We start from the raw sequence: 57,043 nt of genomic DNA, 5'->3' as shown, positions 1-57,043 counted from the left end.
CATAGCGCGATCAACGATAGCGTCGGAAAGATCCGGCGAGTAGCCGCAGTCACCGATCACCGTAATCTCACCACCCTGAATAACGCCCTCAGCATCAATGGCGAGTCGATAGCGGTTATGGAAAGGGTGGCGTTTACCCGTGGCGCGCATATCTTCACTGCGCGGTAAGCGGAGTCGCACCGTCTTGCCTGTGCGGTGGGCAATAATCGCGGCTATACACGCCCAGGGGGAGGCCTGAGTCTCTTTGCCACCAAAGCCACCACCCATACGGCGCACTTCTACGGTCACGGCATGAAAAGGAATATCGAGCACCTCCGCCACCAGCTTCTGGGTTTCGCTGGGGTGCTGGTTGGAGGTATGGACGACAACGCCCTCATCCTCGGTGGGGTGAACCACGCAGGCCTGGCCTTCCAGATAGAAGTGCTCTTGGCCACCGACGAATAGCTCACCCTCAATCAGCTGTTCCGCTTGATCAAGCGCCTGCTGCCAATCACCACGGGTCTGCACATGAGTCGGGCGTACAAACTCCTCACGCTCCGTTGCGGCCACCGGATCTAAACTGGCAGGTTGCTCGTCTATGCTAATGGCGGCTAGCTTGACGGCACGACGTGCGGCCTGCAGCGACGTTGCGGCAACGGCGAAGAGGCATTGGCCTGCGTAGCTGATCGCTTGATCGACAAAAATGGGATCGCCCGGAAAGACCGGCCCGATATCGGTATGCCCTGGCACTTCATGAAAGGTAATCACATCGACTACCCCTGGCGCCTCTTTCACCTTGCTGAGATCAAGCTGCGTTAAGGTGCCGTGGGCGACGGGCGATAGGCCAAGCGCCACATGCAGGGCATCTGCGGGGAGTACCAAGTCGTCAATATAAGCGGCCTTGCCGGTGACGTGCTTTTCAGCACTTTCGTGAAAACTTGCGCTTCCCGCCTGTCGCTGGTCATTACTGTCCCCCGTATGACGTGCCAAGGGCCCTGAGCCTTGGATGTGGTCGTGTAGTTCACGGCGAGCACGGCTGCTATCGCCGTCCAGTTTAGTGAGCGTACGCATGGAGCATCACCTCGTGGTCGGGCGCTAAGAGAGAAAGATAGAGACGTTCAAGCAGGTTCTTGGCAGCTTGCCGGCGATAATGCTGACTGCCCCGCACATCACTCATGGGCTGGAAGTCGTCATCAAGTGCCTGCTGAGCGGCGCGAAAAGCTTCCACGCTGATGGTGCACCCTTCCAGCGCAGCTTCGGCAGCTTGTGCGCGCTTGGGAATAGCGGCCATTCCCCCAAAAGCGATGCGTACATCGTGCAAGGTGCCTTGTTCAATGCGGTAGCTAAAGGCACCGAGTAGCGCAGAGATATCATCTTCGCGACGCTTGGATAACTTCCAAACGCGTAATTGACTGTCCTCAACCGGCTGCGGAATGAAAATCCGCGAAACGACTTCATCAGCCGCTAAAGCGGTCTTTTTGTAATCGAGGAAGAAATCCTCCAGCGCTAAGCAACGCTTGCCGTTTGTGCTGGCAAGTTCCACCTGAGCTCCCAAGGCAAGTAGCACGGGTGGCGTATCACCAATAGGTGAGGCATTGGCGATATTGCCACCCAGCGTTCCCCGATTACGAATTTGCTGGGAGCCAAGCCGGTGCAGCAGGTGAGCAAACGCAGGAAAGTGCTTTTCAAATAGCGGTTCGAGCTGGGTATAGGTAACCCCGGCGCCTATCCACCAGCCGGTTTGATGTCCATGGGTAGCCTCTTCAACCGTCAATAGCTCGGCAACCCGGGAAACGTCAATCAACTGATCAAGCGGCGCCAAGCGCTGAGTGATCTCCAACCAAAGATCAGTACCGCCTGCCACCAAGCGCGCCTGGGGAGTTGCGCGACGCAATTGCGTTAGCTCTTCCAAAGACGCTGGCTGAGCAAAAAATGGCGCAGTTCCTGCCGAATCGGCGGTCTGAGTGTCGCTTTCTGACGCTGGCAACGTCGCGTCGAACCACTGAGGGCGCTCATAGGGCGTATCATTCATACGCAGCGCCGCATCGCGGATAGGACGATAGCCGGTGCAGCGGCACAAATTACCGCCCAGAGCGGCTTCTAGGTGTTCAGGTGATAGTTCTTGTAAAAGGGGAGTAGGGCGTTGAGTAAGATCGCTATGCAAGGTGAAAAGTGACATGACGATACCTGGCGTACAAAAACCACACTGACTGCCATGGCATTCGATCATCGCTTCCTGGGCTGGGTGTAGGCGACCTTTTTCCGATAACCCTTCAACGGTGACCAAGTGCCTGCCCTGTAGCTGGTGAGCGGGCGTAATACAGGCGTTAGCGCTGGTAAACTTTTGGCTACCAGCCGTTGACTCGCCAATCGCCACGGTGCAGGCGCCACAGTCACCGGAAGCGCAGCCCTCTTTGGTGCCCGTTAGGGCCAAATGCTCGCGCAGTAGCGTTAAAATACTGGCGTCGGGTGAAACGTTACACCGCTGAGGGGTACCATTGAGCAGGAACGTCATCGTTGCCATGCCGAACTCCACTGTTATTGTATAGACCGGAATGTTTTTGACCGATCGGTCAATATAGGTTGAGCTTGGTACAAAACGCCCTACCATGCAAGTATTTGCTCACTGCACAGGAGTGGGGCAAGCTGGTGTGAAATGCTAACTTTTGGGGCAGCCCAGTCTATCTTTTCACCCAGCTAAGCATTCATGTGTAATTAAACATTCAAGCTAACAATCACTCACGCTATTGGGGAATACTGTTAATGACCGCCGTCTCTGCCACTCATGAAAGCCCTAGCCGGGAAAGAATAGAAACAAGTATTCTGGTGGCCGCTGAGGAGGTGTTCTCTCAGCACGGCTACCGCGGGGCGAGCTTGCAAATGATCGCTGATCGAGTCGGTCTCCCCAAAGCCAATATTTTGTACTACATGGGCAGTAAGCAAGCGCTTTATGTGCGACTGCTTAACCGCATGATGCGCCGCTGGAACGAAGTGCTTGAAGACATTACTCCTGATAGTGATCCCGCGACGGTACTCAGTGACTTTATTCGCACTAAAATGGTGCTGGGGCAGCGCTATCCCGAAGGCTCAAAACTTTTTGCGGCGGAAATTTTAGCCGGTGCTCCCTTCTTAAGTGATTATCTGGGCGGCGAGTTACGCGATTGGGTCTCCTCTCGTGCCGCGATCATTCGCCAGTGGTCAGCCCAGGGAAAAATGGATGCTGTCGATCCGCGCTGGCTTATTTTCCTGATTTGGTCTGCCACCCAGCACTACACTGAATATAGTGCCCAGGTCAGCGGTATTCTAGGCCGCGATGCGTTAACCGAGGATGACCTTGAATCCATCTCCAGCTTTCTTGAGCACGTTATTCTAAAAGGCTGCGGCGTTACTTCACCCGCGCCCAATAATTCTGCACCTAAAAGCAGTGCAGACGCTCACAGTGTGGAAAAGTGACCTTCACATGAGCGCTTTGCCTATTGATCAGTATCTTGATCCGCTTAAAACCATCTTGACTACCCATAATCGGCTGATGCTGATTGCCCAGCCGGGGGCGGGTAAAACCACCCGCGTGCCGCTCTGTTTACTTGAAGAAGAGTGGGTCAAAGGGCAAAAACTACTGTTACTTGAGCCTCGTCGTGTAGCTGCGCGTTTGGCAGCCAGCTTTATGGCCCGGCAATTGGGTGAAGACGTTGGCCAAACGGTGGGGTATCGCATGCGCGGTGATAGCTGTGTGAGCGCGCAAACCCGCTTGGAAGTAGTGACCCAGGGCGTACTCACTCGCATGCTGCAAGATGACCCGCTGTTAGAAGGCGTTGCCGGGATCATTTTTGATGAGTTCCATGAACGCAGTTTAGAAGCTGATGTGGGATTGGCGCTAACGCTGGATGTGCAGACCAGTATTCGCGATGATTTGCGCCTACTGGTGATGTCTGCAACCTTGGATGTCGAAGCGCTCAAGCGGGTGTTGGGCGAGCAAGTACCTGTTATTGAGTGCCATGGGCGTCAGTATCCTGTGGCGACGGCTTATCGTCCTTCCCTGAGTGGTGAGGAGAGCATTAGCCACGCACTTCAGGTGGTTGAGGAAGCGCTATCACTGCCTGGTACTCAAGGCATACTGGTAATCTTGCCCGGAGTCGCCGAAATTAATCGCTTGGTTCAGGCGCTGGAAAAAAAGCTGCCCCATCTGGCGATTCGGCCGCTGCACGGCAGAATGAGTATTGCTGAACAGCAGGCAGCCTTGGCGGCGAATACATCGAAACAGCGCATTATCGTCTCCACCGCCATCACCGAATCGAGCATTACCGTGGATGGTGTGAATGTGGTGATTGACGGTGGCCTGGAGCGGGTGCCACTTTTTCAGCCGCGTACCGGGCTAACCCGTTTAACGACCCGGCGGATCAATCGCGCCAGTGCCGATCAGCGTCGGGGGCGTGCAGGGCGTCAGCGGGAAGGCCGTTGTTTTCGGCTCTGGGCCCAGGAGCAGCCGTTGGCGCCTTATGGTGAGCCTGAAATTCAGCAAGCGGATCTCTCATCACTAGTGCTCGAACTGGCGTGCTGGGGCGTCGCATCACCCCAAGCGCTAAGCTGGGTAACATCGCCGCCGGAGGGTGCCTGGCGCAGTGGCCAATCGCTGCTCGAGCAATTAGGCGTGTTAGATCACGAGCACAGGCTTACCCCTCTAGGTAGCCGCTGTGCCAAGTGGCCAGTTGAACCGAGAATTGCCGTGATGCTAGAGCGGGCTTCAGACTTCAATGCTATGTCTCTAGCCTGTGGGGTAGCGGTGCTCCTTGAAGAGCGCGACAGCAACGAGCGATCCCTGCACGATGCATTAGCACTGCGTCTGCGTCAGCCTAAACGCTTCCCCAGTTGGCAGCGTGAAGCACTTAGGCTGGCTAAACGAGCAGGAGTGGCGCTTAATGACGCCGTGCTAGTGCCGCTTGGGCCACTCTTAGCGCTGGCGTACCCTGAGCGCCTTGGCCAGTCAATTGAGCCGGGTAAGTTTCGGCTTGCCAATGGCAAAACCGCTACGCTGCCGTTAAACGATACGTTGGCGCATCAAGCCTACGTTGTTGCTGTCGCATTAAATAGTGCGGCTGGTGATCAGGCGCGGATCATCTCAGGCGAACCGCTATCACTTGAGTCGCTGCTTTCGCTATATCCTGATATTCGCCAATGGCAGCCACGAGTGGCGTGGTCGCAAGAACAGGGCCGTTTAATCGGTGAAGAGGTACAAGCACACGGCAGCCTCGTCATTGCCAAACGACCTTTAGCACACTTACCCGAGGAGGCGGTGAAAGGGGCGCTATTGAATGCACTACGCCAGCGGCCCGAGCAGTTATTTGGCGATAATTTACAGCAGTTGCGCGGGCGAATGGCGCTACTTCGCAAGTACCAGGGGGACGAGTGGCCCGACTGGTCCGAGCCAACGCTATTAGCCTCATTAGAGAGCTGGCTAGCCCCTTACCTAATCGGTATTAAACGGTTGAGCCAAATTGAGAAATTGCCGCTAGAGCGCTATTTGCTCAATTCACTGAGCTGGGAAGCACAACGTGAATTTGCGCAGTTAGTCCCATTAGCGCTTGAGGTTCCTAGCGGCAAGCAGGTTGGCTTAGACTACCTGCCGTGTCTCTCCCAGCGGCCGCCTGTGTTAGCGTTGAAACTGCAAGAGGCCTTTGGCTGGCGGGTAACGCCCACCGTTGTCGATGGTGCCGTTGCCGTAATGATTCACCTGCTTTCTCCCGCGCGTCGGCCGTTGCAAGTCACCCAGGACTTGGTTAGCTTTTGGCAGAAGGGTTATCCTGAAGTACGCAAAGAGATGCGCGGTCGCTATCCAAAGCATCCCTGGCCTGAAGACCCACTGACAGCACCCGCCACTGCGCATACCAAGCGAAAGGCGTGACCGGTTTCGCTGCTTCGACTCCGATAATTACTCGCTGCGCTTTTCCGGGATTTCATCGGGAATGCGATAGCGCACGCCATCTACGCGTTCTTCCTCATAGCGTTGATTCTCTTCTTCAGGCACTACGCCGATGACGGTTTCCTTAGACCCATCCGGCCAAGTGTAAGTCGTGCAGCCTGCCAGCAGCAGTGGAATGATCAAAAACAGTGTGATGGGTAAGGCGAGGTGGCGCTTGAGCATAAGGCACTCCATTGGGTGGCGCTGATCCTGAGAATTGGCTGAGTATCTCACATTGAGAAACTATAAGTGGTCATTTACGTGGCTGTAAATGCTTATGTAGGTCTATGATAATAGTGGCTAACCCTTCAGCCTTAGACTGATACGAGAGCCAAAGAAAACCGGAGGTGGTATGTGGTCTGTAGTCAAGTCAGTGTTAGCAGCCCTACTAGGCGTTCAAAGTAATCAAAAGCGGGAAGAGGACTTTAGCAGTGGCAGGCCCGCAGCCTACCTCGTTACGGGGGTGGTGATCACGCTACTGTTCGTTTTGATGCTTGTTTTTTTGGCCATGTTTGCGGCCCGCTGAAAAGCGTTGATAGCGTTAAATAAGCAAAGCGTGACGAATCGCACATATTTTCTATACTGCTAATATCTAATTTCATCCTACCCTAATCTAACGATAAGAAATAACAACAATAAAACTGGAGGTCTCTATGCGTTCACGGTGGTGGCTAATGGCCGTATCCCTTGCTGCAAGTGGATCGCAGGCTCAAACGAACGGTTGGAACATGCCTGTCGGCGTTACCGATGTGAGTAGCGATATTTACGGCCTGCACATGACCATATTCTGGATATGTGTCGTGATTGGATTGGTGGTATTTGGGGCAATGTTCTACTCCCTGTTTCGCTATCGCCATTCCAAAGGTGCAAAGGCCGCCCACTTTCATGAGCACACTAGTGTGGAAGTGTTATGGACAGCTATCCCTATCTTGATCCTGGTAGGTATGGCGGTGCCCGCCACCGCAACTTTAAAAAACATGTATGACTCATCAGACGCCGAGTTGGATGTAATGATTACCGGCCAGCAGTGGCGTTGGCGCTATGAATACCTGGGGGAAGATGTGGCATTCACCTCCAATATGAGTACGCCGAGAACGCAAATCAGCGGAGAAGAAACTCGCGGAGAGCACTACCTATTAGAGGTTGATGAGCCGCTGGTGCTGCCGATAAATCGTAAAGTGCGCTTTCTAATGACCTCAGATGACGTTATTCACTCTTGGTGGGTGCCGGATTTAGCGGTTAAGCAGGATACGATTCCCGGCTTTATCAATGAGAATTGGGTGAAGATCAACGAGCCGGGTATTTACCGCGGGCAGTGCGCTGAGCTGTGCGGTATCGACCACGGCTTTATGCCTGTGGTGGTGCACGCTGTGGAGGAGGAGGAGTTTGATGGCTGGCTAGCTGAGCGCAAAGAGGCTGCTGAGCAGGAAGCCATGGGGGTTGACCGTGAATGGGCAATGGATGAGCTAGTTGAGCGCGGCGAATCAGTGTATCAATCGATCTGCTCCTCTTGTCATCAGGCCGAAGGCCAAGGTTCTCCACCCGCCTTTCCCGCGTTGGCAAATAACGAACAGCTCATCAATGATGTGGATTGGCATCTAGATAGGGTCGTCAACGGTGTATCGGGTGCTGCTATGCCTGCTTTCCGTAGCACCTTAAACCCTGTTGAGATAGCGGCTGTGGTCACCTATACGCGTAACGCCTGGGGTAATGATACGGGTGATGTCGTGCAGCCCTCTGCAGTAGCTGAGTTAATTGCCCAGTGATGTTGGTTTGCCACTCAATTAGACAACAATATTTCGGAGAGACACATGGCGCCCAAACTACCTCCTCAGCCACCGCTGCAACATAGCACCACGGCCGTCGCCGATGGGCAGTCCCATGGTCATGCTGCGCCGCCGAAAGGCATTTTTCGCTGGCTACTGACCACCAATCATAAAGAGATTGGCTCCCTTTATTTGATTTTTTCGCTGACGATGTTTTTCATCGGGGGGATATTCGCCCTCGTGGTTAGGGCGGAACTTTTCCAGCCCGGCCTGCAGCTGGTCGAGCCTGAATTTTTCAACCAGATGACCACCATGCATGGCTTGATCATGGTGTTTGGTGCGGTAATGCCTGCTTTTACCGGTTTAGCCAACTGGATGATACCGCTACAGATTGGCGCGCCAGATATGGCGTTACCTCGGTTGAATAACTTCAGTTTTTGGCTTCTTCCTGTTTCATTCACACTGCTACTTTCAACGCTACTAATGCCCGGCGGCGGCCCTAATTTTGGTTGGACGTTTTATGCACCGCTGTCGACGAATTTTGCTCCACCTTCGACAACTTTCTTTATTCTTGCGCTACATATTGCCGGTATTAGTTCTATTCTCGGTGCCATCAACATCATCGCGACCATTTTAAATATGCGTGCGCCGGGTATGCGTTTAATGGATATGCCGCTATTCGTATGGACATGGCTGATTACCGCTTTCCTATTAATTGCGGTAATGCCGGTGCTAGCGGGTGTCATCACGATGATGTTGATGGATATCAACTTTGGCACCAGCTTCTTTGATGCGGCAGGTGGTGGGGATCCGGTGTTGTTCCAGCATCTATTCTGGTTCTTTGGGCATCCCGAAGTATACATTATGATTCTGCCAGCTTTTGGTATTGTCTCAGCGATTATCCCCACCTTCGCGCGTAAGCCTTTGTTTGGTTACGCATCCATGGTGTACGCCACTGCGGCCATTGCACTGCTGTCATTTTTAGTCTGGGCTCACCATATGTTTATAGTGGGTCTACCTTTGGTGGCAGAGTTGTTCTTTATGTATTCCACCATGCTGATCGCCGTGCCAACCGGCGTGAAGGTATTTAACTGGGTAACCACACTGTTTCGCGGCTCGATTAGTTTTGAATCGCCGATGCTGTTTGCTCTGGCTTTCGTGGTGCTGTTTACCATTGGTGGTTTTTCAGGGCTTATGCTGGCGATTGCACCGGCGGATTTTCAGTATCACGATACCTACTTCGTCGTTGCCCACTTTCACTATGTGCTAGTCCCGGGGGCAATCTTTGCGATTATGGCGGGGGTCTATTACTGGCTGCCTAAATGGACCGGGCATTACCCCAATGAGAAGCTGGCCCAGTGGCACTTCTGGTTCTCGATTATTGGTGTCAATCTAACCTTCTTCCCCATGCACTTCGCAGGCTTGGCGGGAATGCCGCGGCGGATCCCTGACTACGCCCTTCAGTTTGCGGACTTTAATTTACTCTCAAGCATCGGTGCCTTCTTCTTTGGCGCATCTCAACTGCTCTTTGTATTGGGCGTCATACTGTGCGTGCGCGGTGGCAAAAAAGCGCCAGCAAAAGCCTGGGAGGGGGCCGAGGATTTAGAATGGACGGTGCCTAGTCCAGCACCACTGCATACGTTTGAAACGCCGCCAGTGTTTCATCGTACGTCCCACTAGCAATGACATAAAGCACATGGGTCACTGGCCTAAGAGGTGTTATGGATAGCCAAGAGCAGGCAAAGGTAGGTGTGCGCCGCACGGTTATTAGAACAATCGCCGTATTGATAGGCATGTTTGGCTTTGCCTTTGCACTAGTGCCGCTTTATGACGTTTTTTGTAGCATTACTGGTATTAACGGCAAGGTGGACGCCACTGCGAAGAGCGTCGTGCACGAAGAAGTCGATGAGTCGCGCTATATAAATGTGCAATTTATCACGCGTGGTAGCCCGGGCCTGCCGTGGCAAATGAGCGTTGAAATGCGCCAGATGAGTGTGCACCCCGGGCAAATGGCGGAAGTCGATTTTACCTTCACCAATAATAGCAGTAGCGAAAGCTGGGGGAGAGCAGTGCCCAGTGTGTCTCCCTCTACTGCCACGACGCATCTACGTAAAATCAGCTGTTTCTGCTTTCAGGAGCAGCAGTTGCAGGGTAATGAGCGGTTAACCATACCGCTGGTATTCCAGCTAGCGCGTGATCTGCCCGACGATATTAATACTATTACACTGGTGTATACCCTCTACCCGATAGAGCATGTGATTCAAAATGCTGCATTGGATAATACGCTTAAGAGCAGCGCTAACAACGAGCTTGTAAACGACCCTATAAACAATCTCAGTAACACGCCTAAAAACAATAAAGCGGCGGGAGAAGCGATATGAGCAGTGGTAGCTATTATGTTCCGGCGAGTAGCCGATGGCCTGTTCTCGGCTCGGTTGCCCTAGGCGCCATGATGGTCGGCACGGGCATTAAACTCGTTTATGACACCGGGTTACCGCTGGTGTTAATCGGTGTGGTAGGCATTCTTGCGGTGATGGGGCTCTGGTTCCGTGACGTCATTAGTGAGTCTCGGGGAGGGCTTTATGATGAGCAGATGGATCGCTCATTTCGTTGGGGGATGGGCTGGTTCATTTTTTCGGAAGTAATGTTTTTTGCCGCCTTTTTTGGCGCGCTGTTTTACGTACGCATGTTTGCTATTCCATGGTTAGGGGGAGAGGGGGCAAAAGGTGTTTCCGCATTACTATGGCCTGACTTTGTCGCCACTTGGCCGTTGTTGAATCCACCGGACTCATCCATTGCCGGCCCTGAACAAGTCTTTAGCCCGTGGCAACTGCCTCTCGTCAACACGCTGATTTTGATAACTTCCAGCATCACGCTCACCGTTGCTCATGAAGCTTTAAAAGTGGGTGACCGGAAGACTTGCCGCAACTGGCTAACGGGAACGGTGCTATTGGGTTGCTGCTTTATCATGATCCAGGGTGTCGAATACTACGAGGCCTACGCCCATTATGGCATTACCTTGGAAGCCGGAATTTTCGGGGCAACATTCTTTATTTTGACCGGCTTTCATGGTGTGCACGTGATTATCGGCACGCTGATTTTAGCCACCATGCTGGTACGCATTATCAAGGGCCACTTTGGCGACGAAAACCATTTTGGTTTTGAAGCCTCTTGCTGGTACTGGCACTTTGTTGATGTGGTGTGGGTTGGGCTGTTTATTTTTGTCTACGTCTTATAACCGCATTAGCCTAACTGGCCCGACCAATAGCCGAAAATAATGAGGGCCATGAGCAGACAGGCTAATCCAATTCTCCATTTGAGAGAGAGTAGCAGGCGGCGGGAAGAGACGTTATCTCTAATCAGGAAAATGGCGCCTACGGCCAAGCTGATAACCATCGCAATAAACACGGCGGCAATGAGTAGTTGTAACCACATGATGAATCCCTCTCGGCAATGGCGTTTTTATAGTTGGTATCTGTTTTGGAGTTTGCTGGTGGCGTTAGGTATTAGTTTAGGACTATGGCAGTGGGAACGGGCAGATGACAAGCGGTTGGCCATCGCCGTTCGCGATGCAGCCCCTACCTTAGTGCAGCCTACCGAGCAGCCAGCGCAAGGCGCCCAGGTAACGTTGCGTGGGCAGTATTTGGCGGAGCAAACGCTCTATTTGGATAATCGCGTTGTAGACGGAAGAGTGGGGGTGGCCGTACTAACCCCGCTGCGTGATAGTTTCGGGCAGCTTTGGCTGGTACAGCGTGGCTTTTTAGCCACCGGGCCGCGTCGCGAAACGCCGCAGACAACCACACCCAGCGGTACGGTCGAAGTGATTGGCGAGTGGCAGGAGGTACAGTCTGGCGGGCCGCTATATGGGGAAAATAGAGAAGGGGCAAGGCTGCAGCAGCTTAGCCTTGAACCCTGGCACGCTTCGCTAGGCGCGTTTAGTTACCCAGGCTGGTTGCACGCCAGCGAAGGCGATGGGGTCTTAATCCCATGGTGGGAAGCCAATGTGATGCCGCCCAGTCGGCATATGGGCTATGCCTTTCAATGGTGGGGGCTGGCACTGGCGGCCTTGATGGTGATGTTTATTGGCGGATATAAACTGCGTCGCGATGGCGCTGATAAAAAAGCTTTAGTTAATAAAAATAAACAGAGGTGAAAAGTATGCAGGACGCCAGACATATTCGCCGTCAGCGGCTCAAGTTAATCCTTATTTTTGTCGTTTTTGCGGCGCCCATGGTCGCTGCTTGGGGAATGGTCGAGTTACGCATCGGTATTCCCGATCGCCATACTGCTCACGGCAATGTGGAGCTGGAATTGCCCATGCTTGACGAGTGGCCTTTAACAATAGCTGCGGTCAATAGCCAAGAGGAGTGGGTCTTGGCCTTTGACTGCTCTCAGCAGTGTGAGCAGCGTAAGGATGAGTTTTGGCGTTTACACCGTGCTTTAGGGCGCGAAGCGCCGAGGTTAACTCGCTTACGGATTGGTGGGGATCCCGAATCGCTGCCAGGAGAAATGACCAGCGAATGGCAGCACTTACCTCCGTGGCGTCAAGCCAACTCGGCTTGGCTGCTTGATCCAATGGGGCGACCAGCACTGGCCTTTGAGGCCAACGTAGCCACTGAGGATGTGCTCGAGGATATCCAGCATCTACTTAAAGTGAATCCTCAATAAAGTGCGCTAGCCTCTGCTGTTAAGGAAACGCCATGCACGATTCATTTGAGCGCCGCTTGCGCTGGTTAGTGCGATTAACGCTGGTAGGTACTCTATTTACTGCCGTAGTGATGCTGGTAGGCGCCTGGACGCGTTTAGTCGATGCTGGTTTAGGCTGCCCTGACTGGCCGGGTTGCTACGGCAAGCTATTAGTTCCTGATAATGATCTTGCCACGCTTCATCATCCCGATGTCCCGTTGGAGCCCTTTAAAGCGTGGGTAGAAATGGTACATCGCTATATCGCGACGCTGCTGGGATTGGTGATCGTTAGCGTTGTAGCCTTGGGCTGGCCGTTGCGTCATCGTCGCGATTACCCATGGCACCTAAGCTTGATGCTGCTGGTGGTTATTTTGCTCCAGGGCGCCTTTGGTGCCTTCACCGTTACGCTCAAGTTATGGCCTCAAGTCGTTACCCTTCACCTTCTGGGCGGGTTGAGTGTGCTGCTGCTGCTCTTTTGGCTGCATCTTCGCTTACGCCTCGCTGTGGCGCCAAAGCCAACAAGTGAGCCTCGGCGAGTGAATGCGTGGTGGGGTATTGCGGCATGTTTGCTGGTAGTGCAATTGGCTCTAGGTGGGTGGGTGTCCAGCAATTATGCCGGTATTGCCTGCCAAGGTTTTCCTACTTGTAATGGCCAGTGGATGCCCGCGATGGATATCAGCGAGGGCTTCCATCTTACCCAGACCGTGGGGCCCAATTACCTACATGGGCATTTACATGCCGATGCACGTACCGCGATTCAAGTGGTACATCGCCTGGGGGCATTGTTGCTTGGTGTCGGGCTAATAGTGCTCTGGTGGCGTTATCGACAGTGGCAGAATGTGGTAAGGCCGCTAGCGATTGTCGTCGGTTTGTATATGCTGCAGGCTGCATTGGGGGTGGCCAATGTGGTGCTTTGGTTGCCGCTTTGGCTGGCGCTACTGCACACAGCGGGCGCCATTGCGTTGGCCGTTGGGCTCGTTTGGGCCTGGTGGCGTTGGCGCTATCATGAGGCTGGCGTTTACTCAACGACGACTCATTCACCTTATAACAACGTTATCGTTCAATAAAAGGGAAGCATGCCATGCGAAATATAACAATGACGCTACCCACGGCAGTGCCTTCTATGGTGTGGGGCTGGAAAGAGCTCCTTGGTCTGTGCAAGATGAAAGTTGTTGCCGTTATGTTGGTGTGTGCTGCCGTAGGAATGGCGTTAGCAACCCCGGGCCTACCACCATTGACGAACGTAGTCCTTGGGCTAGCCGGTATCGGCTTGGCCTCTTGCGGTGCGGCGGCTTTTAACCATGTCATCGACCGCCACTTGGACGCGGTAATGACACGAACGTCTCGTCGTCCTTTGGCAAGTAAACGTCTACCCGTGGCAATCGCTCTAGGTTGGGCGTGCTTGCTTTCAGTCGCGGGTGTTGCGCTATTGGTGTGGCAGGTTAACCATTTAACGGCTGCGCTAACCTTTGCCTCCCTAATTGGTTATGCGCTGATTTATACCGCTTTTTTAAAGCGGGCGACACCACAAAATATCGTCATTGGAGGCGTTGCTGGCGCTGCGCCGCCACTGCTGGGGTGGGTCGCTATTACTGGGCAAATTACCCCCGAGCCTTTGCTTTTAATGCTGATTATTTTTGCCTGGACGCCGCCCCATTTTTGGGCGCTGGCCATTCACAAGCGCGATGATTATGCCCGGGCTGGTATCCCCATGCTGCCCGTTACCCACGGCATTCCTTTTACGCGGCTGCAAATTTGGCTGTATGGGTGGTTAACGGTGTTAGCCACCTTACTGCCGGTGATGATAGGCATGAGCGGCGCGCTCTACCTAGTGGTCGTGCTGTGCCTGAATGCGCGCTTCATGGTGTGGAATTGGCGAGTGTGGCGTGGTCAGGATCCTGCTGCTCCTATCGGCGCATTCTGGTTCTCAATTCGCTATTTATTAGGTGTTTTTGGGGCGCTATTACTTGATCACTACGCTGCGGCGCTTGCTTGGTGATCCAAACAAAGAGTTGGACAGCTATGCAGTCAGAAGAGAAGCAAGCCTAGATGCTATTGGCAGAATAGTGGTATAAGGGTGTACAATTTTCGTCAAGCAATTTATCCGCTGAATGAGGAGTTTCATGAGCTCAACGGTAGCGCTGGTATTACTCGCCGTGGCGATTGCAGTCATTGTAGGGTTGTGTTTCTACGCATGGTCGTTACGCAAAGAGGTGAGTCGTCGAGAAGCTTATCGTCGCGATGAAGACGCTCGCGCCCAACAAAATAGCTTAGAAAACCTCGATTATGTAGCAAGCGCACTGGTTCAGGAGCAGGTCGATATTACCGAAGGCGCCTGGCGGTGCAAGGTGTTACTGGAAATCATTGATCCTAGTTTAACGGAACGAACTGAATTTAAGGCATTTGCCGAGCACTACAGCCGCACTCAACACCTGAATACCCATACCGCTCGTCAACAGTTGTCCCCCCGAGAGCGTATGCAGGAAGACAAAGAGCGGCTGATGGTAGAAAATGATATGCGCGATGCCGTATTGGAGGCAGCTCGGGCAGTGCTGAAATGGCGTGCCCAAGGCAGAAAAGCGCTGCATTAATGACAGGTTTTGAGCGGTTTAAACCGCCCAAAAGCATAGCAAGCTAATTTTTAGTGCCCATTGCGGCAATTTTGCTATGCTGAAGGATGTCGGTATTGGCAAGAAGTTGATATCTTGGCATTGTTGCCTTCCTGCGCTTAAGCGTGAATGATAGGCACATCGCTCTATATCGACTGGGTGTTGAGTAATTAGTACGTGATTATTGGTACTGGGAGCTTGATACTATCAACAGCGATATGGAGCAGGCGAAAAATGGATGCTCTCGCAATAAGAAGCATTGGATAGATTTGGTCACTTATGGCCATTTCAGCATTGGATCAAGAAGGAGTCTTGCATGAAAAAATCAACGACTGGCTTGCTCATCGGTTCCGCACTGGTAGTAGGTCTATCTGGCTGTGCCAGCTCGGCCTCACAGTCTTCCGGCCAAGCAAGCGCTAGCAGCGACCGCAGCTGGTACCAGCACCCTGCGGTATGTGGTCTGGCAGGCGGCGTTATCGGTGGCAGCATTGGCTACGCCACCAGCAGTAGTTCTGATGAAGAGAGCGGTGCTGCTACTGGTGCCGCAGCTGGTGCTGCTATCGGCGGTCTGCTATGTGCTGATCGTACGCCTGAGCCGGTTGCACCTCAGTGCCCGAGCTATGGCGAAGTGCCTGCTGGTGTTGCAGTTGACGCCGAGGGATGCCCGTTAGATTCTGACGGTGATGGCGTGCCGGACTACCGCGATCAGTGCCCAGGCACTCCCGCTGGCGTTGAAGTTAATGCCAACGGTTGCCCGCTTGACTCCGATAACGACGGTGTGCCCGATTACCGTGATCAGTGCCCGAACACTCCTGCTGGTGTAGAAGTGAACGCCCTGGGTTGCCCGGATAGCGTAGTTCTGGAAGATGTTAACTTCGAGTTTGATTCTGCTCAGTTAACCTCTAACGCTCAGAGCGTGCTTAACGGTGTTGCAGAGCGCTTGGTCAGCAACCCTGATGTTCGCGTAAGCATCGAAGGCCACACTGATTCACGCGGTTCTGACGAGTACAACAAAAACTTGTCACAAGAGCGTGCTCAATCTGTTGCTAACTACTTGGCGAGCCGTGGCGTAGAAGCTAACCGCATGCGTGCGGTAGGTTACGGTGAAGAGCGTCCGGTCGCCTCTAACGAGACTGAAGAAGGTCGCTTCCAGAACCGTCGCGTTGAACTGGATGAGTGGAACTAAGTTCACTTATCATCTGAGGTTTGCGGTTTGGTTATAAAGTGCTAGCGGCAATCCACAGGTAAAGAAACGGGAGGCTTATGCCTCCCGTTTTTATTTTAAGCGGTCGGCAAGTCTGCTAGTCTTGCTGCTGTTTTATGTTGGTACATTTACACCTCTCCCAAGACCATTGATAGCGATATGTGATCCTTGGTATGGATCACCACTGCGCTCAAGGAATCTGAATGCCTATTGTTACTCTGCCTGACGGCAGTCAAAAGACGTTTGAAGCACCGCTAACCATTATGCAGCTCGCAGAATCCATTGGCCCTGGTTTGGCTAAGGCCTGTATCGCTGGAAAGATCGATGGTGTGCTGGTAGATGCCGCTGACCTGATCGAGCAAGACGCAACGGTGGCGATAATTACTGCCCGTGACGCTGAAGGGCTGGAAATTATTCGCCACTCCTGCGCTCACCTCATTGGTCATGCGGTTAAGCAGATGTACCCCGAGGCCAAAATGGCCATCGGGCCAGTTATTGAAGATGGTTTCTACTACGATATTGAGTTTGGTCAATCTGTCACACCGGAAGACCTGGAAGCCATCGAAGCGCGTATGCAGTCACTGATAGAGCGTGAGTACGATGTGGTACGCGAGTATGTTGATCGTGACCAGGCAATGCTGACTTTTTTACACCGCGATGAACCTTATAAGCAGGAAATTGTTCGCGATATTCCCGATGACGCGACCATCCGGCTTTATCATCACGAAGAATACACCGATATGTGCCGCGGGCCTCATGTGCCAAATACCCGCCACTTAAAAGCCTTTAAGTTGACCAAGTTGGCCGGTGCTTATTGGCGCGGTGACGCTGCAAATACTATGTTGACGCGTATCTACGGCACCGCGTGGGGTGATAAAAAACAGCTGAAGGCTTACGTCAAACGTCTCGAAGAGGCGGAGAAACGCGATCACCGTAAGTTGGCGCGTCGGTTGGATCTCTTCCACATGCAGGAAGAGGCGCCGGGGATGATATTCTGGCATCCAAACGGCTGGGCGCTATGGCAGCAGATCGAACAATATATGCGGGGCGTCTATAAAGAGGGTGGTTATCAAGAAATACGCTGTCCTCAGATTATGGACGTATCGCTTTGGAAAAAATCAGGGCACTGGGATAACTACGCGGACGGCATGTTCTTTACTGAATCCGAAAAGCGTGAGTATGCTCTTAAGCCGATGAACTGCCCTGGACATGTTCAGGTGTTTAATTCTGGTTTGCGTAGCTATCGCGAATTGCCCGTTCGTTTTGGTGAGTTTGGTGGATGCCACCGTAACGAGCCTTCAGGTGCTTTACACGGCATTATGCGTGTGCGGGCATTTACGCAAGATGATGGCCATGTTTTCTGTACTGAAGCTCAAGTTGAGCCTGAAGTGACTGATTTTCATCGCCAAGCGCTAAAGGTGTATAGTGATTTCGGCTTTGAAGATATAGCTATTAAAATTGCTCTTCGCCCGGAAAAGCGCATTGGAAGTGATGAGGTTTGGGATCGGGCAGAAGATGCGCTGCGTAGCGCATTGAAAACTTGTGGCGTCGAGTGGCAGGAACTTCCTGGCGAAGGCGCGTTCTACGGCCCCAAGATTGAATATCATATGAAAGACTGTCTGGGGCGTGAATGGCAGGTCGGCACTATGCAGGTCGATTTTATGATGCCAGAGCGGCTTGGGGCTCAGTATGTGACTGAAGAAGGTCAGCGTAAGTCGCCGGTAATGCTGCATCGTGCTATTGTAGGCTCCATGGAGCGCTTCATTGGCATCTTGATTGAACATTATGCGGGCGCTATGCCATTATGGCTTGCGCCTCAGCAGGCGGTTGTCATGACTATCACCGATTCGCAGCGTGAATATGCGCTCGAATTGGAGAAACGTCTGCAAAAAAGTGGCTTGCGTGTTAAAGCGGACTTGAGGAACGAGAAGATCGGCTTTAAAATCCGTGAGCATACATTACAGAAAGTTCCCTATCTCCTTGTGGTGGGAGATAAGGAAGTCGAAGCTGACTCAGTGGCCGTGCGAACACGCAGCGGCGAAAACCTCGGTACAATGACGGTCGATGAATTTATTGAACGCCATACTGCCGAGAGAGCAGCCCTGGCGACATCGTCAATGGCCTAAGGAGACGGAACGATCAAGAGAAGCAACCAGCGCGGGCGTCCAGCAGACAAACGCCCACCAATGAACGAGCGAATTGTCGAAGAAGAAGTACGCCTTATTGGTAGCGACGGTGAGCAGTTGGGCGTTGTGCCCACCACCGAAGCGCTAGAGCGTGCTGAATCTGAAAGCTTAGATCTCGTGCAAATTTCGAATGCCGATCCCATCGTCTGTAAGATTATGGATTACGGCAAATTCGTTTTTGAGACCAAGAAGCAGAAAGCGGCTCAAAAGAAGAAGCAGAAGCAAATCCAGGTTAAGGAAGTCAAATTCCGTCCTGGCACCGATGAAGGCGATTATCAGGTCAAGCTTAAAAACCTGACGCGCTTTTTGGAAGGTGGTGACAAGGGCAAAGTCACACTGCGCTTCCGTGGTCGTGAAATGGCGCACCAGGATATCGGCCGTAAGCTGATGGAAAGGATCGCGGCAGACCTGGAAGAGATCGGAGTGGTAGAGGCCTTTCCTAAAATGGAAGGCCGCCAGATGATCATGATTATTGCCCCGAAAAAGAAGTGATCCAACGGCGATGTCAACGGGCCACCGTTAAACCGGTGGTCGGCCCTGGGTTTTCTAAAAAATATCGAGCGGAGTTTTCCTCATGCCGAAAATCAAAAGCAACAGCGGCGCTGCCAAGCGCTTCAAGAAGACTGCTAATGGCTTTAAGCACAAGCAGTCTCACCGTAGCCACATCTTGACCAAGAAATCGACCAAGCGTAAGCGTCAATTGCGTGGAATGAAGCAGATCCACGCGTCTGATAAAGCGCTCATCCAGCGTATGCTGCCGAATCTATAAGTCGGGTTTTCGTTTTTCTGAGTGCACAATTTTTTTGCCTCAGCCTTAAAGTCAGGAGTGTGTTATGACTCGAGTTAAACGTGGCGTAGTAGCGCGTCGTCGCCATAAAAAAGTATTGAAGCTTGCCAAAGGTTACTACGGTGCCCGTTCACGCGTTTTCCGTGTTGCCAAGCAAGCTGTAATCAAAGCTGGTCAGTACGCTTACCGTGACCGTCGCAATCGTAAGCGCCAGTTCCGCGCGCTATGGATCCAGCGTATTAACGCTGGTGCGCGTGTTAACGGTATGTCTTACAGCCGCTTTGTTGGCGGTCTTAAGAAAGCCGGTATCGAAATCGACCGTAAAGTATTGGCCGATTTGGCAGTACACGAGAAGGCTGCATTTGCTGCCATCGTGGAAAAAGCCAAGGCTGCCCAATAAGGTAATATGCATAGGGCTTGTGCCCGTGTTACGTGCCTGAGGTCATTTCAGAGTGACCCATCCAGGGGAAGAGCAGCCGCTCTTCCCCTGTTTTTTTGTCACCTTCAACGTGCCACGCCATCTTCACGGATGGACACCGCTTAATTCGGAGTGAAACGGATGGATCACCTTCCTACTCTGGTATCTGAGGCTCGCGACGCCATTCAGGCTGCGCAGAGTGTCGCCGCACTAGACGAGTTACGAGTACGCTACTTAGGTAAGAAAGGTGAGGTAACTGCCTTGCTGAAGGGCCTGGGGAAGCTGTCAGCCGAAGAACGCCCGGCAGCAGGCGAGCGTATTAATCAAGCCAAGCAAACGCTGGCCGACGAAATTGATGCTAAGCGCGAACAGCTTGAAAGTGAGGCGCTGAATGCCCGTTTGGCCGCTGAAAGTATCGATGTCACATTGCCAGGGCGTGGTCAGGCCAGCGGTGGGTTGCATCCCGTCACGCGTACGCTTGAGCGCATAGAGGGGCTGTTCACACGTATTGGTTATGACGTGGCGGTAGGGCCTGAAATTGAAGACGATTATCACAACTTCGAAGCCCTCAACATTCCCGCGCACCATCCCGCTCGCGGTATGGCTGATACCTTCTATTTTGACGCCACCCGCCTGCTGCGTACTCACACCTCGCCGGTGCAAGTGCGTACTATGAAAAGTAGTGAGCCACCTATCCGTATCGTTTGCCCGGGGCGGGTCTATCGCAGCGATTCAGATTTGACTCACACCCCCATGTTCCACCAAGTGGAGGGCTTGCTGGTCGATGAGGGGGTTAGCTTTGCCGACCTTAAAGGAACTATCGAAGACTTTCTGCAGGCATTTTTTGAGCGCGACGACCTTTCGGTGCGTTTCCGTCCATCCTACTTTCCATTCACTGAGCCCTCCGCCGAAGTGGATATTCAGTGTGTGATGTGTAGTGGATCAGGTTGTCGTGTCTGTTCCCACAGCGGCTGGCTGGAAGTGATGGGATGCGGCATGGTGCATCCTGAAGTCTTTCGTCACTCGGGTATTGATACCGAGCGCTATACCGGTTTTGCCTTCGGAATGGGGGCTGAGCGTTTGGCAATGCTGCGCTACGGCGTGAATGATTTACGCCTGTTCTTTGAAAACGATCTGCGTTTTTTACGTCAATTCGCTTAAGACCGCCGCCGAATACAGGATCAACGATGAAATTTTCAGAACAGTGGCTGCGTGAGTGGGTTTCGCCGCAGCTTGAAACGCAGGCAATGGCCGACCAAATCACCATGGCGGGCTTGGAAGTCGACGCTATTGAGCCGGTAGCCGCCGCATTCAGCGGTGTAGTGGTGGCTGAGGTGCTGAGTAAAGAGAAGCACCCTGACGCGGATAAGCTCAATGTGTGCACCGTTGATGACGGTAGTGGCGAGCCTGTGCAGGTTGTCTGCGGTGCACCCAATGTTGATGTTGGTCAGAAAATCCCCTTTGCCCAGGTGGGTGGCGTGCTGCCAGGTGATTTTAAAATCAAAAAAGCCAAGCTACGCGGCGTTGAATCGCGCGGGATGATTTGTTCTGCATCGGAGCTGGGGCTTGAAGAAGAGACCTCGCCCGGCATCCTGGTGCTGTCGTCATCTGCGCCGGTGGGGGGCGATTTCAGAGAGTTCATGCATCTTAATGACATGACGATTGAGGTCGATCTGACGCCCAACCGGGGAGACTGCCTGAGTATTAAGGGGATGGCGCGAGAGGTCGGCGTGCTTAACCGTTTGCCGGTTAACGGGCCCGTAATCGCACCGGTGGCCGCGGAGGTTGAGGATAGCTTCGCGGTGAGCGTAGAGGCACCAGAGCAGTGCCCGCGCTATATTGGTCGCGTAATCAAGGGCGTTAATGTTAAGGCTGAAACACCGCTGTGGATGGTAGAACGTCTTCGCCGCAGTGGCGTGCGCTCGATTGACCCAGTGGTGGATATTACCAACTACGTCATGCTGGAATTGGGCCAGCCGATGCACGCCTTTGACCGCCACAACCTGCAAGAGGGCATAGTGGTTCGCATGGCCAAGCCGGGCGAACGGCTAACACTGCTTGATGGTAGTGATATGGCGCTGCGCCCCGAAACGTTGATCATTGCCGACAGCTCAGGCCCGCTAGCCATGGCAGGTGTGATGGGTGGGGAAAGCTCCGGCGTTAATGAAAATACCCAGACTATTTTCCTTGAATCAGCGTTCTTCACTCCGCTTGCCATTGCGGGGCAGGCGCGCTCCTACGGGCTACACACAGATGCATCGCACCGTTTTGAGCGCGGCGTCGATCCGCAATTGACACCAGTTGCCGTTGAGCGCGCCACACAGCTTTTGATTGATATCTGCGGCGGCCAAGCAGGGCCTCTTGTAGAAGCGCAAAGTGCTGAGCGTATGCCTGCTGAGCGCGCTATTTTCTTGCGCAGTGAACGGTTAGAAAAAGCGCTTTCCAAGGCTCTCGATAGTGATGATGTAACTGATATCTTGCAACGCCTAGGGCTTGAAGTCAGCGTGCAGGATGCCGGCTGGGCAGTCACTGCGCCGAGTTGGCGTTTTGATCTGGCCATCGAAGAGGATCTCATCGAAGAAGTAGCGCGTATCCATGGCTACAATAATTTGCCGGTGCGCCGGCCGGCGGCACGCTTGGCGCTCCGTTCAGCAGACGAGGCAACGCTTACCCAGGCACGGCTGCGCCGCCAGATGGTTGCCCGCGGCTTCCAAGAGGCGATTACCTACAGCTTTGTGGCTCCTGAGCTGCAAGCGACCATGCTGCCCGATGCTGTAAGCCCCGCGCTAGCTAACCCTATCTCGGCTGATTTGTCGGTGATGCGTGCTAGTTTGTTTCCCGGCTTGGTGCGCGCCATGGAGTATAACCTTAACCGTCAGCAAACCCGCGTGCGGCTGTTTGAAACCGGGCTGGTTTTCAACGGCGAACTGGATGAGTTGTCACAAGTCCCGATGCTTGGTGCTCTGGTCTGTGGTGCGCGGGAAGCAGAGGGCTGGAGTGATGCGAAAGGGCGGGTGGATTTCTACGATCTAAAGGGCGATTTGGAGAGTGTCCTGGCCTTGGGCGGTGACGCTGACGCATGGCGCTTTGAGCCTGCAGAGCACCCGGCCCTTCATCCGGGGCAGTGTGCGCAGCTGCTGCATCGTGGAGAGCCTGCGGGTTGGATCGGTACCCTGCACCCTCAGGTGCGCGCAACGCTTGGCTTGAAGATGGATGCGGTGCTCTTCGAAGTGCGTCTGGATGCGCTTAGCCAAGGCCGTATTCCTGCCTTTGAACCGTTATCACGCTTTCCTGAGGTGCGCCGTGATTTGGCGTTTATACTCAAAGAGGCGACTCCTGTGCAGGCGCTGTTGGATTGCGCCAAGCAGCAAGCAGGTGAGTATCTGCAAGATATCAAGCTATTTGACGTCTATTCAGGTAAAGGTGTGGCCGAAGAGCACAAGAGTATTGCTTTGGGCTTGACCTGGCAGCATCCATCGCGCACGCTAAACGACGAGGAAATCAATCAGTTGGTTGATTCAATTGTGACACAAGTGCGTGTCAAGTTAGATGCTGAGCTGCGCGGCTAATTAAGTAGCTATGTGAGTGCCTGGGCTACGCCACGATGCTTATCACGTTCTTGGCAATGCGTTTGCTACTGTACGTTTGGTACAGAGCGTTTGTTGCTGTGTTTGCTTCAAGGATAAGGAGAAGCCTTATGGGTGCGTTGACCAAAGCAGAGCTAGCCGAACATTTGCATGCAGAGCTAGCCCTGTCCAAACGAGAAGCGAAGGCTATGGTCGAAGCTTTTTTTGAAGAGATTAGAGCCTGCCTTCGTGAGAACGAACAGGTAAAACTATCGGGTTTTGGTAACTTTGATCTGCGAGATAAGCGCGAGCGACCAGGGCGTAACCCCAAAACCGGTGAAGAAATTCCCATTTCTGCTCGAAGAGTCGTGACGTTTCGCCCAGGGCAAAAGCTTAAGCAGCAGGTTGAACACTATGAAGGCGGTGAATAGTCTTTTGGTTTGAGAAATGCTGGTACTCTCAGTTCAGTAGCTGCTCTCGTGTCATGCAAGACTCCCCTTCATAAAAAAGGAGTGCCTTCGGGCGCTCCTTTTCTCTTTTATGATGGGCGTTGTTGTGATGAGTATAGTGATAAGCGCGCCTGTGGAGTGATGGCTTTTGCTACCCCTGCATGCCGCCACCTTCGATTAGCCAGGTAATCACCACCTTAATGACGTAACCCAGCATGCCTGCGCCGAGCACCACAAACAGCATGATGGTACCAAATTTGCCTGCGTTCGATTTTTTGGCCAAATCCCAGATAATAAAACACATAAATATGATCAGGCCGCTAATCATTAGCGGGGTGATCCAAGCCTCGAAGGTTTGCTGCATAGCCACTCCTGTGCGCTGCGTGTGGGTCACCCGTTTGGGCGATGTGTCTCATTCTAACCAGCCATGTTAATATTTGAGCAAATTCATCAGGTATTTGTCGACTTGACGGTTGGCACTGTGACACTTTGACAGGGGAGTGACGATGCCGAAGCTAAATATTTTGGTGGGTACCATGTATGGCGGTGCCCTTGATGTGGCAGAGCAGGTGAAGCCCCTATTTGAACAGGCCGGTTACGCTGTGGAGATTATTGAACAGCCATCTGTTGATGATATTGTCAGCGGTGACGCCGATTTGGCGCTTTTTTGTGTATCGACCACTGGTAGTGGTGATTTTCCCGGCAGCTTTGTGCCCTTTGTCCGGCAGTTGCGTGACCAAAGTCCTGCGCTTACCACACTTCGCTACGGACTCATTGCACTCGGTGATAGCTCGTATGGTGATACATTTTGTGGCGCTGGCCGCGCGCTTGATGAGCTGCTGGCGGATCATGGCGCGACGCGTTTAGGGGAGCGCCTAGAGATCGATGCCATGGAGACCTTTATGGCCGACGATGCTGCTGTGCCCTGGGTGGAAGAGTGGATCGTTGCCCAGCAATTAGAGGTGGCTTGAGCGATGCAGCGAGCCCCCACCTCGCCTGAGCGCATCAGCGTTGCGCTGGGCTTATGTGTCGTTATGCTGGCAACTTTGCCGCGCTACATGGCGGGAGGGCATGAAACCCGCCAGACGCTGATTATCTTCGCCTTAGCGCTGGTGGCTTTTGCGGCTATTGTTCAGTGGCGCTTACTGGCCGTGGAGGCGCGTCGTCGTCTGCCACAACTATGTAAACGGTTAGTCGTTATGCTGCTGCTGGGAATGGTGGTGATGGGTGGCTGGCATGCGCTGTTTACGGACTGGATCAGTTGGCAGGTATTCATTTCTCATGGTGCTACGCTTGGGGTGCTTCTTCATGCGCTGAGCTTATGGTGGTCGGGTGAGCGTCATGCAGGTTAGCTTTTTTTGCGGTAGTGATTGAAAAAGTCGCTGCAAGACGCACAAAGCAGTAGAATGGTAAAAATTACGCAACGTGGGGCGAATAATGAAGCTAAACACGCCTTAAAGTGGTTAATTGCTCGCTTATTGCCTTGTTTTTAAAATCACTGCCCCCATGTTGCGAGCATGGCGCTTGCCACTATGCGTTGGGGTTCTTAAAATTGCCCCCTTGAACTTATTATATGCAATCAACACAACGCCCAGCCGTTAGAGGACAATTCATGCAAGTTTCTGTCGAGACGACCTCCCAGATCGAACGCCGCATTACCATTCAAGTGCCGGCGGCCGAAATTGACGGGGCCGTTAGCGCTCGCTTGAAAGACACTGCGAAGAACGTTCGCTTGAATGGTTTTCGCCAGGGCCGGGTGCCAATGGCAGTAGTCCAGCAGCGCTACGGCCAAGACGTACGTAACGAGGTTGTCAGCGAAGTAATGCGTGAGCGTTATGTGCGCGCTATTACCGAAGAAGGGTTGAACCCTGCTGGCTTCCCGCAAATTGAGCCATCGGTCAATGAGTCTGGTAAAGACCTAGAGTTCGTTGCGGTTATGGAGATCTACCCGCAGGTTGAGCTTAACTCTATCGAAGGTACAGAGATTGAGCGCCCGGTGGTTTCGGTGAGTGATGCGGATGTCGATGAGATGATCGATACGCTGCGTAAGCAAAATGCAGCCTGGGAAGAAGTGGACGCTGCTGCAGCTGACGGCGATCAGGTCACTATTGACTTCCAGGGTTATATTGGTGATGAGCCGTTTGAAGGCGGTAGCGCCGAAGGCCACACGCTGGTCATTGGTTCCAATAGCTTTATTCCTGGTTTTGAAGAGCAGTTAATTGGCGCCAAAGCGGGCGAAGAGAAGACCCTTAACGTCACCTTCCCTGAGGATTACCAGGCCGAGCATTTAGCCGGTAAAGAAGCCACTTTCAAGGTAACCGTACATAAGGTCAGCAGCCAGAAGTTGCCCGAAGTAGACGCTGAGTTTATCGAGCGTTTTGGCGTTGAAGGCGGCGATCAGGAAAAATTCCGCGCTGAAATCAAGAAGAACATGACCCGTGAAGCGTCGCAAGCCGTTGATAACCGGGTTAAGCAGCAAGTGCTCGATGCGCTGAAAAAGGTTAACGAAATTCCTGTGCCTAGCGCGCTCGTTCAGCAAGAGACTGACGGCATGAAGCGCCAAGCGGCGCAGCAGTTTGGTCTAGGCGAAGATTTTGATGTCAGCCAGTTGCCCAACGAACTCTTTGAAGAGCAGGCCAAAGGCCGCGTTCAGGTCGGCTTGTTGCTGGCTGAAGTAATCAAAGCTAACGAACTCGATGCTGACGATGATGCTATCAAAGCAAAAGTGACCGAGCTTGCTGAGCAGTACCAAGATCCTGATGAGGTGGTTAGCTACTACATGGGTAACGAGCAGATGAAAACCCAAGTAAAATCTGCCATTCTCGAAGAGAAAGCGGTAGCTAAGCTGCTCGAACAAACGAACATTAAAGACGTTGAAATGTCTTATCAGCAAGCCCTTGCCGCTGCGCAACAGCAGGCAGAGCAAGATGAGGGTGCTGAAGAGGGCGAGCAAGCGAGCGCCTAACACCCTGGAACGCGGCGCACCTAATATGTCGGTGCGCCTTTCCCTTCCCGGACGCAAGGAATCACCTGAATGAGTGAGTTTGATATTCAAAACGCCGGCGGTTTAGTGCCCATGGTGGTTGAGCAGAGCGCCAAAGGGGAAAGAGCCTACGACATTTACTCACGCCTGTTAAAAGAGCGTGTGATCTTTTTGGTAGGCCCTGTAGAAGACTACATGGCTAATTTGGTTGTTGCCCAACTGCTGTTCCTGGAATCGGAAAACCCCGATAAAGATATTCACCTGTATATTAACTCGCCAGGTGGATCGGTCACTGCGGGTATGTCGATTTATGACACTATGCAGTTTGTGAAACCAGATGTCTCTACGGTGTGTATTGGTCAGGCGGCCAGCATGGGTGCGCTGTTATTGACAGCGGGTGCTGCTGGCAAGCGTTATTGCCTTCCCAACTCACGCGTCATGATTCACCAGCCGCTGGGTGGTTACCAAGGCCAAGCGTCTGACATTGAAATTCATACCCGTGAGATTCTGGGTATTCGCGAGAAACTGAACCAAATTCTTGCCCACCACACGGGTCAGGAAATTGAAGCTGTCTCACGTGATACTGATCGGGATAATTTCATGAGCGCCAATCAAGCCAAAGAGTATGGCCTGATTGATGCAGTGCTGGATAAGCGGCCTACATCCTGATAGCGTGATAGGATTCTGCTTTTCTAACGAGCTTTTCCGGCGGCGAAAGCCGCCGCAGTGATAGAGGTATGCGAATGGCCGACGGCAAAGGCAAAGACGAAGGTGGCAAACTGCTCTACTGCTCGTTTTGCGGCAAAAACCAAAACGAAGTACGTAAGCTGATTGCGGGCCCATCCGTCTATATCTGCGATGAGTGTGTCGACTTGTGTAATGACATCATTCGCGAGGAAGTTCTCGAAGCCGATGCCGAGAGCGATGAGGAGCGTTTACCTACGCCACGCGAAATACGTCATACGCTTGATGACTACGTTATCGGACAGGATCGCGCCAAGATGGTGCTTTCCGTAGCGGTATATAACCACTACAAGCGTTTGAAAACAGATGTACGCGACGGCGATGTAGAGCTAGGTAAATCAAACATTCTGCTGATTGGTCCCACCGGTAGCGGTAAAACGCTGCTTGCGGAAACCATGGCACGGTTACTGAATGTACCTTTTACCATTGCGGATGCAACCACGCTGACGGAAGCCGGCTATGTCGGTGAAGATGTCGAAAACATCATCCAGAAGCTGTTGCAGAAGTGCGACTACGACGTCGAGAAAGCCGAGCGTGGCATTGTTTACATCGATGAAATCGACAAGATTTCACGCAAGTCGGATAACCCTTCTATTACCCGTGATGTCTCGGGTGAAGGCGTTCAGCAAGCACTGCTGAAGCTTATTGAAGGTACGACGGCTTCCGTGCCGCCTCAAGGCGGACGCAAACACCCCCAGCAGGAGTTTGTCCAAGTCAATACGGGCAACATTCTGTTTATCGTAGGCGGTGCTTTTGCAGGGCTGGATAAAGTTATCCGTGACCGTGCTGAGAAAGGCGGCATCGGCTTCAATGCGGCGGTGAAAAGCAAAGAGTCTTCCCGTGGGGTGGGTGAACTGCTGGCCGACGTAGAGCCTGATGATCTGGTTAAATTTGGCTTGATTCCAGAGTTTGTGGGTCGTTTGCCCATCATCGCAACACTGATGGAGCTCACTGAAGACGCCCTGGTGCAGATTCTTACAGAACCGAAGAATTCGCTAGTTAAGCAGTACGCCAAGCTGTTTGAAATGGAAGATGTAACGCTAGAGTTCAGAGATGAAGCGTTACGTGCAGTGGCTGAAAAAGCCATGGAGCGTAAGACAGGTGCTCGCGGACTGCGCTCTATTCTAGAGTCGGTACTGTTGGATACCATGTACGAAATTCCTTCGCTTGAAGGTGTTAGCAAGGTCGTCATCGACGGATCTGTGATAGCCGGAGAAAGCGAACCTCTGTTGATCTACTCTCAGCAGGAAGATGCACGTGTCGACGGCACTGATGGTTAGTGGCTAGTCGAGTATCGCGGCCCAGCTTCAACCGCTTGCGCTAAATCAAGGGGTCGCCAAGGCGACCCCTTGTTGTTGTAGATGTTCTAGGGCTCTGCTGTAGAGAGCCCTTATAAAGCGTGTTGTGAAGCCTGGTTATCTAGCGAGAGAGTTATAAAGCCTAATTCGTGAAGTGTTACTGCCTAGCCTATTCAATGCTAACGTCTAAACGCCAGCATTTTGAAAAGTGTGCAGTACTTTTCTAAGTACTCTTTTAAGTACTCATCCGATTTGTCGAGGAACGTCTGCGATGCAGCAGAACGCCGAACAGACACAATGTCTACCCCTTTTGCCATTGCGCGATGTGGTTGTTTATCCGCAAATGGTCATCCCCCTTTTTGTAGGTCGTGAAAAGTCTATCCAGGCGCTCGAAGCGGCGATGGAGGCTGATAAACGTGTGCTACTGGTGGCTCAGCGTGAAGCGTCTCAAGATGAGCCTGACAATGCGGATCTTTACGCTATGGGCACCGTGGCCGATATCATGCAACTGCTTAAGTTGCCTGATGGCACGGTCAAGGTACTCATTGAGGGGAATTTCCGAGCGGATGTTCTCAATGTCGAAGAGAATGCCGCAGGTTACACCCAGGCGCATTTAACGCCCCGAGAGAGTGAACCGCTGACCAGCCGTGAGCAGGAAGCGCTGGTACGCGTGTTGCTCAATCAGTTCGAGCAGTACGTCAAACTCTCCAAAAAAGTCCCCAACGAAGTGCTTAATTCGCTGTCGGGGATTGAAGATCCAAGCCGCTTGGTGGACACCATTTGTGCCCACCTGTCGCTTAAAATTGGCGACAAGCAAGAGCTGCTTGAGATGGATCGGGTGCGTGATCGTATTGAGCACCTGATGGCGCTGATTGAATCTGAAATCGACCTACTGCAAGTAGAAAAGCGCATCCGCTCGCGGGTCAAAGAGCAGATGGAGAAGACCCAGCGCGAGTACTACCTCAATGAGCAGATGAAAGCTATCCAGAAAGAGATGGGTGAGCTGGATAATGTGCCCAATGAGGCTGAGAAGTACGAGCTGGCGATTAAAGAGTCCGGTATGCCGAAAGAGGCATCCGAGAAAGCCACTCAAGAGCTCAATAAGCTCAAAATGATGGCCTCAAACTCCGCTGAAGCGACCGTAGTGCGCTCCTACCTGGATTGGTTAGTCGCTGTTCCATGGAAAAAGCGTACCCGGGTAAAGCATGATCTCGTCAAAGCGCAGCAGGTGCTCGATGAAGATCATTACGGCCTGGAGGAGGTCAAGGCGCGCATCCTGGAATATCTTGCCGTACAGAAGCGCGTGCGCAAGATGAAAGGCCCAGTGCTATGTCTCGTTGGGCCGCCCGGGGTGGGCAAGACTTCGCTTGGCCAGTCCATTGCCCGTGCCACCAATCGCAAATATGTGCGTTTGGCCCTGGGTGGGGTACGCGATGAGTCGGAAATTCGCGGCCATCGGCGCACCTATATTGGTTCATTGCCAGGCAAGTTGATGCAGCGGATGAGCAGAGCAGGGGTTAAAAACCCGTTATTTCTTTTGGATGAGGTCGACAAGCTAGGCATGGATCATCGCGGTGACCCTGCCTCTGCGCTGCTCGAAGTGCTCGATCCTGAGCAGAACAACAGCTTTAGCGATCACTATCTGGAGCTTGACTACGATCTCTCCGAGACGCTGTTCATCTGTACCGCTAACTCGATGAATATCCCCAGCGCCTTGCTTGACCGTATGGAGATTATTCGTCTGCCGGGTTACACCGAAGATGAGAAGCTGGCGATCGCTAAGCGCTACTTATTGCCTAAGCAACTAGCCGCGAACGGTTTAAAAGGCGATGAGTTAACGCTCGAAGACAGCGCGCTTTTAGAGCTTATTCGCTACTATACCCGCGAAGCGGGTGTGCGTGAGCTGGAGCGGCAGATTGCCAAAGTGTCGCGCAAGGTACTGCGTGAGCGGCTTGAGAAAGAGCGTGACCCGCAAGCCGCCCAAACAGGGCAGAGCTTAACGGCTGAGCAAATTGAGCACTACGCGGGCGTACGTCGCTATAGTTACGGTTTGGCAGAGCAAGACGACCAGATCGGCCGAGTGACAGGCCTTGCCTGGACATCGGTGGGCGGCGAGTTACTCAACATCGAGTCTGTCGTGACGCCGGGTAAAGGGCGAATTAACAAGACCGGTTCACTTGGCGATGTAATGAAAGAGTCGGTGAGTGCCGCTCATACGGTAGTGCGCGCCAGGGCAGAAGCGTATGGCATTGACCCCGAACGGTTCGAAAAAGAGGACCTGCATATCCATGTTCCTGAAGGGGCAACACCTAAAGATGGGCCCAGTGCAGGTATTGCCATGGTGACGGCGATTGTTTCCGCATACACCCAGCGTGCGGTACGCTGCGACGTGGCAATGACCGGTGAAGTCAATCTGCGCGGTGAGGTATTACCGATAGGCGGATTGAAGGAGAAATTGCTGGCAGCCCGCCGCGGTGGTATAAAGACAGTGCTAATTCCTGAGGAAAACCGCCGTGATCTCAAGGAAGTACCTGACAATATCAAAGGTGCATTGGATATTCGTCCGGTACGTTGGATAGATGATGTCTTAGCCGTAGCGCTAGCTGATAAGGTAGAAGACGGTGCGCCATTGAAAAGTACCGAAGCATCGTTTAGTAATACCGTTGTTGCTAGTACCCATTAAGCTGTTAAAGTCCTCACTGGTCTTTAATTTTACTTAATATGTGCCCGCTGCTTTGGGTAGCGGGTATCTCGCGGCATGGTTGCTTGACAGATGTTTCAAGGCATTGCTATAAAACGCAGCTATGCTTTGATCGTCGTATCCATCGGTGACCATGCCGTTCAGAGCCATTTTTTGAAACAGTCAAGGGGTGAAGAGTGAATAAGTCCGAGCTGATTGAAGCCATTGCCGCGTCTGCAGATATTCCGAAAGCAGCGGCAACCCGCGCATTGGATGCCATGGTGGAGTCTGTCACCGATAGCCTTAAGAAAGGCGAAAGCGTATCTCTGGTAGGTTTTGGTACCTTCGCGATCAAAGAGCGTGCTGCTCGTACTGGCCGTAACCCACAAACGGGTCAGCCAATCCAGATCAGTGCCGCCAAAGTACCCAGCTTCAAAGCAGGTAAAGCGCTGAAAGACGCCGTCAACTAATTTGACCGCGTTTGCTGTAACCTAATGGGCGCATCGCATTGGCGATGCGCCCATGTTATTTTCTGGCCCACTTTTTATTTGGGTTGAGCGGGCCGATCTGTTTGGCTGTGACTATCTGAGGCTAGCATGCTGCAAAGTATTCGAGATGGCTCCAGGAGCTGGGGTGCCAAAATTATTATCGGTGTCATGGTCGCGGCCATGGCACTTTTCGGGATTGAGTCACTGTTTGGGCTTTTTGGCAGCGATCCGGACGAAGTGGCGAGCGTCAACGGACAGCCGATTATGCGTCAGCAAGTTGAGCTAGAGGTTCAGCGCGCGCTGCGTTCAGGACAAGTGCCGCCAGAGCAAGAGCGTGCCTTGCGCAACGATATACTTGACCAGCTTATCACGCAGCAACTGCTGTCCCAGTATGCAGAAGAGGGTGGTTTTGCCGTTTCTGAACAGCAGTTGGATCAGTTAATTGTCAGCCTGCCGGAATTTCATGATCAGGATGGCCGTTTCTCTGCAGAGGTGTTCCGAAATCGTCTCGCCGGTGCTGGCTATACGCCGATCTCCTTTCGTGAAGAGTTGCGCGTCGATATCCAGCGCCAGCATTTACAGCAAGGCTTAGCCTTCAGTGATTTTAGCCTGCCGAACGAGCAAGAGCGCCTGGCCGAATTACAGCGCCAGCAGCGTAGTTTCCGCTATATAGTTTTGGATGGCGACGATGTGGACGCTGATATCAGCGTTAGCGATGACGATCTCCAAGCATATTACGATGCCCACCAGGAGCGCTATGAACGCCCGGAACAGGTGCGTCTTGAGTATGTGCTGATTGACCGTCAGGCCATGGCAGAGGGTCGTGACGTGGATGAAGAGGCCCTGCGTGACGCCTGGCGCGAGAAAAATCGCAATGCTGACCGCCGTGTGTCGCATATCATGATCACCTTTGGTAATGAGCGCACCCGCGATGAAGCGCAGCAATTAGCCGAGACCGCTCGGGAAGCACTGGACAGCGGTGATTCGTTTACAGATACCGCCTTGCGCTATTCTGACGACACGGCCAGCGCAGAAGAGGGCGGTGATCTTGGTGTGATCAGCCGTGGCTTCTTTGGTGAGGCCTTTGATGAAGCGGCCTTTGGTCTCGAAGAGGGTGATGTATCCCAGCCTGTTGAGTTGGATAACGCTTTCCACATTATCCAGGTGACGGATATTCAGGGCCCTACTTTTGAAGAGCAGCGCGATGAGCTAGCGCGGGAAGTGGCACTACGTGACATTGATGATGAGTTTAACCAGCGGGTTCAACAACTGATCGACGAGAGCTTCGCTGCCGACGACTTACAGAGCGTTGCCGATGAGCTCGGTCTAACGCTGCAGGAGAGCGATTGGCTTGCTCGTGATGATGAGGCTGACGGAGTGCTATCTGAGCCTGGGGTAATGTCGGCGGCCTTTAGCAACGACGTATTTGAAGAGGGCTACAACAGCGAAGTGATTGAGCTGGATCAGGATCGTCGCCTGGTACTGCGGGTTGCTGAGCAGCGTGATGCGACTCTGCTGCCGCTTGATGAAGTGCGCGAGGACGTTGAAATGTCAGTGGCCGCAGAACAGCAGCAAGAGGCGCTGCGTGAAGAGGCACAGGCACTGGTTGCCAGTTTGCAAGACGGTCAGTCAGCAGATGTTGCTTGGCTCGAAGCCAACAGCGTAAGCCGCCAAGCCGATAGCACTGTACCTCAGCTGATTGTTCAGGAAGCCTTCCGCATGGCGCGCCCTGAAGAGGGTGAGAGCATCTATCGCACGGTTGAACTGCCGCAAGGAGTGGCTGTGGTAGCGCTTGATAGCGTCAGTGTAGGTGAGGTCGATGAGCAGATGGAGACATTTGTTGCACAAATGGCCGAGCAGTTGCGTGCCCAATCGGTATTGCAGGGATTGATTGATGACCTGCGCAGCGATGCCGATATAGAGCGCTAGAGTCGCTTAAGCCCAAGTTAAAAACAGCAAGAGCAAAAAAGCCGATCACATGATCGGCTTTTTTATACTCGTAAATTGCGGTCAGGAATCAGGTAATTCCGTTAAAGAGAACTGACGTAGTCGGGGCGCAGTATGGTCGGCGCGCTCAATGATAATATCCCAGCCGTGCTGGGCATCCCAGTCGCCTAGTACATAGCGCTTGGCAGGCACGTCTTCAACCGTCAAGTCATGTACTCTGGGGCGGTGGGTGTGACCGTGGATCATGGTAGTCAAGCCATGGTGCTCCATCAGCGCAATGACTTCTTGTGGCGTCACATCCATAATCGCTTCAGCTTTATTAGCATTGGCTTCGCCAGATTGAGTACGCAAGCTTTGCGCAAGTGCTACACGTTGTTCCAAAGGTAGCGCAAGCATCTGCGCCTGCCACTCTGGATTGCGCGACTGCTTGCGGAAAGCCATATACGCTTCATCCTGAGTACACAAACTATCGCCATGGAGCAGTAAAACGGGCACCCCTTGGATTTCCACCTCCTCAATATCCGGTAGTAGAAATGCCTGGCAGGCGTTTATAAAACGCTCGCCCAGCAGAAAGTCCCGGTTGCCATGCATGAGGTACACCGCAGTGCCGTCGCTGCTAAGTTTGCGCAAACGGCGAATCAGGTCATGAGCAACAACGCTAAGCGGATGCGTATTGGCGTCAAGAAGATCATCGCCAATCCAGGCATCGAAAAGATCACCAAGAATATACAGCGCATCGGCGCCTGGAGCGGTGTGCTCTAAGTAGCGGTAAAACCCCTGATTGATCTCGGGGGTATCGCTACTCAGGTGGAGGTCGGCAACAAGCAGTGTGCGCATAAGGCTCCCAGTGTTATTCAGCGTCTTTGACGTACGCACGCTCGATAATGACATCTTCCGCGGGCACGTCGGCATGCATGCCGCGGCGAGACGTAGCTACGTTTTTAATCTCATTGACCACATCCATCCCGTCAACGACTTCGCCAAATACCGCATAGCCCCAGCCTTGAAGGCTTTTACCGCTGTGATCGAGGAAACTATTATCGCCCACATTGATAAAAAACTGCGCAGTGGCAGAGTGGGGATCCTGGGTGCGTGCCATGGCCAGGGTGCCAACGGTATTTTTCAAGCCGTTGTCGGCTTCGTTGTCGATAGGGTCGCGGGTCGGCTTTTGGTTGAACTCCTTATCGAAACCACCCCCTTGCACCATGAAGCCGTCAATGACGCGATGGAACAGGGTGCCATCATAAAACCCGTCGCGCACATACTGTTCAAAATTCGCCGCACTAATTGGCGCTTTTTCGTGGTTAAGAGCGATGGTGATGTCACCGTGGTTCGTTTGTAATACGATCATAGATAAATTCCTGTTCAATAAAGGCGTTCGCCTTGGCGCTGTGCATCGGCGTCACGTTATAATAGCGGTTTTGCCCTGCACCGCGAAGGGCTATAGGAGTATCCTATGTCCTCACGGCTCAGCACGCCATCCACCACGAGGTTATCAACACCATCATGACCAACGAGACCACCCCAGCGCCGAACTTCATTCGCAACCAAGTACGCGACGAAATCGAGGGCGGCCAGGTCACTAAAATCGTGACGCGCTTCCCCCCGGAGCCCAATGGCTTCCTGCATATCGGCCATGCGAAGTCGATCTGTCTAAATTTCGGGTTGGCGGAGCAACTGGGTGGCGAGTGTCATCTACGTTTTGACGACACCAACCCTGCCAAAGAAGAGCAGGCTTACATCGATGCGATCAAAGAGGACGTCAGCTGGCTAGGCTTTGAATGGGCAGGCCCGGTGCGTTTTGCGTCTGACTACTTCGACCAGCTCTATGCCTGGGCGCAGCACTTAATGCGTGAAGGCAAAGCCTACGTTGACGACCTGTCGCCGGATGAAATCCGCGAGTATCGCGGCACCCTGACGGCGCCGGGTAAACCCAGCCCTTATCGCGAACGCAGCGCCGAGGAGAACCTGGATTTGCTCGCGCGTATGCGTGAAGGTGAGTTTGGCGAAAGTGAAAAGGTCGTGCGCGCCAAGATTGACATGGCCTCACCCAATATCAATCTACGCGACCCGATTATTTACCGTATTCGTCATGCCAGCCATCACCAGACTGGCGACAAGTGGAAAATCTATCCCTCTTACGACTTCACGCATGGTCAGTCGGATGCTATTGAAGGTATTACCCACTCGATCTGCACCCTGGAATTCGAAGATCACCGACCACTGTACGAGTGGTTTTTAAATAATCTGCCGGTTCCCGCGAAACCGCGCCAGATCGAGTTTGCACGGCTGAATCTCGACTACACCCTGACCTCCAAGCGCAAACTGAAACTGCTGGTTGACGAAAAAATTGTCGATGGCTGGGACGATCCACGTATGCCGACGATCTCCGGCATGCGTCGCCGTGGCTATACGCCCGCGTCAATTCGTAAATTCTGCGAGATGATTGGCGTTACTCGTGCCGACGGTGGCTTGGTGGATATCGCCATGTTGACCCACGCCATTCGCTCGGATCTTGAAGACAATGCCCCGCGCGCCATGTGTGTGTTAAAGCCGCTGAAAGTCGTGCTCACCAACGTGCCGGAAGATCACCAGGAGGTGTACGAAGTCCCTGGTCACCCCGCCCGTGAAGATATGACGGTGCGTCAGGTGCCGTTCAGCCGCGAGCTGTATATCGACCAAGACGACTTTATGGAAGACGCGCCTAAAAAGTTCTTCCGCTTGGCACCAGGTAAAGAAGTACGCCTGCGCAATAGCTACGTGATTCGTTGTGACGAAGTGATCAAAGACGCCGCCGGTGAGATCAGCGAACTGCACTGTTCGGTGGATTTCGATACGCTGGGTAAAAATCCCGAAGGACGTAAGGTCAAAGGTGTTATTCACTGGGTTAGCGCTGCACACGGCGTGCCGATGGAAGTGCGTCTTTACGACAATCTGTTCACCGTTGAACAGCCGGATCGCGATAAAGATGTCGATTTTCTAGAGCATCTTAATCCGGAGTCGCTGGTCGTTTGCCAAGCCATCGGAGAGCCAAGCTTAGCCTTCGCAACGCCCGAGTCACGCTTCCAGTTCGAGCGCGTCGGCTACTTCTGCGCTGACCGTCACGACTCTACACCAGAGCATTTGGTGTTTAACCGTACCGTGGGGTTGAAAGATAGTTGGGCTAAAATCAAGCAGAAGGGCTAAAACAAACATGGATAGCCATATGCATATTTACAATACGCTGACGCGCCGCAAAGAACCTTTCACCCCACTAGAAGCGGGTAAAGTGAGCATGTATGTCTGCGGCATGACGGTGTATGACTACTGCCACCTAGGGCACGCTCGCGTAATGGTCGCCTTTGATGTCATCACCCGCTATCTTCGAGAACGCGGCTATGACGTTAACTACGTGCGCAACATTACCGATATCGACGACAAGATACTCAAGCGCGCCGACGAAAATGGCGAAAGTATCACTGCGCTGACAGAGCGCATGATTGATGCCATGCACGAAGATGAGGCGCGCCTATTTGTATTGCCGCCCAGCCATGAACCGCGCGCCACCGGCCATATCGACGATATCGTGGCAATGATTGAAACGCTGATTGAAAAAGGCTTTGCCTACGCGGCCGATAACGGTGATGTCTACTATCGGGTGCGCAAATTCGCTGATTACGGCAAGCTCAATAACCGCCAGTTAGACGATATGCGTGCAGGCAGCCGGGTTGATGTGGATGTTCATAAAGAAGACCCGCTCGATTTCGTGCTCTGGAAGGCAGCCAAACCGGGGGAGGCGCACTGGGCGTCGCCCTGGGGTAACGGCCGGCCTGGCTGGCACATCGAGTGCTCGGCGATGTCGACCTGCTGCCTGGGTGACACTTTCGACATTCATGGCGGCGGGCCGGATTTAACCTTTCCGCACCATGAAAATGAGATCGCTCAATCCGAGGCGGCCACTGGCAAAACCTACGTCAATACCTGGATGCACGCAGGCGCTGTGCGGGTGAATCAGGAAAAGATGTCCAAATCCCTGGGCAACTTCTTCACCATTCGCGACGTGCTGGCCGAGCACGACCCAGAAGTGGTGCGTTTTCTGCTGGTGGCGAGTCACTACCGTAGCCCGATCAACTACTCGGTTGATTCACTGACCGAGGCGCGTAAATCGCTAACGCGCTTGTACACCGCGCTGGAAGGTCTTGAGCTAGGCGCGGCAAATAGTGATGACGCTTCAGCTTACCGTGAGCGCTTTACTCAGGTAATGGACGATGACTTCAATACCCCCGAAGCTTTGGCGGTGATGTTTGAGCTGGCTCGCGAGGTCAATCGCGCCAAGCAAGAACAGTCTAATGAAGCTGCCAAGCTGGCGGGCGAGTTAAAGCAGCTTGGGTCAGTTTTGGGGCTTCTTCAGCAAGAGCCACAAACGTTCTTAAAAGGCACGCAGCAGCAGGGTATGCCGCTCAGCGAGAGCGAGATCGAAGCGAAAATTGCTCAGCGCATTGAGGCTAAGGCGAATAAAGACTTCGCCCAAGCGGATGCGATCCGCGATGAGCTTGCCGCTTTAGGGATTATTCTCAAGGACTCCCGAGAAGGCACGTCTTGGGTATTAGAAGCACCTTAACCCAAAAACCTTCATCTCTCGTTGGTGGCTTATGCGCTAACTTAAACGCTGATGGCTCTTATAATGACTATAAGAGCCTCGGTCGTTTAAAGCCCACTTCAAAAGGAATTCAAAGATGCGCTTTTCAGCCAATTCTTTCATTGCTAAGCCCTTAATCGCTGCTTGTGCCGTATCCCTCGCGGCATTCTCCCAAGTCAGCGCTAACGAGCCTGTGGTGGTGTCATCCAAAATCGATACAGAAGGCTCTGTTCTGGGCGAGCTGATTATTCAGACCCTGGAGCGCAATGACATTGCGACCGAAAACCGCTTACAGCTGGGCGGCACTAGCGTTGTCCGCACTGCGCTTGAAGCGGGCGAGATTGACCTTTATCCAGAATACACGGGTAATGGCGCGTTCTTTTTCGATATGACCGACAGTTCAGTATGGAATAATGCAGATCAGGCTTATGAAACAGTGCGCGAGCGTGATGCGCAGCAAGGCTTGATATGGCTGCAGCCTGCCAGCGCTAATAACACTTGGGCAATGAGCGTCCGCGAGGATGTTGCCGAGGAAAATGAGCTGGTGAGTCTAGAAGATCTAGCCGCCTATTTGGCCGACGGTGGCGAGTTCAAATTTGCTGCAAGCGCTGAGTTTGTCGAGTCTTCACAAGCACTGCCTGCATTTCAGGAAGCCTACGGTTTTGAGTTAAGTGACGATCAACTGTTGGTGCTCTCTGGTGGTAATACCGCCGCTACCATGCGTGCGGCCGCCCAACAGACCAGCGGTGTTAATGGCGCGATGACCTATGGCACGGACGGTGGCTTAAGTGCGCTGGGGCTGGTCGTGCTGGAAGATACCAAGGGCGTGCAACCGGTGTATCAGCCTGCCCCCGTGGTTCGTGAAAGCGTACTTGAAACCTATCCAGAAATAGAAGCGCTGCTCAATGAGGTTTTCACTAGCCTTGATCTGGTCACTCTGCAAACGCTCAATGCCGATGTCGCCGTTAACGGGCTGTCTCCATCCCAAGTGGCCAGCGACTACCTCGATTCGCTTAATAATTAATGCCTGGTAATCTTATAATTTAATGCTAACGCTCGGGATAACTAATTAATGTCGTTGATGGATGCACTGCCCACCCCGCGGCTTCGTTGGGAAGGGTGGCACCCTAACGTTGTGCTCGTTAGCCTGAGCCTTATTATGCTGGCTGCATTCTGGTTACTTGATGTGGTCAGCATGGCCCCCAACCGGATTGTGTTAGGGACGGGGCATGGCGCACTGGAGGCTTTTGGCTGGCCAGGTGCGCTATTGGCAACGCTATTGCTCTCCTTTATCGGTATTCTCGCGTGCCAGCCAACCCATCGTCACTACCGAGCGCTGTTAGCGGCGGTGATAGTGATCATGGCGCTAATGCCAGTGGGGTTGATGGCGAGCAGCTATTTACTGATTGACCCTGAGATGCCTCAAGCGCGTTTAGGCATGGGAGCGGCGTATTGGGTTGTTCTGTTTGTACTGCTGCTGTGTTTAGTAGAACTACGCTTGCGCTTAAACCTCACGCGGGTATGGCCCACGCTATTGCTATGTGGTGTCGCGCTGATGTGGTGGCTCTGTGCAGCTTTTGGGCTGGAGACGCTTGCCCTCGTTCAAGAATTTAAAGCCCGTGATCAACAGTTTCTAAGCGCCGTCGCGCAGCACATTAAGCTGGTCAGTATCGCCGTCAGTGTCAGCATTGTGCTTGGGCTGGCACTTGCCATGCTGATGCGCCGCTATGCCCGGCTGCAGAAGGGCGCGTTTGCTGTGCTCAATTTTCTTCAAACCATTCCCAGTTTGGCGCTATTCGGTCTACTGCTGGCGCCGCTAGCCTGGCTTGCCACCAACGTGCCTTTTTTAGCCCAGCTTGGCGTTAGCGGTATTGGCACTACGCCCGCCTTAATTGCACTGATTGGCTACAGCCTGCTGCCCATTGTGCGCAACACCTATACCGCGCTTGAACAAGTCAGTCCCGATACATTAGAAGCCGCCAAAGGCATGGGCATGCGTGCCGGGCAGCGTTTTTGGCAGGTGCGGTTACCGCTGGCGCTGCCGGTGCTGTTGGAAGGGGTGAGAATTACCACTGTTCAGGCCATTGGGCTTACCGCCGTTGCCGCTCTGATTGGTGCGGGCGGGTTAGGTACTTTTATTTTTCAAGGCTTAGGTCAGGCCGCCATGGATATGGTGCTGCTTGGCGCACTGCCTATTTTAATGCTGGCTCTGGTGGTGGATGCGGGCTTAGGTGCCTTGGCAGAAGCGCTGCGCCCCGGAGGAACAAGATGATCGAACTATCCCACGTATCCAAGCGGTTTGGGGATGAAACCGCGGTGGACGATATTTCTCTACGGGTGGCGAAGGGTAAATTCTGTGCGTTAGTGGGTACCTCGGGCTGTGGTAAATCGACCACCTTGCGCATGATCAATCGCTTAATTGAGCACAGCGAAGGCGACATCATCCTCGATGGGCAGGCGATAGACGCGTATGACCCTGTAAAACTACGTCGCCGGATTGGCTATGTGATACAGCACACCGGGCTGTTTCCCCACTGGAACGTTGCGCGCAACATCGGTCTGGTGCCACGGTTATTGAAGTGGTCAGCAACGGACGTCCAGTCACGGGTGGCCGAGCTAATGCATTTGCTCGGTTTGCCAGTGGATGAGTTTGGGCATAAATACCCGCATCAGCTTTCAGGGGGGCAGGCGCAGCGAGTGGGTGTTGCGCGTGCCCTGGCGGCAGACCCGGATATTTTGTTGATGGATGAACCCTTCGGCGCGCTTGATCCTATTACCCGTGAAAAGCTACAGGATGAGCTGGCCAAGCTACAAGCACGGCTGCATAAAACCGTAGTGTTTGTGACCCATGATATGGATGAAGCGCTTAAGCTGGCGGATCACTTAGTGGTGATGCGCGAAGGTCGAATCGTGCAACAAGGTTCACCGCTGGCGCTATTACAAAGCCCTGCCGACCCTTTTGTCGAGTCGCTTTTAGGTGGGCTGGAAAGAGGCCTTAAACAAGCCGCGTTAACCCGTGTGAAAGATCATATGACCTCTATGGGGCCTACCTTGCCCGCGCAGTCGCGCATCCCTGGGACTTTCTCGCTACGTCAGGCGCTTTCCATGATGCTGCGCGATCATAGCGACCGGTTGACCGTTGTTGACCAACATGATGTGCCGGTCGGTGAGCTATCGTTGCGGAGAATTATCAAGGAGGCTCAACTGGACAATGGAAACCCGCGTGAGTAACTCGCTAAGCGTCGCCCAGCCCCACAAAAAAGCCCCACAATGGCTATGGCCACTGTTTTGGGGGGCGCTGCTAATGATGAGCGTCTTTGCCATGTCGGCTGCCGAGCCCCTATTTCGCTGGATTGAGCCCGATGCCCGGCAAGTCATCTACGATCGCGCCGGTTTTGTCACTTTGCTAGGCCGCCACCTCTTTGTCGTCGGCATTGCAGCGGTGGTGACCATTATCGTGGGAGTCGCGGCGGGTATCGCCGTTACCCGCAGGTGGGGGAGTGATTTTCTACCACTGGTGGCCCAGTTGGCATCACTAGGGCAAACGTTTCCTCCAGTGGCGGTTCTGGCGCTGGCGGTACCCGTTCTGGGGTTTGGCACCTTGCCCATTATTGTCGCTTTAATGCTCTACGGGCTATTGCCTATCGTGCGCAATACTCTTGCTGGTTTGCAGGGCGTCGAAGGCGATATTAAAACGGCTGCTCACGCTATGGGCATGAAGCCAACGCAAATCCTGTGTCAAGTTGAGCTCCCTCTGGCAGCACCGGTCATTCTGGCGGGCATCCGAACCTCGGTGACCATCAATATTGCCACTGCCGCGTTAGGGGCTACCGTGGGAGCAAGTAACCTTGGTGACCCGATTATCTCCGGCATCGTGAACGGCAATATGGCCTATGTGGTTCAAGGGGCGCTGACCATTGCATTGTTGGCCCTGACGATTGATAGCTTGTTCGAAGTGTTGCAGCGTCAACTACGTGCGCGTATCTCTGATGACTGATTTTTCTGCGTTTTAACCTCTCTGCATCTTAAGTAGCATCCCTAAAGTCCTTGCGCTGCGTTATTGTCCTAAATGTTGTGGTAGATAGATGTTGCGTTGACCTATGACAGATAAATCCACTGGCATAAACGGTCAATACCAACAACACTGCCCTCAAAAGGGGCAAAACAAGGACAATAATGATGACACAGTACGTACACCAGCCGGACTTCATGACCGGCGACGAATTTTCAATTCCTACTTTCAGCCTGCTTAACCCAGAAGGTGAGCTGCATAGCGACGCTGATGAGCCCGCGCTTGAGCGTGATCACGCCCGGCGTATCTATCAGGCGATGCTGGCCACGCGTATTCTCGATGAACGTATGATGGCTGCTCAGCGCCAGGGGCGGTTGAGCTTTTATATGCAGTGTACCGGGGAAGAGGCCGCTGTAGTGGGCGCCACTGCTGCGCTAAATGACGCCGATATGATTATGGCGCAGTACCGCGAGCAGGGCGCTTTAATGTATCGCGGCTTCTCGATCGACGAATTCATGAATCAGCTGTTCGGCAACGAGCTGGACTACGGCAAAGGCCGCCAAATGCCGATTCACTATGGGTCGCGCAAGCTGCACTACATGACCATCTCGTCCCCCTTAGCGACTCAGATTCCTCAGGCCACGGGCTACGCCTACGGCCAAAAATTGGCTGGTAACGGTCACTGCACGTTAACGTTTTTTGGTGAAGGCGCTGCCTCCGAGGGTGATTTCCACGCCGCGCTGAATATGGCCTCAGTGCATCAGGTGCCGGTGATTTTCTTCTGCCGTAATAATGGCTATGCCATTTCCACGCCTGCCGTCGAGCAGTTTGCCGCCGACGGTATCGCCCCCCGAGCCTTTGGCTACCACATGCACGTGATCCGGGTAGATGGTAACGATGTGCTGGCGGTCTACGAAGCGACGCGGCAGGCACGCAAGATCGCCGTTGAGAAAAATCAGCCGGTATTGATCGAGGCCATGAGCTATCGCCTTGCCGCGCACTCCTCTTCCGACGACCCCTCTGGCTATCGCTCGAAAGATGAGGAGGAGGTGTGGCGCGCCAAAGACCCACTGCTGCGGCTGCAAAAATGGCTCTTGAAGAAACAGTGGTGGAGCGAAGAGGAGGAGGCTACCCAGCAGGAAACCCTGCGCCGTGAAGTACTGGAAACCATGAAGCGGGCTGAGAAGCGCTCATCGCCGCCGCTAGAGAGCCTGATCAGCGATGTGTATGCCGATATAACCCCATCGCTGCAGCGCCAATTCGATCAGTTAAAACGCCATATCCGTCGCTACCCAGAGGCTTATCCCCGCGGGGCGCAGTCGTTGGATTTAGACGTGGGCACCGAGACTGATACTCAGGGAGAGGCGTAACATGGCTACCATGAACATGCTCCAGGCAATTAATAATGCACTGGATATCGCCATGGCAGAGGATGAAAAAGTCATCTGCTTTGGTGAAGATGTGGGTATTTTTGGCGGCGTATTTCGGGCCACCAGTCACCTGCAGGAGAAGTACGGCAAAGCGCGCTGTTTCAATACGCCACTTGTCGAACAGGGCATTATCGGCTTTGCCAATGGCTTGGCGGCCCAGGGCTCGGTGCCTGTGGCAGAAATACAGTTTGCCGACTATATCTTTCCGGCGTTTGACCAGATCGTTAACGAAACCGCCAAGTTCCGGTACCGCTCAGGCGATCTGTTTAACGTTGGTGGTTTGACGATTCGCACTCCTTACGGTGGCGGTATCGCTGGTGGCCTTTATCACTCTCAATCACCGGAAGCTTATTTCACCCATACACCTGGATTAAAGGTGGTGGTGCCGCGCAACCCATACCAGGCTAAAGGGCTACTGCTTGCCGCTATTCGCGACCCGGATCCGGTGCTTTTTCTGGAGCCTAAGCGTCTTTATCGTGCTTCAGTCGGTGAAGTGCCCGAAGAGGATTACCAGCTTCCCATTGGCGAAGCCGAAATCACCAAGGAGGGCACGGATATTACCGTGGTAGGCTGGGGCGCGCAGATGGAGGTGATCGGCAAAGCGGTCGAGCTAGCCGAAGAGCAGGGCATCGCCTGTGAAGTGATCGACCTGCGCTCACTGCTGCCCTGGGATGCGGATACGGTGGCTGAATCGGTGTTAAAAACCGGCCGACTGGTGGTGAGCCATGAAGCCCCGTTAACCGGTGGCTTTGCCGGTGAAATCGCTGCCACTATTCAAGAGCGTTGTTTTCTCTACCTGGAATCGCCCATTGCCCGGGTGACGGGTCTGGATACGCCTTTTCCACTGGTGCTGGAAAAAGAGTATCTGCCTGATCACCTGAAGATTTTTGAAGCGATTCGCGAAAGCGTCAACTTTTAGTGGCTATTAATGCCTAAGTACGCATGGGGAGAAAAACAATGAGCGATTTTTTATTGCCTGATATTGGCGAAGGCATCGTCGAGTGTGAAGTCGTCGAATGGCGCGTCGCTGAAGGCGATCAAATTGAAGAAGATCAGCCTATCGTTGAAGTCATGACCGACAAGGCGCTGGTGGAGATTACCGCCCCCGAAGCCGGTGTGGTGACCAAACTGTATGTGGCCCAGGGCCAAATTGCCAAAGTGCATGCGCCGCTGTATGCCTATCAAGTGGATGGGGCTAGTAACAATAATAGTGAGGCCGAACCAGACGGTGCGCAATCGGCCGCCAGTGAAAAGCCAATGGCACAGACGACAGAATCGTCCAACCCTACAGGTATTCCGGCTGCTGGCCGCTTATATGACAAGGTGCCAGCCAGCCCCGCCGTTAGACGCCTAGTGCGTGAACACTCTCTACAGCTCACGGAGATCGCTGGCAGCGGCAAAGACGGTCGGGTGCTAAAAGAGGACGTGTTGGCGCATCTGGATCAAGCACTCCAAGCTTCAGCTTCATCTAGCCAAACCGTTGTTAACAACCAAGCTGAAACTCAGGCACCCAGAGTGGAGCCCCTCCGCGGTGTGCGGGCGGTCATGGCCAAGCGCATGGTCGAGGCAGCCAGCACCATTCCCCATTTTCACTACGGTGAAGAGATCGACGTTACTGCACTGTTGGCGCTGCGGGAGCGCTTAAAGCCGCTAGCCGAGGCTCAGGGCGAACGGCTGACGCTAATGCCGTTTTTTATGAAAGCCATGGCGCTAGCCGTCGCCGAAGAGCCTATCGTTAATGCCCAGTTAAATGCGGCTGGGGATGAGCTGCACTACTACCCCCATTGTAATATCGGTATGGCGGTGGATAGCAAAGCGGGTTTGATGGTGCCCAATGTCAAAAACGTTGAGCGCTTAACCCTGTTGGAAATTGCCCGGGAAGTCGGCCGGCTAACCACCTCGGCGCGGGAGGGGCGGGTTGATCAGGCGGATCTAAAAGGCGGCACCATTAGTATTTCCAATATTGGGGCGTTGGGAGGTACCTACGCCGCGCCTATCATTAACGCCCCCGAGGCCGCTATTGTGGCGATTGGTAAAACCCAGTGGCTACCACGCTTTGATGAGCAGGGTGCGGTACAGCGCCGGGCGATCATGACCATCACCTGGGCGGGCGATCACCGTTTTATCGACGGCGGTACCATTGCGCGTTTCTGTAATGCCTGGAAGGGCTTTCTCGAAGCCCCAGAGACCATGCTGCTTCACTTAGGCTAGCAAGCAAGGTGACTTATGTCCCAGGCACCGCTTCAGCAGTTTTATATACCTGAAGAGCAGTCGGTCTATCTGCTGAGCCATCACGATGCCCGTAAGCTTAAAGACTGGGTAGCGCTATGCCAGGCGCAGCTCTCCCAGTTGGGCTATCAGGGCATCGAGCTCATTGGCAAGGGTGCCTACGGTTTTGTATTTGCCGGCAGCACCGTCCACCAAGGCGCTAAAGCGCATTATGTCTTTAAATTCTCCCGCATTACCCTACCTGTGCACTTGCAGGAGCGCCTCGAAGAAGAGGCGTTTATGCTGGAACAGGTGTCCCATCCACGCATTCCAGGTCTTATTGCTTACCAGCGCTCCCGGGGGCAGTCCATTCTGGTAATGGAGCGTGCCCCCGGCTGGAATTTAGAGCAGGTATCGCTTAAGCAGGGGCGCCTCTCTCCACGCTTGATTGTGCGCATTGCGGCGCAGTTGGCCGACATCCTGCTTGCCCTGCGGCGGGAGTCAGGGTCCCAGGCACGTCCGGTGGTGCATGGCGATATTAAGCCTTCTAACTTGGTGTATGACGCCGAGCAGGAGTCTATTGCGTTAATCGACTGGGGCTCATCGGTATTTGCCCAACTAGACGCGCAACTGCAGTTTGTGGGCGCCAACGTGATGGAGCTGATGTCGGACAATTTGCAGCAAACCAATGCCCGCCTGGGCGATGTTTACTTTATCGGCGAAGAGCAGTTGAACGGCGCACTGTCATCGCCGCGATTCGACGAGCAGGGCGCGGCGGGTACCCTGTATGCGCTGGCGTCGGCGCAGTCGTGTCGATTTGGCCATCGGGCGATTCCCGCCAGTTCGCTGGGGTTGCCGATGGAGTTTGCCCGCACCCTGGATGGCATGCTCGACCCCGACCCTCAGGTACGGCGCAAAGCGGGCGACTACTTTTTAAAAAACATGCCGCGAATGGCCAGGGTAGTAATGATCGATCTGCCCACATCGCTCAGTGTCCCGCTGGTACCGGTATGGGCGCGTCCTGCGCATCAGGAGATCGATACCGTGGTATATAGCTCGCGCAAAGCCTTTCTACGCGAAGCGAATGCACAGGAAACCCTGAATGATGTCAATGATGTGCAGTTAGACCGCTACTACAAGCAGTTTATGCAGGGTATGGGGGAAACCGAAAAAGCCTTTTTGGCGTCGGTGAGCCGCCTGGGCAAATATCCGGTGGTAGGGGGATTGGCGGTTCGCTGGGAGCGTGAGGGTGTGTATATCGATTCGTCGTTAAATTTACACGACCCTACGCTGAAGCCCGCCTTTATTGAAGCGGTCAATAATATGGTGCACTTGGCGCGGGCGATTCATCGTCAGGGCGTGTTTAAAAGCTGCTTGTTTAATGCCCGCCAAACACTGCACTTAGAACGTACTTCCGTGGATGAAGCCTTCGTTAGCGAACCCAGCATGGCGATAGGCTATGAGTTGAGCGCAGTACCGGAGCTTGAAGATCGCACCCGTCAGCACAGCTACTTCGAAGATGGCCCCGACCCAGAAGAGCTATTGGTGCTGCCCGAGGCGATTATGCATGTGCTGCAGCAGCTCAATGACATTCACCATACCGGCATGATCATTTTTGAAGCGCTGCCACAACACCTCAAAATACATAGCTACTATCGTCTGCTGGATCCGGCTCGAGAGGACGAGTTCCGCACGCTGCTGGCGCGCATTCTCGCCTCGGTAGACCAAATCGAGGGCCTAGGCGTCTCGGGCTACATGAAAATGCCCTACAAGGACACTCGCTACTTTGCGCATCTGGAAAGCCAGCCAGAGCGCTACTACCCCCGCGACCCGCGGGAGTATGTCCGAAGGGCAACAACGTCCTAATTACACGGCTTAGTTAGGTCTGGTTTAGTCCGTTCTAGCTTAGTCAATGGTGGCTTCCTGCTGATTGGCCAGCCAGTTGACCAGCTGCTCAGTAAGTTCGTCGCTAGCAGCACCAAATGCATCAACCACATCAGGAATATCGGTGCTTATAGATTGCGCGCTGGTGGTAAAGCTCTGAGTAGCGATTGAAGCGCGGTTTTGAGTGCTGACGAGCTGAACATCGAGCTGAACCTTCACCGTGGGCGGACGGGTAGCGTAGTCGCTCTGAAAGTGACGTAGTTCACTCAGTAGCAATAGCTCGGAAGGCAGGCTATCGCTACCCACGCTGGCAAATAGGCGGCTCTGCTGTAACCCAGTGATCAAGCGCGATTGGAGTAAAGCAGGGGCATTCTCTTGCCAGCGGGCAGCTTCGTACACATTAACCACATTACCCTCTGGGTAAACCACAATGCGGTTGCTACTCAGTAAATGCCCCGCCTGTGGGGCCGCCACTGCCAGGCGTTGGCGGGTGGTCATAGAATCTGATGTGACGGGCTGTATATCGCTACTGGGCAGACGATACAGGGTCGCTGGCTCACTTTCGGGCAATATTGAGCAGCCACTGCTGAGTAGCAGCGCAGCGCTAACTAAAGCGATGGCGGTGGGGCGTAATGTCATGGGCGGAACTCCTCTACCTGATCACGGCCCAGGAAAAAGTCTGTTGGGCTCTCCTCTAGCTGGCGGGTGATACGATCCAGTGTATCGAGTGTTGAGCGTAGCGAAGAGAGCGCCGGGGCAATATCTTGCGCGCCCTGCAGGCTGCCTTCGATGGCACCAGCGTTAGTCTCCACTAATTGCTCAATGCGTTGAGCCGCCCGGGCCACATCGTGGCTCGCATCAGCGGCACTCTCCATTACCAGCCGGCCATCTTGACGCAGTAGCTGTGTCGCTTCCTGGCTAAGTTCGTCGATGCTGCTAAGCGTGTTAGTTGCCTGGCGAGTGGCTTCGCCGAAAAGCGCCATATTCTGGTCTAGGGCGTTCTGCTGGGCGGCAATCATTTCGGTGATCTGAGCAATGTTGGTTAAAATACTGCCTGCCTGGTCACGGTTATTATCGTCAAACAGTTCGTTGACGTTTTGCAGGATTGAATTGATGTTTTCGATCATATCTTCGCCCTCATCAAACAGCGTAGCGATGGGCGAAGGGTCTGCGTTTATAAACGGTGCTTCGATATCGGTTTGGTCAATTAGCAGTGGGGCTTTAGGGGTGCCGCCGTGAAGTTGCACGGACATGCTGCCGGTGATGCTGGCAAAGGCAAGTTTTGCCCGGGTGTCTGTCTTAATCGGTGCGTCATCGTAGACGCGGATATGGGCAATCACTTGCCGAGGGTCATCAGGATTAAGGTTAAGCTCGGTGACGTCCCCCACCTCAATACCGTTATATTGCACTCGGCTGCCGACTGATAAGCCGCTCACGCTGCGCTCAAATAGAATGCGGTAAGGCTGGTAGCTACGTTCGCCTGCTGCATAGCTCATCCATAGTGCAAACAGCAGCGCGCCAGCGGCAGTGGCCAGCGTGAAGAGACCGATTAAAACGTGATGCGCCCGTGTTTCCATGTGCAGTCACTCCTGGACGTTAGCGTTATTTGAAGAGCCGGTATGAGCACGCTGAGCGGCTCGACCTCGCGGGCCGTGAAAGTAGTCTTGAACCCATTCATCGTCGGTATCCGCCACTTTATCGATGGTATCCACCACCAGCACACGTTTCTGTGAAAGTACCGCGACCTGATCGCAGGCAGCGTAGAGCGTATCCAGGTCATGGGTGACCAGGAAAACGCTGAAACCCAGCGCATCGCGAAGGGTGACCAGCAACTGATCGAAGGCCGCCGCGCCAATAGGGTCAAGCCCCGCCGTGGGCTCATCAAGAAACAGAATGTCAGGATCAAGCGCTAAGGCACGGGCAAGGGCGGCGCGCTTGACCATGCCGCCAGACAGCGACTCAGGAAACTGCAGCGCGGCCTGTGGCGGCAGCCCGACCAACGCTAGCTTTACCCTGGCAAGATGCTCGGCGTCTTCACGGGGTAGCCTGGCGTGTTCAATTAGCGGTAGGGCAATATTTTCTTGCAGGTTCAACGAGCTGAACAGCGCACCGCGTTGAAACAGTACACCAAAGCGCCGCTCTATTTGACTGCGCTGTGCCTCGTTAAGCTCGTTAAGGGTTGTGCCTAGGACTTCAACCGTGCCGTCATTGGGGCGCTTCAAACCAACGATGCTGCGTAACAGCACTGATTTACCGGTACCAGAACCGCCTACAACGCCGAGGATTTCTCCACGTTCAAGGGTTAGGTCTAAGTTTTCGTGAACCACATGAGCGCCAAAGTGGTTCACCAAGCCTCGAACCTTAATGACCGGTAGGTCGTTTTGCTCTGTCGGTTTATCTGAATTGATCACCAGCCCATCTCCATAAAGAATAGCGCGGCGACGGCATCAATCAGAATCACCATAAAAATCGACTGAACGACGCTTGACGTAGTGTGTTCTCCCACCGACTGCGCACTGCCGCTGACCTTAAAGCCTTCAAGGCAGCCGATAACGGCGATCACAAAGGCAAACACCGGTGCTTTGCTAAGCCCTACCAAAAAGTGTGTCACCGATACGTCTTTTTGCAGCGTGGCCATGAACTGGGTAAGTGAAATATCCAGTGACAAAGAGGTGACCATGGCACCACCCGCTAAGCCGCTGAGCATGCCCACAAACGCTAGCATGGGCAGGCTAATTAACATCGCCATTACCCGTGGCAGCACCAAAAGTTCGATAGGATCTAGCCCTTGGGCCTGCAGGGCATCAATCTCTTCATTGGATTTCATGGCGCCGATCTGGGCAGTAAAGGCGCTGGCGGTTCGTCCCGCTAATAAAATTGCAGCAAGCAGAACGCCGAACTCTCGCAAGAATGAGAACGCAACAAGATCGATGGTATAAATCGTGGCGCCAAAATCCTGCAAAACGGTAGCGCCAAGGAAAGCCACAACGGCACCCACCATAAAGGTGAGTAGCGCGACGATGGGTACGGCATTAAGACCGCTCTGCTGAATATGGGCAACGGTGGCCGTTAGGCGCCAGTGGCGTGGCCGCAATGCCAGATGGAATAGGGTAGCCACGACGAGACCAATAAAGGCCAGCAGCTGGCGCTGCTGAGACCAAAGCCCCGCCATGTGTTGGCCCACGCTGGCAAGCGCTTGGCTAATACGCGAATAGGAGGGGGGATCAACGTCAAGCGGCGCTTCCATGGCTTCGGCAATACGCACCAGCAGCGCCTGCTGCTCTTTCGGCAGTTCTGCTGCCCAATCCGCTACCGCCTGTGCTTTCTCAACGCCAATCAGCTCTACAATGAGTATGGCACCGGCGGTATCAAGGCGAGTTATTGCGTCTAACGAAACCGTCGCACCCGTTGGCTTGCCAAGTTCGGTTCGAGTTTCACTGTGATTAAGCGCCGCTTTGATATAGCGGTAATTGGCAAGTGTCCACTCGCCTTTAAGGGTGACTGTTTGATCATGACGCGCTATCCACTCGCTTGGCATCCCCACTCCTCGGCGCTCTTGGTATCGCTGCGCTTGTTTAGAAGTCTATGATGCATTCAAACGGGCGTTAGTTAAAGTCTCCCTAGCTTGAATTTACCTTGCCGAGCGGTTTCTTGGCGCGAGTTCCTGCTTAATCTGATTAGCGACTTCTTTGAGACGTGGGCCTAAGTTATTAACCAAGCGGTCGTGATCCAAGCGCAGGCTGGAGCCGCCGCAGTTAATCGCCATGACCTCGGCGCCATCTTCTAAAATTAGCGGCATCGCCACCGCGCTAATATCGCGCTGCCAATCCTGCTCAGAGAGACAAAAACCGTACTGTGCATAGTCTTTGAAACTCTGTTGTATACCCGCTTCATAACGCGGCCAGTCGCTACCATACTCGCTGGCCAACTCTTGGAGCACCTGCTGGCGCCGTTCGTCAGACAAACCGCATAGCCAGGCACGACCAATGGCGGAAGTGGCAATGGGCAGGCGGGAGCCCGTGTCCAGGCGAATGATTAGCGGGCCATGGCCGTGGCAGGTTTCCAAATAAACCATGTCACTGCGGTCGGCCCCGCCCAGGCTAACGTTACAGTCGGTGGCATCAGCAAATTTCTGCAGATGCGGGCGAGCAATTTCGCGAATGCCCATATTGGCGAGAAAGCGATATCCCAAGGCTAAGACACCTGGCCCAAGGCGGTACTTTTCCAGGTGGGTATTGTGTTGGAGATAGCCCAACTGCGTCAGGGTATAGGTTAAACGTGACACCGTCGGGCGAGGGATACTTGTACGGTTGGAGAGCTCAGCATTGCCTAAATACTCTTCACCTGCGCCAAAGGCGCGCAGCAACTCTAGACCGCGCGCAAGCGCTGTCACAAAGTTACGATCTTTTCCTGGCAACTGCGAGTCGTCAGCATCAGTGTCGGTGGGGTGCATTCAATATCCCAACAATAGGTGGCTTATGGCGCCCAGTATCGCATATCTACTTAGACGCAGCGTTCATGCCTATCAACGAAATAGCGGCTGTTTGACGCTAAATCAGCCGTCCAGACGCTCGATAATTGTGGCAATACCCTGACCGACGCCGATGCACATGGTGACCAACGCGTAGCGCCCACCGGTCGCCTCAAGCTGTCGGAGAGCCGTAAGCGCCAAGCGTGCTCCTGAAGCCCCCAGAGGATGACCAATGGCGATGGCGCCGCCGTTGGCGTTCAAGCGTGGATCATCAACGGAGAGCCCTAACTGCTGCACGCAGCCAAGCACCTGAACGGCAAACGCCTCGTTGATTTCAATTACATCCATCTGCTCAAGGGTAAGCCCTGCACGCGCCAACGCCTTTTGCGAAGCGGGTACTGGCCCCAACCCCATAACCCGCGGTGCAACACCGGCAACGGCGCTGGCGACAATGCGCGCGCGTGGTGCTAGGCCCATACGTTCACCGGCGGCCATGGTGCCGACAATCATGGCAGCGGCGCCGTCATTCAGACCCGAGGCATTGCCGGCGGTGACAATGCCACCCTCAAACAGCGCGCCCAGTTGGGCCAGTTTGTCTTCGGTGCTTTGTGGGCGGGGGTGTTCGTCTTTATCTACCATCAGTGGCGGCTGTTTACGTCCTTGGGGCACCTCTACGCCAAACATCTCGCCGTCGTAAAAGCCTGAGGCCAGCGCTTGGGCGTAGCGGGCCTGAGAGCGGGCGGCAAAGGTGTCGCTTTCATCGCGGCTAATATTCAGGTCGTGGGCAATGTTATCAGCAGTTTCCGGCATGCTGTGGCTGCCGTACTCCTTAGCAATCCAGGGGTTGGGAAAGCGTGAGCCAATCACCGTATCGTACAACGGCTGGTTGCGGGCATAGGGAGAGTCCGCTTTACCCAACACATAAGGTGCACGGGACATGGACTCAACGCCGCCTGCTAAAAACAGCTCGCCTTCACCTAGCCGTGCCGCCCGGGCCGCATCCATCATCGCTGCCAAGCCACTGCCGCAAAGCCGGTTAACGGTTTGCCCTGCCACTTCGATGGGCAGACCTGCCAACAGTGCGCCGTGACGGGCTACGTTGCGGGAGTCTTCCCCCGCTTGGTTGGTGCAGCCTGCCAGCACCTCTTCATAGCTTGCTGGCGCGAATGGGTTGCGGGCTACCAGTGTTTTAAGCGTCAGCCCCAACAGCTCATCTGGGCGAATAGCCGCTAAGCTGCCACCGTGGCGACCAAAAGGGGTACGTAAACCGTCGTAAATATAGGCGTCTTGCATGGTGATGCTCCTTGTTATTGGTAGGGTTAAGCGGCGGTTAACGACATTTGCAGCGCGGCGCGGCGGCGCAGCCAGGGGCTAGGCCGATAGCGTGGGTCGCCGGTGGCCTCAAGCAGGTTGGTCAATATCGTCATGATGCGCGTGGCGCCGTAATGGTCGCCCATGCGTAGCGGGCCGAAGGGGTAGCCCAAACCCAGCTCAACCGCTCGGTCGATAGTCGTGGGTTCTGCCACGCCTTGCTGGGCAATGTCGGCACCGACGTTGACGATGCAGGCAATAATGCGCTGAAGAACGAAGCCGTTGCTGTCCTGCAGAGTACTTACCGGCGTACCGTCATGATTGAGCAGGCTTTGCGCTGCTTGAATGAAAGCGGAGTGGGTGATTGGCGTGGCCATGAGGCTGCGGCGTTTATCGAGCCCTGCGAGCATATCCACCGCTACACACTGCTCAGCGTCTAGCCTCTGGCGCAGGGCGCAGCTAGTGGCATCTTCTCCAAAGGGAGTCAGCAGGCATAGCGCTTGGGCAGTGGGTAGTGGGTCAGTTTCTAATGGCCAGCCCGCCGCATGCACCAGCGCGGTGAGTGCCTTGGCACTCTCGGGGTCTTCCTGGCTAATCCATACCGGGCAAGGTGAGGCAGGCTTGATGACCGGCTCATCCGGCATCTGCTGTTTGCCTTCCACATAGCGGTAAAAGCCTTCGTCGGTTTTACGCCCCAGCAAGCCCGCGGCCAAGCGCTGTCGGGTTAACGGTGAAGGGCGAAAACGCGCTTCTTCATAATACTGGTGATACACCGACTCCATCACGGCGTGGGAAACGTCCAGCCCGGTAAGATCAAGCAGGGTAAAGGGCCCCATCCGGAATCCGCCCTGATCAACCATAATACGGTCAATAGTGGCCGGGTCAGCGACGCTTTCGCCTAACAGTCGCAGCGCTTCAGTGCCGAAGGCACGACCGGCATGGTTAACCAGAAACCCAGGTGTATCGGTGGTTTGGGCCGTAAAGTGGCCCATGGCTTGTCCTAGAGCATTGACCCGCTGAGTCACCTCATCGGTGGTACGCAAGCCAGGGATGACCTCGGCAATCTTCATCAGCGGCACGGGATTAAAGAAGTGAAAGCCAATAACCCGCTCAGGGTGCTGGCAGGCGGCGGCAATGGCCGTGACGGAGAGTGAAGAGGTATTGGTCGCCAACACAGCCTGCTGGCTGAGGATTGCTTCTAAATCGCTAAACAGCCCCTGCTTGGCCTCCAGCTTCTCGACAATGGCTTCCACCACAATATCGCAGGGCGCGAGCGCGGCAAGCTCGCTGGCTTCAATCAACCGTTCACTATAGTGCTGAGCCTGTTCTGCGTTAATGCGCTGCTTTTCGACACTTCTCTGCCATAAGCCATTAATAAAGGCTTTAGCTTCTTGTACGGCACCCTCTTTAACGTCAAAAAGCATGACGTCTAGACCGGCCTGGGCAGCCAACTGTGCGATGCCACGCCCCATGGCACCGGTGCCGACGATGCCAAGCGTGGTAAAGGGGGAAGGTGTTGATTCGCTAGCCATACGCTAAGTCCTCTCTGCAAATGGGTGTATATTTAGTATTGTGATTCTGCATTGCAAAATGGTGTTTCAATTATTGACTGCCATCCTAGGCTATGCAAAAGTGCCTGACAAGAATAGTGGACAATAGTTTTGCTATGCAAAATGCACGCACTGTCCACGCCCAGCGCTACTTCGAATGATAACTCTAACTATAAAACCCGTTACCACCAGGAGCCGTCATGATTCGCGATCCCGAATTGATTAACCAGCTTGTCGATACCATCGCCCGCTTTGTCCGTGAGCGCTTAATTCCTAATGAGGCACGCCTAGCCGAAGAGGATGCGGTGCCCCCGGAAATTCTTGCGGAAATGAAAGAGATGGGACTTTTCGGGCTATCGATTCCAGAAGAGTACGGCGGTCTAGGCCTGACGATGGAGGAGGAGGCGCTGGTGGCGATGGAGATTGGTAAAACCTCGCCTGCCTTTCGCTCGGTGTTTGGCACTAATAATGGCATTGGCGCCCAGGGTATTTTGATTGATGGTACTGATGAGCAGAAAGCCAAGTATGTGCCACGCTTGGCCACGGGCGAGATTCTTAGCTCGTTCTGTCTCACCGAGCCCGATTCCGGCTCCGACGCCGCCAGCCTGCGCACGACGGCGGTGCGGGATGGCGATGACTATATCTTGAACGGCACCAAGCGCTATATCACCAACGGCCCAGAAGCCGATCTGTTTACCGTAATGGCGCGTACCAACCCAGAGAATAAAGGCGCAGGCGGTATTTCAGCCTTTATCGTCGAAGGTAACACGCCAGGGTTAGTACGCGGGCCTGCGGATAACAAGATGGGCCAGAAGGGCGCCCACACCTGCGATATTATTTTCGACAACTGCCGGGTACCCGCTGAAAATATTATTGGCGGAAAAGAGGGGCAAGGCTTTAAAACGGCGATGAAGGTGCTAGACCGCGGGCGACTGCATATCTCGGCGGTCTGCGTAGGCGTAGCCGAGCGCTTAGTGGAAGAGTCGTTGCGCTACACCATGGAGCGTAAGCAGTTTGGTGCGGCGCTTGCCGAGCACCAACTGATCCAAGCCATGCTGGCGGATAGCAAAACCGAAGCCTATGCAGGCAAAACCATGGTGATGGACGCTGCACGGCGTAAAGACGATGGCGAAAATGTTTCGACACTGGCCTCCTGCTGCAAACTGTTCTGCGCCGAAATGGTTGGCCGGGTAGCAGACCGCGCGGTGCAGGTTCACGGTGGGGCGGGCTACATGTCGGAATACGCGGTTGAGCGTTTCTACCGCGATGTGCGGCTATTTCGTATCTACGAAGGGACTACCCAGATTCAACAAATCGTCATTGCTCGCAACATGGTGCGGGAGGCGTCCTAATGGCTTTATCGGTTTCCTACCAAGCGCCGGACGAGGCTATTTTTGGGCGCCTTGCCAGCGAGCTGGTGGCCGAGCTTCCCGAGCGCCTCAGTACCCGCGTGCTTGAAAATGCCAAACTGCTTGGCGAGCACCCCGCTATCGTGGATGGCAATGTGCGCTGGAGTTATGCGGAGCTTGGCCAAGAGATACACGTTGCCTGTGACTGGTTAAGCGATCTAGGTATTCGTCCCGGCGACCGTATTATGACGGTGAGTGAAAACTGCCGCGCTCTGGTCGTGCTGCTGTTGGCTGCCAGTGAATTGGATGTCTGGGTAGCGATTGTGAACTCGCGCCTGTCAGCACAGGAAGTTGACCTGATTCAGGGCAACTGCCTGCCCCGGCGAGTCTTCTATACCTGTGAAGCATCCCCAGAGGCGTGTCAGCACGCCGAGCGCCACGCGGCTGACTGCTACCAGCACCCT

At 53.9% G+C, this 57,043-nt stretch carries 54 protein-coding genes (2 of these 54 running past the window's edge); 40 read left to right on the top strand and 14 right to left on the bottom strand.

Annotated elements, in window-relative coordinates:
* Together xdhB and xdhA are read right to left on the bottom strand one after the other, a co-directional pair.
* Positions 1-1,050, bottom strand: the start of a protein-coding gene (xdhB, locus tag LMS44_RS12230; RefSeq protein ID WP_414123373.1) for a xanthine dehydrogenase molybdopterin binding subunit. The gene continues 1,374 nt to the left of window position 1, outside the view; only the first 1,050 of its 2,424 coding nucleotides appear in the window; its start codon is at positions 1,048-1,050; the stop codon falls past the left edge of the window.
* Positions 1,034-2,503, bottom strand: coding sequence for a xanthine dehydrogenase small subunit (xdhA, locus tag LMS44_RS12225; protein WP_159176839.1), 1,470 nt, complete (start codon positions 2,501-2,503; stop codon positions 1,034-1,036). The genes xdhB and xdhA overlap by 17 nt, the downstream gene beginning before the upstream one ends.
* 239 nt (positions 2,504-2,742) lie before the next feature.
* Here xdhA and LMS44_RS12220 point away from each other — a divergent pair, with 239 nt between their 5' ends.
* Both LMS44_RS12220 and hrpB read left to right on the top strand, forming a co-directional pair.
* Positions 2,743-3,432: a TetR family transcriptional regulator C-terminal domain-containing protein gene (locus LMS44_RS12220; protein WP_022523285.1), complete on the top strand. Its 690-nt coding sequence runs from the start codon at positions 2,743-2,745 to the stop codon at positions 3,430-3,432.
* A gap of 7 nt (positions 3,433-3,439) precedes the next feature.
* Positions 3,440-5,878, top strand: a complete 2,439-nt coding sequence (gene hrpB, locus LMS44_RS12215) for an ATP-dependent RNA helicase (protein ID WP_498945259.1) — start codon at positions 3,440-3,442, stop codon at positions 5,876-5,878.
* Positions 5,879-5,905: 27 nt separating this feature from the next.
* On the opposite strand, the gene LMS44_RS12210 is transcribed toward hrpB, so the two are convergent.
* A complete protein-coding gene (locus LMS44_RS12210) occupies positions 5,906-6,118 on the bottom strand; it encodes a hypothetical protein (protein WP_022523287.1) in 213 nt (70 codons plus the stop codon).
* A 169-nt stretch (positions 6,119-6,287) separates the two neighbouring features.
* Here LMS44_RS12210 and LMS44_RS12205 point away from each other — a divergent pair, with 169 nt between their 5' ends.
* The 5 genes from LMS44_RS12205 (at position 6,288) to LMS44_RS12185 (ending at position 10,939) form a co-directional block, all read left to right on the top strand.
* Positions 6,288-6,461 carry a DUF2970 domain-containing protein gene (locus LMS44_RS12205; RefSeq protein WP_081742603.1) on the top strand — a complete coding sequence of 58 codons (174 nt, stop codon included), beginning with the start codon at positions 6,288-6,290 and terminating at the stop codon, positions 6,459-6,461.
* A 127-nt stretch (positions 6,462-6,588) separates the two neighbouring features.
* Positions 6,589-7,701, top strand: a complete 1,113-nt coding sequence (coxB, locus tag LMS44_RS12200) for a cytochrome c oxidase subunit II (protein ID WP_009287787.1) — start codon at positions 6,589-6,591, stop codon at positions 7,699-7,701.
* A 45-nt stretch (positions 7,702-7,746) separates the two neighbouring features.
* Complete coding sequence (gene ctaD / locus LMS44_RS12195; protein WP_009287788.1) at positions 7,747-9,381, top strand: cytochrome c oxidase subunit I; 1,635 nt, start codon at positions 7,747-7,749, stop codon at positions 9,379-9,381.
* Positions 9,382-9,422: 41 nt separating this feature from the next.
* A complete protein-coding gene (locus tag LMS44_RS12190; protein ID WP_022523290.1) occupies positions 9,423-10,082 on the top strand; it encodes a cytochrome c oxidase assembly protein in 660 nt (219 codons plus the stop codon).
* Positions 10,079-10,939, top strand: coding sequence for a cytochrome c oxidase subunit 3 (locus tag LMS44_RS12185; RefSeq protein WP_022523291.1), 861 nt, complete (start codon positions 10,079-10,081; stop codon positions 10,937-10,939). Before LMS44_RS12190 ends, LMS44_RS12185 begins: the two co-directional genes overlap by 4 nt.
* A gap of 5 nt (positions 10,940-10,944) precedes the next feature.
* Here LMS44_RS12185 and LMS44_RS12180 read toward each other — a convergent pair whose 3' ends face one another.
* Positions 10,945-11,136 carry a DUF2909 family protein gene (locus LMS44_RS12180; protein ID WP_022523292.1) on the bottom strand — a complete coding sequence of 64 codons (192 nt, stop codon included), beginning with the start codon at positions 11,134-11,136 and terminating at the stop codon, positions 10,945-10,947.
* On the opposite strand from LMS44_RS12180, the gene LMS44_RS12175 reads away from it, so the two are divergent.
* From LMS44_RS12175 to LMS44_RS12115, 13 genes are all read left to right on the top strand, one after another.
* Positions 11,135-11,854 carry an SURF1 family protein gene (locus LMS44_RS12175; protein WP_041159466.1) on the top strand — a complete coding sequence of 240 codons (720 nt, stop codon included), beginning with the start codon at positions 11,135-11,137 and terminating at the stop codon, positions 11,852-11,854. The two genes, LMS44_RS12180 and LMS44_RS12175, sit on opposite strands and share 2 nt — an antisense overlap.
* 5 nt (positions 11,855-11,859) lie before the next feature.
* On the top strand, positions 11,860-12,369 hold the full coding sequence (locus LMS44_RS12170) for a redox-active disulfide-containing membrane protein (RefSeq protein WP_027959588.1): 510 nt from the start codon (positions 11,860-11,862) through the stop codon (positions 12,367-12,369).
* A gap of 32 nt (positions 12,370-12,401) precedes the next feature.
* Positions 12,402-13,454, top strand: a complete 1,053-nt coding sequence (locus tag LMS44_RS12165) for a COX15/CtaA family protein (protein ID WP_476488222.1) — start codon at positions 12,402-12,404, stop codon at positions 13,452-13,454.
* 14 nt (positions 13,455-13,468) lie between these two features.
* Positions 13,469-14,386, top strand: a complete 918-nt coding sequence (cyoE, locus tag LMS44_RS12160; RefSeq protein WP_022523295.1) for a heme o synthase — start codon at positions 13,469-13,471, stop codon at positions 14,384-14,386.
* Between the two features lie 124 nt (positions 14,387-14,510).
* Positions 14,511-14,978, top strand: coding sequence for a DUF2489 domain-containing protein (locus LMS44_RS12155; protein WP_022523296.1), 468 nt, complete (start codon positions 14,511-14,513; stop codon positions 14,976-14,978).
* 334 nt (positions 14,979-15,312) lie between these two features.
* Positions 15,313-16,182 carry an OmpA family protein gene (locus tag LMS44_RS12150; RefSeq protein ID WP_022523297.1) on the top strand — a complete coding sequence of 290 codons (870 nt, stop codon included), beginning with the start codon at positions 15,313-15,315 and terminating at the stop codon, positions 16,180-16,182.
* A 221-nt stretch (positions 16,183-16,403) separates the two neighbouring features.
* Positions 16,404-18,326, top strand: a complete 1,923-nt coding sequence (gene thrS / locus LMS44_RS12145; RefSeq protein WP_009287796.1) for a threonine--tRNA ligase — start codon at positions 16,404-16,406, stop codon at positions 18,324-18,326.
* Between the two features lie 60 nt (positions 18,327-18,386).
* Complete coding sequence (infC, locus tag LMS44_RS12140) at positions 18,387-18,878, top strand: translation initiation factor IF-3 (RefSeq protein ID WP_009287797.1); 492 nt, start codon at positions 18,387-18,389, stop codon at positions 18,876-18,878.
* 82 nt (positions 18,879-18,960) lie between these two features.
* Positions 18,961-19,155, top strand: a complete 195-nt coding sequence (gene rpmI, locus LMS44_RS12135) for a 50S ribosomal protein L35 (RefSeq protein ID WP_027959586.1) — start codon at positions 18,961-18,963, stop codon at positions 19,153-19,155.
* Between the two features lie 64 nt (positions 19,156-19,219).
* On the top strand, positions 19,220-19,573 hold the full coding sequence (rplT, locus tag LMS44_RS12130; protein ID WP_007114344.1) for a 50S ribosomal protein L20: 354 nt from the start codon (positions 19,220-19,222) through the stop codon (positions 19,571-19,573).
* Positions 19,574-19,732: 159 nt separating this feature from the next.
* A complete protein-coding gene (gene pheS, locus LMS44_RS12125; protein WP_022523299.1) occupies positions 19,733-20,752 on the top strand; it encodes a phenylalanine--tRNA ligase subunit alpha in 1,020 nt (339 codons plus the stop codon).
* Between the two features lie 26 nt (positions 20,753-20,778).
* Positions 20,779-23,160 carry a phenylalanine--tRNA ligase subunit beta gene (gene pheT / locus LMS44_RS12120; RefSeq protein ID WP_022523300.1) on the top strand — a complete coding sequence of 794 codons (2,382 nt, stop codon included), beginning with the start codon at positions 20,779-20,781 and terminating at the stop codon, positions 23,158-23,160.
* 128 nt (positions 23,161-23,288) lie between these two features.
* On the top strand, positions 23,289-23,588 hold the full coding sequence (locus LMS44_RS12115) for an integration host factor subunit alpha (RefSeq protein WP_022523301.1): 300 nt from the start codon (positions 23,289-23,291) through the stop codon (positions 23,586-23,588).
* A 169-nt stretch (positions 23,589-23,757) separates the two neighbouring features.
* On the opposite strand, the gene LMS44_RS12110 is transcribed toward LMS44_RS12115, so the two are convergent.
* Positions 23,758-23,970, bottom strand: a complete 213-nt coding sequence (locus LMS44_RS12110) for a DUF2788 domain-containing protein (protein WP_022523302.1) — start codon at positions 23,968-23,970, stop codon at positions 23,758-23,760.
* A 142-nt stretch (positions 23,971-24,112) separates the two neighbouring features.
* On the opposite strand from LMS44_RS12110, the gene LMS44_RS12105 reads away from it, so the two are divergent.
* The 8 genes from LMS44_RS12105 (at position 24,113) to LMS44_RS12070 (ending at position 33,728) form a co-directional block, all read left to right on the top strand.
* Complete coding sequence (locus tag LMS44_RS12105) at positions 24,113-24,577, top strand: flavodoxin (protein WP_022523303.1); 465 nt, start codon at positions 24,113-24,115, stop codon at positions 24,575-24,577.
* A 3-nt stretch (positions 24,578-24,580) separates the two neighbouring features.
* The gene (locus tag LMS44_RS12100) at positions 24,581-24,958 is read left to right on the top strand and encodes a hypothetical protein (RefSeq protein ID WP_022523304.1); all 378 of its coding nucleotides are present in this window, start codon (positions 24,581-24,583) and stop codon (positions 24,956-24,958) included.
* A 260-nt stretch (positions 24,959-25,218) separates the two neighbouring features.
* The gene (tig, locus tag LMS44_RS12095) at positions 25,219-26,571 is read left to right on the top strand and encodes a trigger factor (RefSeq protein WP_022523305.1); all 1,353 of its coding nucleotides are present in this window, start codon (positions 25,219-25,221) and stop codon (positions 26,569-26,571) included.
* Positions 26,572-26,640: 69 nt separating this feature from the next.
* Positions 26,641-27,258, top strand: coding sequence for an ATP-dependent Clp endopeptidase proteolytic subunit ClpP (gene clpP / locus LMS44_RS12090; RefSeq protein ID WP_009287800.1), 618 nt, complete (start codon positions 26,641-26,643; stop codon positions 27,256-27,258).
* 74 nt (positions 27,259-27,332) lie between these two features.
* Positions 27,333-28,613 (top strand): ATP-dependent Clp protease ATP-binding subunit ClpX, encoded by a 1,281-nt coding sequence (gene clpX / locus LMS44_RS12085; RefSeq protein ID WP_022523306.1) that lies wholly within the window; start codon positions 27,333-27,335, stop codon positions 28,611-28,613.
* A 289-nt stretch (positions 28,614-28,902) separates the two neighbouring features.
* Entirely contained in the window at positions 28,903-31,314 is a 2,412-nt protein-coding gene (gene lon, locus LMS44_RS12080) for an endopeptidase La (protein ID WP_022523307.1), read from the top strand.
* Positions 31,315-31,508: 194 nt separating this feature from the next.
* Positions 31,509-31,781, top strand: coding sequence for a non-specific DNA-binding protein Hbs (locus tag LMS44_RS12075; RefSeq protein WP_007114333.1), 273 nt, complete (start codon positions 31,509-31,511; stop codon positions 31,779-31,781).
* 126 nt (positions 31,782-31,907) lie between these two features.
* On the top strand, positions 31,908-33,728 hold the full coding sequence (locus LMS44_RS12070) for a SurA N-terminal domain-containing protein (protein ID WP_278371429.1): 1,821 nt from the start codon (positions 31,908-31,910) through the stop codon (positions 33,726-33,728).
* A gap of 81 nt (positions 33,729-33,809) precedes the next feature.
* Here the strand turns inward: LMS44_RS12070 and LMS44_RS12065 are convergent, their stop codons facing one another.
* Complete coding sequence (locus LMS44_RS12065) at positions 33,810-34,583, bottom strand: UDP-2,3-diacylglucosamine diphosphatase (RefSeq protein ID WP_278371430.1); 774 nt, start codon at positions 34,581-34,583, stop codon at positions 33,810-33,812.
* A gap of 13 nt (positions 34,584-34,596) precedes the next feature.
* Positions 34,597-35,097: a peptidylprolyl isomerase gene (locus tag LMS44_RS12060; protein ID WP_278371431.1), complete on the bottom strand. Its 501-nt coding sequence runs from the start codon at positions 35,095-35,097 to the stop codon at positions 34,597-34,599.
* 155 nt (positions 35,098-35,252) lie between these two features.
* Here LMS44_RS12060 and LMS44_RS12055 point away from each other — a divergent pair, with 155 nt between their 5' ends.
* The 10 genes from LMS44_RS12055 to LMS44_RS12010 all read left to right on the top strand — a co-directional run bounded on the left by LMS44_RS12055 (position 35,253) and on the right by LMS44_RS12010 (position 47,880).
* Positions 35,253-36,932, top strand: coding sequence for a glutamine--tRNA ligase/YqeY domain fusion protein (locus tag LMS44_RS12055; RefSeq protein ID WP_022523311.1), 1,680 nt, complete (start codon positions 35,253-35,255; stop codon positions 36,930-36,932).
* A gap of 19 nt (positions 36,933-36,951) precedes the next feature.
* Entirely contained in the window at positions 36,952-38,346 is a 1,395-nt protein-coding gene (gene cysS, locus LMS44_RS12050) for a cysteine--tRNA ligase (protein WP_278371432.1), read from the top strand.
* 115 nt (positions 38,347-38,461) lie between these two features.
* Positions 38,462-39,388 carry a glycine betaine ABC transporter substrate-binding protein OsmF gene (gene osmF, locus LMS44_RS12045; protein ID WP_022523313.1) on the top strand — a complete coding sequence of 309 codons (927 nt, stop codon included), beginning with the start codon at positions 38,462-38,464 and terminating at the stop codon, positions 39,386-39,388.
* Positions 39,389-39,436: 48 nt separating this feature from the next.
* Positions 39,437-40,636 carry an ABC transporter permease gene (locus tag LMS44_RS12040; RefSeq protein WP_039859820.1) on the top strand — a complete coding sequence of 400 codons (1,200 nt, stop codon included), beginning with the start codon at positions 39,437-39,439 and terminating at the stop codon, positions 40,634-40,636.
* Complete coding sequence (locus LMS44_RS12035) at positions 40,633-41,595, top strand: ABC transporter ATP-binding protein (protein ID WP_022523315.1); 963 nt, start codon at positions 40,633-40,635, stop codon at positions 41,593-41,595. Before LMS44_RS12040 ends, LMS44_RS12035 begins: the two co-directional genes overlap by 4 nt.
* The gene (locus LMS44_RS12030; protein ID WP_022523316.1) at positions 41,576-42,361 is read left to right on the top strand and encodes an ABC transporter permease; all 786 of its coding nucleotides are present in this window, start codon (positions 41,576-41,578) and stop codon (positions 42,359-42,361) included. Before LMS44_RS12035 ends, LMS44_RS12030 begins: the two co-directional genes overlap by 20 nt.
* 182 nt (positions 42,362-42,543) lie before the next feature.
* Entirely contained in the window at positions 42,544-43,746 is a 1,203-nt protein-coding gene (locus tag LMS44_RS12025) for a thiamine pyrophosphate-dependent dehydrogenase E1 component subunit alpha (RefSeq protein ID WP_027959577.1), read from the top strand.
* A 1-nt stretch (position 43,747) separates the two neighbouring features.
* A complete protein-coding gene (locus tag LMS44_RS12020) occupies positions 43,748-44,725 on the top strand; it encodes an alpha-ketoacid dehydrogenase subunit beta (RefSeq protein WP_009287805.1) in 978 nt (325 codons plus the stop codon).
* A gap of 38 nt (positions 44,726-44,763) precedes the next feature.
* Entirely contained in the window at positions 44,764-46,017 is a 1,254-nt protein-coding gene (locus tag LMS44_RS12015; protein ID WP_022523318.1) for a 2-oxo acid dehydrogenase subunit E2, read from the top strand.
* Positions 46,018-46,032: 15 nt separating this feature from the next.
* The gene (locus LMS44_RS12010; protein ID WP_138801429.1) at positions 46,033-47,880 is read left to right on the top strand and encodes a protein kinase domain-containing protein; all 1,848 of its coding nucleotides are present in this window, start codon (positions 46,033-46,035) and stop codon (positions 47,878-47,880) included.
* A 39-nt stretch (positions 47,881-47,919) separates the two neighbouring features.
* Here the strand turns inward: LMS44_RS12010 and LMS44_RS12005 are convergent, their stop codons facing one another.
* The 7 genes from LMS44_RS12005 to LMS44_RS11975 all read right to left on the bottom strand — a co-directional run bounded on the left by LMS44_RS12005 (position 47,920) and on the right by LMS44_RS11975 (position 55,212).
* Positions 47,920-48,537 (bottom strand): ABC-type transport auxiliary lipoprotein family protein, encoded by a 618-nt coding sequence (locus LMS44_RS12005; RefSeq protein WP_022523320.1) that lies wholly within the window; start codon positions 48,535-48,537, stop codon positions 47,920-47,922.
* Positions 48,534-49,475 (bottom strand): MlaD family protein, encoded by a 942-nt coding sequence (locus LMS44_RS12000; RefSeq protein WP_022523321.1) that lies wholly within the window; start codon positions 49,473-49,475, stop codon positions 48,534-48,536. The genes LMS44_RS12005 and LMS44_RS12000 overlap by 4 nt, the downstream gene beginning before the upstream one ends.
* Positions 49,476-49,481: 6 nt before the next feature.
* The gene (locus LMS44_RS11995) at positions 49,482-50,306 is read right to left on the bottom strand and encodes an ABC transporter ATP-binding protein (protein ID WP_159177932.1); all 825 of its coding nucleotides are present in this window, start codon (positions 50,304-50,306) and stop codon (positions 49,482-49,484) included.
* A complete protein-coding gene (locus LMS44_RS11990) occupies positions 50,306-51,436 on the bottom strand; it encodes an MlaE family ABC transporter permease (protein ID WP_022523323.1) in 1,131 nt (376 codons plus the stop codon). Before LMS44_RS11990 ends, LMS44_RS11995 begins: the two co-directional genes overlap by 1 nt.
* A 93-nt stretch (positions 51,437-51,529) precedes the next feature.
* Positions 51,530-52,351 carry an IclR family transcriptional regulator gene (locus LMS44_RS11985; RefSeq protein ID WP_022523324.1) on the bottom strand — a complete coding sequence of 274 codons (822 nt, stop codon included), beginning with the start codon at positions 52,349-52,351 and terminating at the stop codon, positions 51,530-51,532.
* A 102-nt stretch (positions 52,352-52,453) separates the two neighbouring features.
* Positions 52,454-53,662: a 3-oxoadipyl-CoA thiolase gene (locus tag LMS44_RS11980; RefSeq protein ID WP_476488220.1), complete on the bottom strand. Its 1,209-nt coding sequence runs from the start codon at positions 53,660-53,662 to the stop codon at positions 52,454-52,456.
* A gap of 26 nt (positions 53,663-53,688) precedes the next feature.
* The gene (locus LMS44_RS11975) at positions 53,689-55,212 is read right to left on the bottom strand and encodes a 3-hydroxyacyl-CoA dehydrogenase (protein ID WP_159176834.1); all 1,524 of its coding nucleotides are present in this window, start codon (positions 55,210-55,212) and stop codon (positions 53,689-53,691) included.
* Between the two features lie 218 nt (positions 55,213-55,430).
* Between LMS44_RS11975 and LMS44_RS11970 the strand changes: the two genes are divergently transcribed.
* Both LMS44_RS11970 and LMS44_RS11965 read left to right on the top strand, forming a co-directional pair.
* On the top strand, positions 55,431-56,582 hold the full coding sequence (locus LMS44_RS11970) for an acyl-CoA dehydrogenase family protein (RefSeq protein WP_138801425.1): 1,152 nt from the start codon (positions 55,431-55,433) through the stop codon (positions 56,580-56,582).
* Positions 56,582-57,043: the beginning of a class I adenylate-forming enzyme family protein gene (locus LMS44_RS11965; protein ID WP_476488219.1), read on the top strand. Its footprint extends 1,140 nt past the window's final position; the window shows 462 of its 1,602 coding nt (coding positions 1-462); the start codon lies at positions 56,582-56,584; its stop codon lies beyond the right edge, outside the window. Before LMS44_RS11970 ends, LMS44_RS11965 begins: the two co-directional genes overlap by 1 nt.

Origin of the sequence: Halomonas profundus (assembly GCF_020865425.1) — a bacterium.
In the GTDB taxonomy this organism is placed as follows: domain Bacteria; phylum Pseudomonadota; class Gammaproteobacteria; order Pseudomonadales; family Halomonadaceae; genus Vreelandella; species Vreelandella titanicae.
The sequence above is the reverse complement of the archived record's forward strand: the minus strand, read 5'-3'. Positions and strand labels throughout refer to the sequence as shown.

Excerpts from the sequence above, each read along its gene's own strand:
- LMS44_RS12005 (WP_022523320.1), bottom strand. The coding sequence starts at position 48,537 with ATGACATTACGCCCCACCGCCATCGCTTTAGTTAGCGCTGCGCTGCTA.
- coxB (WP_009287787.1), top strand. The coding sequence starts at position 6,589 with ATGCGTTCACGGTGGTGGCTAATGGCCGTATCCCTTGCTGCAAGTGGA.
- LMS44_RS12035 (WP_022523315.1), top strand. The coding sequence starts at position 40,633 with ATGATCGAACTATCCCACGTATCCAAGCGGTTTGGGGATGAAACCGCG.
- LMS44_RS12100 (WP_022523304.1), top strand. The coding sequence starts at position 24,581 with ATGCAGCGAGCCCCCACCTCGCCTGAGCGCATCAGCGTTGCGCTGGGC.
- LMS44_RS11985 (WP_022523324.1), bottom strand. The coding sequence starts at position 52,351 with ATGCACCCCACCGACACTGATGCTGACGACTCGCAGTTGCCAGGAAAA.
- pheT (WP_022523300.1), top strand. The coding sequence starts at position 20,779 with ATGAAATTTTCAGAACAGTGGCTGCGTGAGTGGGTTTCGCCGCAGCTT.
- cyoE (WP_022523295.1), top strand. The coding sequence starts at position 13,469 with ATGCGAAATATAACAATGACGCTACCCACGGCAGTGCCTTCTATGGTG.
- LMS44_RS12065 (WP_278371430.1), bottom strand. The coding sequence starts at position 34,583 with ATGCGCACACTGCTTGTTGCCGACCTCCACCTGAGTAGCGATACCCCC.
- LMS44_RS11970 (WP_138801425.1), top strand. The coding sequence starts at position 55,431 with ATGATTCGCGATCCCGAATTGATTAACCAGCTTGTCGATACCATCGCC.
- LMS44_RS11990 (WP_022523323.1), bottom strand. The coding sequence starts at position 51,436 with ATGCCAAGCGAGTGGATAGCGCGTCATGATCAAACAGTCACCCTTAAA.
- clpP (WP_009287800.1), top strand. The coding sequence starts at position 26,641 with ATGAGTGAGTTTGATATTCAAAACGCCGGCGGTTTAGTGCCCATGGTG.
- LMS44_RS12220 (WP_022523285.1), top strand. The coding sequence starts at position 2,743 with ATGACCGCCGTCTCTGCCACTCATGAAAGCCCTAGCCGGGAAAGAATA.
- xdhA (WP_159176839.1), bottom strand. The coding sequence starts at position 2,503 with ATGGCAACGATGACGTTCCTGCTCAATGGTACCCCTCAGCGGTGTAAC.
- LMS44_RS12180 (WP_022523292.1), bottom strand. The coding sequence starts at position 11,136 with ATGTGGTTACAACTACTCATTGCCGCCGTGTTTATTGCGATGGTTATC.
- LMS44_RS12025 (WP_027959577.1), top strand. The coding sequence starts at position 42,544 with ATGACACAGTACGTACACCAGCCGGACTTCATGACCGGCGACGAATTT.
- LMS44_RS12060 (WP_278371431.1), bottom strand. The coding sequence starts at position 35,097 with ATGATCGTATTACAAACGAACCACGGTGACATCACCATCGCTCTTAAC.
- LMS44_RS12165 (WP_476488222.1), top strand. The coding sequence starts at position 12,402 with ATGCACGATTCATTTGAGCGCCGCTTGCGCTGGTTAGTGCGATTAACG.
- LMS44_RS12150 (WP_022523297.1), top strand. The coding sequence starts at position 15,313 with ATGAAAAAATCAACGACTGGCTTGCTCATCGGTTCCGCACTGGTAGTA.
- clpX (WP_022523306.1), top strand. The coding sequence starts at position 27,333 with ATGGCCGACGGCAAAGGCAAAGACGAAGGTGGCAAACTGCTCTACTGC.
- LMS44_RS12110 (WP_022523302.1), bottom strand. The coding sequence starts at position 23,970 with ATGCAGCAAACCTTCGAGGCTTGGATCACCCCGCTAATGATTAGCGGC.
- infC (WP_009287797.1), top strand. The coding sequence starts at position 18,387 with ATGAACGAGCGAATTGTCGAAGAAGAAGTACGCCTTATTGGTAGCGAC.
- LMS44_RS12010 (WP_138801429.1), top strand. The coding sequence starts at position 46,033 with ATGTCCCAGGCACCGCTTCAGCAGTTTTATATACCTGAAGAGCAGTCG.
- cysS (WP_278371432.1), top strand. The coding sequence starts at position 36,952 with ATGCATATTTACAATACGCTGACGCGCCGCAAAGAACCTTTCACCCCA.
- LMS44_RS12175 (WP_041159466.1), top strand. The coding sequence starts at position 11,135 with ATGATGAATCCCTCTCGGCAATGGCGTTTTTATAGTTGGTATCTGTTT.
- LMS44_RS12030 (WP_022523316.1), top strand. The coding sequence starts at position 41,576 with ATGGAAACCCGCGTGAGTAACTCGCTAAGCGTCGCCCAGCCCCACAAA.
- tig (WP_022523305.1), top strand. The coding sequence starts at position 25,219 with ATGCAAGTTTCTGTCGAGACGACCTCCCAGATCGAACGCCGCATTACC.
- ctaD (WP_009287788.1), top strand. The coding sequence starts at position 7,747 with ATGGCGCCCAAACTACCTCCTCAGCCACCGCTGCAACATAGCACCACG.
- LMS44_RS12155 (WP_022523296.1), top strand. The coding sequence starts at position 14,511 with ATGAGCTCAACGGTAGCGCTGGTATTACTCGCCGTGGCGATTGCAGTC.
- LMS44_RS12055 (WP_022523311.1), top strand. The coding sequence starts at position 35,253 with ATGACCAACGAGACCACCCCAGCGCCGAACTTCATTCGCAACCAAGTA.
- osmF (WP_022523313.1), top strand. The coding sequence starts at position 38,462 with ATGCGCTTTTCAGCCAATTCTTTCATTGCTAAGCCCTTAATCGCTGCT.
- thrS (WP_009287796.1), top strand. The coding sequence starts at position 16,404 with ATGCCTATTGTTACTCTGCCTGACGGCAGTCAAAAGACGTTTGAAGCA.
- LMS44_RS12185 (WP_022523291.1), top strand. The coding sequence starts at position 10,079 with ATGAGCAGTGGTAGCTATTATGTTCCGGCGAGTAGCCGATGGCCTGTT.
- LMS44_RS12040 (WP_039859820.1), top strand. The coding sequence starts at position 39,437 with ATGTCGTTGATGGATGCACTGCCCACCCCGCGGCTTCGTTGGGAAGGG.
- rpmI (WP_027959586.1), top strand. The coding sequence starts at position 18,961 with ATGCCGAAAATCAAAAGCAACAGCGGCGCTGCCAAGCGCTTCAAGAAG.
- LMS44_RS12070 (WP_278371429.1), top strand. The coding sequence starts at position 31,908 with ATGCTGCAAAGTATTCGAGATGGCTCCAGGAGCTGGGGTGCCAAAATT.
- LMS44_RS12170 (WP_027959588.1), top strand. The coding sequence starts at position 11,860 with ATGCAGGACGCCAGACATATTCGCCGTCAGCGGCTCAAGTTAATCCTT.
- LMS44_RS12020 (WP_009287805.1), top strand. The coding sequence starts at position 43,748 with ATGGCTACCATGAACATGCTCCAGGCAATTAATAATGCACTGGATATC.
- lon (WP_022523307.1), top strand. The coding sequence starts at position 28,903 with ATGCAGCAGAACGCCGAACAGACACAATGTCTACCCCTTTTGCCATTG.
- LMS44_RS12105 (WP_022523303.1), top strand. The coding sequence starts at position 24,113 with ATGCCGAAGCTAAATATTTTGGTGGGTACCATGTATGGCGGTGCCCTT.
- LMS44_RS12000 (WP_022523321.1), bottom strand. The coding sequence starts at position 49,475 with ATGGAAACACGGGCGCATCACGTTTTAATCGGTCTCTTCACGCTGGCC.
- hrpB (WP_498945259.1), top strand. The coding sequence starts at position 3,440 with ATGAGCGCTTTGCCTATTGATCAGTATCTTGATCCGCTTAAAACCATC.
- LMS44_RS12210 (WP_022523287.1), bottom strand. The coding sequence starts at position 6,118 with ATGCTCAAGCGCCACCTCGCCTTACCCATCACACTGTTTTTGATCATT.
- LMS44_RS12015 (WP_022523318.1), top strand. The coding sequence starts at position 44,764 with ATGAGCGATTTTTTATTGCCTGATATTGGCGAAGGCATCGTCGAGTGT.
- LMS44_RS12190 (WP_022523290.1), top strand. The coding sequence starts at position 9,423 with ATGGATAGCCAAGAGCAGGCAAAGGTAGGTGTGCGCCGCACGGTTATT.
- LMS44_RS12205 (WP_081742603.1), top strand. The coding sequence starts at position 6,288 with ATGTGGTCTGTAGTCAAGTCAGTGTTAGCAGCCCTACTAGGCGTTCAA.
- LMS44_RS11980 (WP_476488220.1), bottom strand. The coding sequence starts at position 53,662 with ATGCAAGACGCCTATATTTACGACGGTTTACGTACCCCTTTTGGTCGC.
- rplT (WP_007114344.1), top strand. The coding sequence starts at position 19,220 with ATGACTCGAGTTAAACGTGGCGTAGTAGCGCGTCGTCGCCATAAAAAA.
- LMS44_RS11975 (WP_159176834.1), bottom strand. The coding sequence starts at position 55,212 with ATGGCTAGCGAATCAACACCTTCCCCCTTTACCACGCTTGGCATCGTC.
- LMS44_RS12115 (WP_022523301.1), top strand. The coding sequence starts at position 23,289 with ATGGGTGCGTTGACCAAAGCAGAGCTAGCCGAACATTTGCATGCAGAG.
- pheS (WP_022523299.1), top strand. The coding sequence starts at position 19,733 with ATGGATCACCTTCCTACTCTGGTATCTGAGGCTCGCGACGCCATTCAG.